This window comes from Sphingomonas sp. ABOLE (assembly GCF_003950455.1).
GTDB lineage: Bacteria > Pseudomonadota > Alphaproteobacteria > Sphingomonadales > Sphingomonadaceae > Sphingomonas > Sphingomonas trueperi.
In genome coordinates this window covers 1-57,671 of the sequence record NZ_QQWY01000010.1, presented here as the reverse complement: position 1 = coordinate 57,671, position 57,671 = coordinate 1, and the positions used below count along the sequence as shown (strand labels likewise).

Below are 57,671 nucleotides of genomic sequence, written 5' to 3'. Positions count from 1 at the left end.
CATAGGCGGGCGCAATCGCGGCGGGGGTGCCGTCCGCGCCGTCGACCACGATCGGCAGCGGCTGCCAGCCGGCCTGCGCGGTCGCCGAGCCCGAGGCTTCGAGTAGCGACAGGAAGGCGTGGCTGAGGAACGGGTTGTCGGGGCCCGCACAGGCATCCCATTGCTTTGCCGGTATCGAGGCGACGCCGTCGGCGAGGCGGGCGGTGACGGGTGGGGATCGCACGCGGGACAAGATAGTGCGTCGCGCGGTGGGTGCCAGTGGTTTGTTCTGGTCTCGCTTCCGCCTTCTTCCCCCCTCCCCCCCCCGCGAGCGGGAGGGGGGCGATGGAGCGGACGCGGATCGTTATGCTGGAGGCTACAGGCAGGCCAGCGTTGCCGCGTCGATCGCGCTCGCCGCGCCCTGCAGCGCATAGCCGTCGACGAACGGCACCCCGCCCGTATCCACGCTCTCCACGCTCAGCGCCCGCCCGTCGCGCATCGCGGCAACGATCGCCGAGTCGGTGCGCGTATCGGGTGCCCAGGCGTCGTGGCGGCTGGCGGTGAGCTCGAAGCGCCGCTCGCCCGCGACCAGCATCACCCGCGCATGGTCCGCGCGCGCCCGGCTGAGCCGGACATAGAGCTGATGCCGCACGCCGCGCCCCGGCCAGTTCGCGATGCTGAGATAGGCCTCCCCGCGTCGCGCCAGGTCGGTCGGCCGCGCCACCGCGAAGCAGCGTGTCGGCGCCGTATCGCGAAACGCGCCCCAGCGCTCGAAGATGCCGATCGTCTCGCGCGGCCCCGCCAGCACGAGCAGCGCCAGCGCCAGGATCATGCCGGTGCCGCGCCGCGCCCGGTGCCCAGATGCACCACCGTCTCGACGCCGCCCTCGATCCGGACGATCGATCCCTGCGGCAGGTCCGGCGCTACGGCTGCGTCGAACTGCGGCAGCACGTCGCGGCCGGTCATCACCCCGCGCAGGATGCGGCTTGACATGCCGTGCATGATCACCAGCCGGTCGCCGGCATCGTCGTCGGTATCGGCCAGCCAGCCCGAGACACGGGCGGCGATCGCGTCATACCATTCGCCGCCCTCCGGCGGCCGCGTGTAGAGCCCGTGCTCGGAATCGAGGAAGCTGCCCACTTCGCGCTCCAGATCGGCGTAGTAGCGGCCGCTCCAGCTACCCATGCCGATCTCGACCAGCCGGTCGTCGGTGCGCGTCTGGTGCCAGTCGAGCTCGAGATGCTCGGCGATGATCGCCAGCGTCTGCAGCGCGCGGCCGGCGCTTGAGGCCCAGAGCGTCAGCTTGGGCTTGGGGCCCAGCAGTTCGCGCAGCGCCGCGCCCATCGCGTCGGCCTGGGCGAAGCCGGCGCGGGTCAGCGGGGTATGGGGATGGTCGCCCTGCATCCGCCGGGCGATGTTGAACACGGTCTCGCCATGCCGCGCGATGAAGTCGCGGCCTTTCCGGGTACTGGCCATGGCCAATGTCTCTCGATCGAAACCCCCCGAAACGCAATGCCCCGTTTTGGCCCCGATTCGTTCATGCCCGCGACAGGCCGCAGGGTGCATCGGTCCCCTCGCTCGCGGAAACGCCGGGAGCGAACGGGAGGAAGAACAGGTCGCGGCGCCCGCGGCGGGCCGCCCCTTCCCCTCGGTACCTAGCGTCCAGCCGAAGCCATCAAGGCTTGCGGCTGAAGTCGGGCCGCACCCTGTCGGTGCGGTTTCAGTGAGGAGTATTCGTTATGCGTACCAAGCTTTCCATCGCCATCCTGGCAGCCACCACGGCTTTTGCAGCGCCGGCCTTCGCCCAGTCGCAGGACCAGAGCTTCAACGGATCGCACGCCGAAGTGATCGCCGGCTGGGACCGCGTGAACGACAAGTCGTCCTATGACGCATCGCGCGACGGGGTCACCTATGGCGGCAATATCGGCTATGACATCCAGCGCGGGAGCACCGTGTTCGGCGTCGAAGGCGAAGTGACCGGCTCGACGATCAGCGACCGGAGCAGCAACGTGCTTACCGCCGGCGACCGGCTGCGCGTCAAGGCGGGTCGCGACCTCTATGTCGGCGGCCGCCTCGGCTTCCTCGCAGGCCCGCGCACGCTGATCTACGCCAAGGCCGGCTACACCAACGCGCAGTTCATCACCGACTATGATTCGCCGGCCACCGCCACCGCACCGGCGCTCTCCTTCCGCCAGCGCGACAATTATGACGGCTGGCGTCTTGGCGCGGGTGCCGAGTTCAAGCTGACCGACAAGGTCTTCGCCAAGGCGGAGTATCGCTATTCCAACTATGGCTCGCAGACCAACGGCGTCGATCCCGAGCGTCATCAGATCGTCACGGGCCTGGGCGTCCGCTTCTGATCGCCGAAAAGGCCGTCTGACTGTGGAAAAGAGGGCCGGGGCAGCTTGCTCCGGCCCTTTTTCGCGTTAAGGGTACGTCATGGCGCATTGCCACCGGCCGGGTCATGCCGGGTAGAAAGCAGGGCGACGGCCCGGGGGTTTGAGGTACATGAAGGCGACGATCGAACGCGCAACTCTGTTGAGGGGCCTGAGCCACGTCCAGTCCGTGGTCGAGCGGCGCAACACGATTCCGATCCTGTCCAACGTGCTGATCGATGCGCAGCTCGGCGGCACGATCCGGCTGATGGCGACCGATCTCGATCTGCAGATCGACGAGACGATCCCCGCCGCGGTCGACCAGGTCGGCGCGACGACGGTCTCGGCGCACACGCTGTTCGACATCGTCCGCAAGCTGCCCGAGGGTTCGCAGGTGGTGCTCACCGCGGCCGAGGGCAAGCTGACGGTGGTCGCCGGCCGCGCCCGCTTCCAGCTCGGCACGCTGCCGCGCGACGACTTCCCGATGATCGCCGAGGGCGAGCTGCCGACCACGTTCGAGCTGCCGGCGGAGACGCTCAAGCAGATCATCGACAAGACCCGCTTCGCGATCTCCACCGAGGAGACGCGCTATTATCTGAACGGCATCTTCTTCCACGTGACCGATGATGCCAGCCGCATGCTGCGCGCGGCGGCGACGGACGGCCACCGGCTGGCGCGCGTCACCGTGCCCTGCCCGGACGGCGCCGATGCGATGCCGGGCGTGATCGTGCCGCGCAAGTGCGTGGCCGAGCTGCGCAAGCTGCTCGACGAGGTCGACGGGTCGGTGGGCGTGTCGCTCTCGCCCTCGAAGATCCGCTTCGATCTGGGCCAGGCGATCCTCACCTCGAAGCTGATCGACGGCACCTTCCCCGATTACAGCCGCGTGATCCCGACCGCGAACGACAAGCTGCTCAAGCTCGATCCGAAGAGCCTGATGCAGGGCGTCGACCGCGTCTCGACCATCGCGACCGAGAAGACCCGCGCGGTGAAGATGGCGCTGGAGCGCGACAAGGTCGTGCTCTCGGTGACCAGCCCCGAGAACGGCGTCGCGGCGGAAGAAGTCCCGGGCGAATATGCCGCGATGGGCTTCGAGATCGGCTTCAACAGCCGCTATCTGATGGACATTCTCGGCCAGATCGAAGGCGATCTCGTCGAAGTCCATCTGGCGGATGCGGCGGCGCCGACGCTGATCCGCGAGAATGATTCGTCGCCCGCGCTCTACGTATTGATGCCGATGCGGGTCTGATCCCGCACCGGTTTTCCGTTCAAATTCAGCGGTATGTCCATGGTTGACGGCCGCTTTCCAGCGCACCCCGCGCTTTCCCCGGCTATGTCGGTCGTTTCTTTGCGACCATAGGCAGGGCCAAGCCCCGAGGGTCGCACTTACGGGACTTGGGTCGGGCGGCGGATCTCCCTGGATCCGTCGTCCGCCTCAAACGGATGGCTGCGCGCGTTGAAACGTTCTGGTCCGCGTGCTATTAACAGTCGTGTCAGTTAGAGGGATCGGACTGCATGGCGACCAAGGCTCCGCAACCGTTGCTCAACCCCGGCGTGCCGCTCAAACGCGAATGGGGCACGGCCTTGTCGGCGCTGCGCAAGCTGCTCGCCAATGGCGACGATACCGAACAGGTCTTCAAGATCATGCGGGCGCTGAACGGCGATGTCAGCCAGCGCAATTATCGCAAGCTGCTCACCGTGCCCGGCGGCGGCAAGCTCGCCTATCGCCGGCTCGAGTTGTCGCAGCGCCTGTCCGACCGCAGCTGGATCGACAGCTTCGCCCCCGGCACGCTGGGTGCGGCCTATCGCGACTTTCTCGATTCGACCGGCTATTCGGCCGACGGGCTGGTCCAGGTCAGCATGGTCGAGGGCGGATTCCAGGGGATCGAGGTCGAACACCCCTATGCCTGGATGGGCCGGCGCGAGCGCGACATCCACGATCTCTGGCACGTGCTGACCGGCTACAAGGCCGATGAGCATCTCGGCGAATTGTGCCTGGTCGCCTTCTCCTATGCGCAGACCGGCGGCACCGGCTGGGGCTTCATCGCGATCGGCGGCGCGCTCAAGAGCATCCGCACCACCGGGCGGCTCGATTGCGTGAAAGCGATTTGGGAAGGCTATCGCCACGGCAAGCGCGCCGGCTGGCTCCATGCCGAGGATTACGAGAAGTTGCTCGAGGAGCCGCTGGAGGCGGCGCGGGCGCGGCTGGGGATCACCGAGCCGAAACAGTATCGCATTGCCCAGGCAAAGCTCGCCGAGGCGGGGATCGGCGCACTCTAGATCAAAGAAAAGGGCGCCCGGCGAAGGCCGGACGCCCTTTCTTCGTTTCGGTGGCCTTACTTCGCGGCCGGAGTCGCTTCCGGTGCCGGAGCGGGCGCGGCAGGCGCACCCTCGGTCGGGGCTGCACCGGCCTTGTCGCCGGCGGCCTTGGCGGCTTCGAGCGCCTTGTTGGCCTGGTCCTCGATCCGCTTGCGCAGCGCGGCGCGGTCGAGCACCTGCGGCAGCGCGAACTCGCTGGCGGGGATCGCGCCCGGCTTGACGCTCTGCAGCGTCAGCGCTTCGCCCAGGCGGAGCACGGCGCCCTTGGCGATTACGTCTTCCAGCACCTTCTCGGCCTTCGGCACGCTGGTGAACACGGTCGCCATGCGCGCGCCGGTCAGCTTGGTCTGCATGCCGATCGCGGCGGCGATGTTCTTTAGGCGGCTGTCGTCGCTGACGACGATGCGGATCGAATCGCCCTGCGGGTTGCCCTTGGGCTGGACGCTCCAGATCGTGCCCTTCTGGTCGCCGACCTTCTCCTCGCCGACCTGGACCGCTTCATAGTCCGGGTCCTGCGGCAGCGGCTGGGGCTTCATGCCCTTGGCCTTGGCGATGTCCTGCGTCGCGCCGACGAAATCGGCGAAGCTGGCGGCGAACTTGTCGTTGCCGTCGGTGATCACGACATAATCGGTGCCGCCCTTGTGGATCAGCGTCTGCGGGCCGGCTTCCACCTTGGCATCGCCATTGGCGGCAGCCTTGACGGTGATCGTGCCGCGGCCGCCGGCGGCGGCGTAGGTGGCGGTCACGTCCTCGGGCGCCTTGGAGCAGGCCGCGACCAGCGCGAGCGCGGCAATCGTAACAGTCTTGCGGAGCATGTGTTTCTATCCCTTCGCCCTGATCTATCGGCCAAGCGGTGTTCGTGGGCAAGGTGCTGCGCTACAGCCCCAGTCATGGCCGTCAAGCGTCTCCTGCTCACCGACTTCCGCAACCACGAAGATGCCCTGCTGACCCCGGGAGCGGAGTTCGTCGTGCTGAGCGGCGAGAATGGCGCGGGCAAGACCAATATCCTGGAGGCCGTGTCGCTGCTCGCCCCCGGCCGCGGCCTGCGCGGCGCGCCGCTCAGCGAAATGGCGCGGCAGGGCGGGGCGGGTGCATTCGGCATCGCCGCCACGCTCGACGAAGCCGAGATCGGCACCGGTACCCGCGCCGACGCGCCCGAGCGGCGGATCGTCCGCGTCAACGGCGCGACCGCCGCGGCGACCAGCCTGGCGCAGTGGTTGGTGGTGCTGTGGCTCACCCCCGCGATGGACCGGCTGTTCCTCGAAGCGCCGGGCGACCGCCGTCGCTTCCTCGACCGGTTGACGCTGGCGCTCAACCCCCGCCACGCGCACGAGGCGACCCGCTACGAAGCCGCGATGCGCGAGCGCAACCGGCTGCTCGCCGACGAACTGCCGCCCGATCCCGCCTGGCTCGATGCGCTGGAAGCGCGCATGGCCGAGCATGGCGCCGCGATCGACGCCGCGCGTCGCGATGCCGTGGCTGCGCTGGGTGCCCGGCTCGCCGACCAGCCTTCGGGCCCCTTCGCCCGTGCCGGCCTCGCGCTGGAGGGCTGGCAGGGCGACGCGCCCGCGCTCGCCGCCGCGCTGCGCGACGGCCGTCGCCGCGATGCCGCGGCCGGGCGCACGCTCACCGGCCCGCATCGCGCCGATCTGCAGGTGACGCATCTCGACAAGGCCCAGCCCGCGCATCTCTGCTCCACGGGCGAGCAGAAGGCGCTGCTGCTCGGCATCGTGCTGGCCCATGCCGAGCTGGTCGCGGACCGGGTCGGCACCCCGCCGATCCTGCTGCTCGACGAGGTCGCCGCGCATCTCGATCCCGGCCGGCGCGCGGCGTTGTTCGAGCGGCTGGCCGGGCGCGGGCAGGTGTGGATGACCGGCACCGAACCTGCGCTGTTCGAAGCGGTCCCTGCCAGCGCCACCCGCTTCCGCGTCGCTGATGGCAGGGTGGAGCCGGCGTGATTCGGCGCGTCTCCACAGACGCTTGTGCGGTCCCTACATAGAGGTCGTGCCCGCCGATCTCCCCGCACCTCTGGCCGACTGGTTCACCGCGCGCGGATGGGCGCCGCGGCGGCACCAGCGCGACATGCTGGCAGCGGTACGGGCGGGGCGGCATGCGCTGCTGGTGGCGCCCACCGGGGCAGGCAAGACGCTGTCCGGCTTCCTGCCGACGCTCGCCGAGCTCATCGAGGCGCCCGCCGAGGGGCTGCACACGCTCTACATCTCGCCGCTCAAGGCGCTGGCGGTGGACGTGCAGCGCAACCTGCTGACCCCGATCGAGCAGATGGGCCTGCCGATCCGGGTCGAGACGCGCACCGGCGACACGCCGCACGAGAAGAAGGTCCGCCAGCGCGCCCGCCCGCCGCAGGTGCTGATGACCACCCCCGAATCGCTCAGCCTGCTGCTGTCCTACGAGGACAGCCTGACGATGTTCGCCGGGCTGAAGACCGTGGTGATCGACGAGATCCACGCCTTCGCCACCGGCAAGCGCGGTGACCTGCTGGCGCTGGCGCTCGCCCGGCTGGAGCGGCTGGCGCCGGGCTTCCGCCGGGTCGGGCTCTCCGCCACCGTCGCCGATCCGGATGGGTATCGCGCGTGGCTCGCCCCCTATGGCGACATCGATGCGGTGACGCTGGTGCAGGGCGAGAAGGGCGCCGATCCCGACATCGCCATCCTGCTGCCCGAGGGCCGCGTGCCCTGGGCCGGGCATTCGGGCATCTATGCCATCCCGCAGGTGATGGCGGAGATCGAGACGCACAAGACGACCATCGTCTTCTGCAACACGCGCGGCCTGGCCGAGCTCGTCTTCCAGCAGCTGTGGAAGGTCAACGATCTCAAGCTGCCGATCGGCGTCCATCATGGCAGCCTCAGCTTGGAGGCGCGGCAAAAGGCCGAGCAGGCGATGGCCGACGGGCGACTGCGCGCGCTGGTCGCCACCGCCAGCCTCGACCTGGGGGTCGACTGGGGCGATGTCGACTGCGTGATCCAGATGGGCGCGCCCAAGGGCTCGTCGCGGCTGCTACAGCGGATCGGCCGCGCCAACCACCGGCTCGACGAAGCCAGCGAGGCGGTGCTGATTCCGGGCAACCGCTTCGAATATCTGGAGGCGCGCGCCGCGCTCGATGCCGTGGAGGCGGGCGAGCTCGATCCCGACATCTTCCGCCCCGGCGCGCTCGACGTGTTGGCGCAGCATGTGATGGGTTGCGCCTGTGCGGCCCCCTTTCTGGCGGCCGATATGCTGCAGGAGGTCCGCGCAGCATTGCCCTATTCGGCGCTGAGCGAGGAAGTGTTCGACCGCGTCCTCAATTTCATCGCCGACGGCGGCTACTCTTTACGCGCCTATGACAAGTTCAAGCGGCTGACCCAAGGCAAGGACGGGGTCTGGCGCGTCACCCAGCCCAGTTTTGTTGCGCAGCATCGGCTCAACGCCGGGATCATCGTCGAGTCGCCGATGCTGGAGGTGCGGTTCAAGAACGGCAAGCGGCTGGGCAAGGTGGAGGAGGGGTTCGCCGCCTCGCTCTCGCCCGGCGACACCTTCTTCTTCGGCGGCTTGGCGCTCGAAGTGGAGCGGGTGGAGGCGACCGACCTGATCGTCCGTGCCACCGCCAAGCAGGCGCGGGTGCCCAGCTATATGGGCGCGCGGCTGGCGATCACCGCCAACTTGGCCGATCGCGTCCGGTCCTTTCTGTTCGATCGCGGCCAATGGGCGCGCTTTCCCGCCGATGTACGCGAGTGGCTGGAGACGCAGGACCGACGGTCGACCCTGCCCGCGCCGGGCCAGCTGCTTGTCGAGACCTTCCCGCACGAAGGTCGCCACCATCTGGTCATCTACAGCTTCGAAGGCTGGAACGCGCACCAGTCGCTCGGCATGCTGGTCACGCGGCGGATGGAGGCGATGGGGCTCAAGCCGCTGGGCTTCGTCGCCAACGACTATGCGCTGGCGGTGTACGGGCTGGAGAAGATCCTCGATCCGCGCCCGCTCTTCTCGCCCGACATCCTGGAACATGAATTCGTCGACTGGGTGCAGGGTTCGGCGCTGCTCAAGCGCGCCTTCCGCGAAGTGGCGATCATCGGCGGACTGGTCGAGCGTCAGCATCCCGGCAAGAAGAAGACGGGGCGGCAGGTCACCTTCTCCACCGACCTGATCTACGACGTGCTGCGCAAATACGAGCCCGATCATCTGCTGCTCCGCGCGGCCTGGGAAGACGCGCGCGCCAAGATGACCGATGTCGGCCGACTCGCCCGGCTGCTCGACGAAGCGGGCGCGCGGATGCTCCATGTCGATCTGGATCGGGTAAGCCCGATGGCGGTCCCGGTGCTGATCATGATCGGCCGCGAATCGGTCGCGCAAGGCACCACCGAAGACGCGCTGCTCGAAGAGGCGGAGGCGATCGCGGCCGAGGCGATGCGGCTCGATTGACCCCGTTCTTTTGCGGGATTGCTGCGCAACATCGACAGGCGTATGTTCTTCCAATGTTCGGAGTCTCGTCCTCGCTGGTCATGTGGGCCTTGCCGCTCGGCCTGCTGTCGAGCGGGCCTCTGTCAGGGCGGACCAATCCCGAAACGGCGCCCGCCGCCGGCCAGCCCGATGCGATCCAGCTGGCGCTGGGCGAGACCAGCGCGCGGCTCACCGTACCGGTCGCCATCACGCAGCAGGGACCGTATAATTTCATCATCGATACCGGCGCCGAGCGCACCGTGGTGTCGCGCGAGCTGGCGACGCGGCTGGGGCTCGCCGCGGGTGCTGCGGTCCATGTCACCTCGATGACGGGGCGCAGCCTCGCGACCACCGTGATCGTGCCCGACCTCAAGATCGAATCGATCGGCACCTCGCATCATATCATCGCGCCCGCCTTCGAGGCGCGGAATATCGGCGCCGCCGGGCTGCTCGGTATCGACACGCTGCGCGATCACGAGGTGACGATCGACTTCGACACCGGCACCATGGCGGTGCGCCCCAGCGTCAAGCGCAAGCGGAACGCGAAGCACGCCGCCGACGAGATCGTCGTTTCCGCCAAGGACCGGTTCGGCCAGCTGATCGTCACCGATGCCTATTATGGCAATGCGCGGGTGCAGGTGGTGCTCGATACCGGATCGCAGGTGACGATGGGCAATGACGCGCTGCGCCGCAAGGTCGGCAGGAGCGTCGGGGTGCTGCAGACGATCGAGCTGACCAGCGTCGACGGCGGCACCACCCTGGCGCAATATGGCCAGGTGCCGGCGATGCGGGTGAGCAATGTTGCGTTCGATGCGCTGCCGGTCGCCTTTGCCGAGGCCGAGCCGTTCAAGCGCTTCGGGCTCACCAAGCGGCCGGCGATCATGCTCGGCATGGATGCGATGCGCAGCTTCCGGCGAGTCGAGATCGATTTCCCCAACCGGCAGGTGCGCTTCTTCCTGCCGCGGGGCATGCGCGACAAGCGCGCCGATTTTGAGGCGCCGCTGCTGCCGCCGGGCCTGCGCAACCCAGCCCGCGATTGACTTTACCGGCCGGGTCTGATTGGCCTGACCATATGACCACGCTTTCGCGCGCGACGCTCGCCGGGCTTCCTGCCGGCATCCTCCGCCCCGGCCACGACCTGGCCGCGATCCGCACCGGCATCGTCCATTTCGGGCCCGGCGCCTTCCACCGTGCCCACCAGGCGGCGTTCATCGACAAGGTGCTGGACAGCGATCCGCGCTGGGGCATCGCCGCGGTGTCGCTGCGCAGCGGGACGACGACGGATGCGCTGAAGGCGCAGGATGGGCTCTACACGCTGGCGGTGATCGACCGCGAGCCCTCCACCCGCATCATCGCCGCGCATTCGGACGCGATCGGCCCGGGCGAGGGTGCCCGCCTGCGCGCGCTGCTCGCCAGCCCCGAGGTGCGGATCGCCACCAGCACGGTGACCGAGAAGGGCTATTGCCTGGGCGGCGACGGCACGCTCGACATGAATCACCCCGACATCGTCCATGATCGCGCGCGTCCGGAAGAGCCGGCAAGCGTGATCGGCTGGATCGTCACCGGGCTCGCCGATCGTCGCGCGGCCGGCGTGGCGCCCTTCGCGATGCTCTGCTGCGACAACATGACGGGCAATGGCGGCAAGCTCCGCGCCGCCTGCGTGGCGCTGGCGCGCGAATGGGATGCGGATCTGGCCGACTGGATCGCGGCCGAAGTCGCGTTCCCGGATTCAATGGTCGATTCGATCACGCCGGCCAGCGACGCGGCCTTTCTCGCCACGGTGGCGGACGCGCTCGGCGTCGAGGACAAGGCGGCGGTACAGCGCGAATCCTTCACCCAATGGGTGCTGCAGCGCTTCGACATGGCCGACGGCCCGGACCTCGCCGCGGCCGGCGTGACGCTGACCAGCGACGTGCGCGGCTATGAGCAGGCCAAGCTGCGCATCCTCAACGGCAGCCATTCGAGCCTCGCTTATATCGGCCTGCTGCTCGGCCACGAGACGGTGTTCGAGGCGATGTCGGACGAGGCGCTGGGCGGCTTCGTCACGCGGCTGGCGCATCAGGACATCGCGGCGTCGCTGGGCCCGGTCGATGGGCTGGACGTGCCCGGTTATGTCGATGCGGTGCTCGATCGATTCCGCAACCCGGCGATCCGGCACCTGCTGGCGCAGATCGCCTGGGATGGCTCGCAGAAGCTGCCGTATCGGCTGCTGGACACGACGGCGGCGGCGCTGGATGCCGGGCGGTCGGTCGAGCGGTTGGTGGTGCCGGTGGCGGCGTGGATCGCGTTTCTCGGCAACAAGGCCAAGGCGGGCGAGACGATCACCGACCCGCTGGCGGATGTCCTCGCTGCGGCGGCGACCGATGCGGCGCCGGTAGAGGCGGTGCTGGCGCTGCGCCAAGTCTTCCCGGCGCGGGTGGCCGAGGATGCGCGGTATCGCGAGGCGCTGGGCGCGGCGTTCTCCGCGATCCAGGCGGGCAAGCTCGGCGACTTGCTCGCGGGCTGATCCTCCTTCTTCTTCTAAATCCCCCTCCCGCAAGCGGGAGGGGGGAAGAAGTGGCTATCGCGCCTGCCGCCGGGTGTAGAGATACAGCCCCGCGGTGATCGCCAGGAACAGCGCCGTGCCGCCCGCCAGCGCCACGCCCGCAAAGCCTGGCCCGACCAGCGCGAGCGGAGACTCGCTCCCCGTCTCGTACACGATGCCCGCGTAGAGCACCCCGAACAGGCTGTCGCCGACGATCATGCCCGTCGCCATTAGCACGCCCATCCGCTTGACGAACTCGGGGTCGCGGGCGCGCTCGGCGGCACGGTCGTAGAACCAGCCGATCACCGCGCCGACCACCACGGTCAGCGTCACGCCCATCGGCAGGTAGATGCCGAGGCCCACCGCGAGCGGCGGCAGGCGCAGCTTGGTGGTGCGCGCCAGCAGCTCGTCGACCAGGATCACGCCCGCGCCGATCAGCGCGCCCACGCCGATCAGGTCCCAGCGCAGGTCGCCGCCCAGCACGCCCTTGGCGAGCGACGAGATCAGCGCCGCCTGCGGGGCCGGCAGCGCGTCGGCGCTGGCACCCGCCACGCCGGCAAAGCCGAACGAGGCGTTGAGCACGCTCAGCACCGGCGGGATGACCAGGCTGCCGAAGATCACGCCGAAGATCAGTGCGACCTGCTGCTTCCAGGGCGTCGCGCCGACCAGCTGGCCGGTCTTGAGGTCCTGCAGATTGTCGTTGGAGATGGTCGCCACGCCGAACACGATGCCGGTGACGATCAGCGCATAGGCGATCAGCGCCTGGGTGGTGTCGGGGTCGAGATTGCGGCCATACAGCCCCACCAGCATCAGCGAAGCCGCGACGACCGAGAGGATGCCGATCCCCGAGACTGGGCTGTTCGACGCGCCGATCAGGCCCGCCATATAGCCGCACACCGACGCGATCACGAGCCCGACGACCAGCACGAACGCCAGCGACCCCGCCACCAGCAGCCCCGCCGAGGCGGAGAGCGGGCCCGCCGCCAGCACGCTCCACAGCAGCCAGCCGATCGGCAGCAGCATGCCGAGCGTGACGATCGCGACGATGCCGATCGGCAGGTCGCGCTCGCCGATCGCCACGGCCGCACCGCCGCGCGCAGCGGCAGACGCTGCCAGCGACGAGCGGATGCCGCCGATCACCGGCCCGATGATCTTGAGCAAGGTCCAGATCGCCGCCATCCCGATCGTGCCCGCGCCGAGAAAGCGCACATCGCTGCGGAACACGGCGTTCGCCACTTCCTCCGCCGCGCCGGGCATCCCGGCGCTCAGAATCGGCAGCGCGATCCACCAGCCGATCGCGATGCCGACCAGGATGGCGATGCCGACGGTGAGACCGATCAGGTGCCCCGCGCCGATCAGCGCGAACTGCAGCCCGCCGATGACGCCGGTCGAGCCCGCGCCCGCCTTGAAGAACAGCGCGCCCTCCTCGGCCGCCAGCCGCATCCGCGTGACCAGCGCGAAGCCCGCCGCCGCGACCGCGTTGACCACGATCACCTTCAGCCCGCGCGCGCTCTCTTCCGCACCCTCGCGGCTGCCGGCACCGACCTGCAGCACCTCGGCGGCGGCGCGGCCCTCGGGATAGGGGAGGTCGGGCGAGTCGACCACCAGCGCACGCCGCAGCGGCACCGAGAACATCACGCCGAGGATGCCGCCGAACATCGTGATCGCGGCGGTCTCGACATAGGGGAAGCCGTTCCACCAGCCGATCATCACCAGGCCCGGCAGCACGAAGATGATCGCGGCCAGCGTCCCCGCCGCGCTGGCGACGGTCTGGACGATATTGTTCTCGAGGATGGTCGAGCCGGGGAAGAATCGCAGGATCGCCATCGAGATCACCGCGGCGGGGATCGAGGTGGCGAAGGTCAGCCCGATCTTCAGGCCGAGATAGACATTGGCGGCGGTGAACAGCAGCGTGATCGCGCCGCCGAGCAGCACGCCGCGCAGCGTGAGTTCAAGCGGCGCGCGGGCAGGGGCTATGGCCATGCGCTAGAGGCTCCGAATGGGGGTGGGGGCGGGGCGTGCGAAACCGCGCCACCGCTGCACGCAGTGGCCCATCCGGATCAGCATGGGCGCCCTCGCCGTCGCATGGCCGGCACCGTGGCACCGGCGGCTCCGAAAGGACAGGCTTTTCCGGCTGTTCAGCCGCGGAACAGCCCGCCCAGCACCCCGCGCACCACCTGCCCCAGCACCCCGCCGCCGCCCTTGCTGCCGAACACCGCCTTGCTGACTTCGTTCGCCACCGCGCGGCCCGCCGCCGACGAGGCCGAGCGCGTGGCCGAGCGGATCGCGCGGTTGAGCGGGTTGTTCGCAGCCTCGCGCTCGGCGGCGATGCGGGCGCGTTCCTCCTCCTTGGCGCGGCGCGCGTCTTCCTTGGCTTGCGCGGCGGCGGCCTTTTCCGCAGCGTCTCGCGCCTGGGCCTCCGCGGCAGCGGCGCTCGCCTCGGCGCGCTTGGCGGCGAGCAATTCCTCGGCGGATTCGCGGTCGATCGCGGTGTCGTAGCTGGCGCCGACCGCATCGGTCTCGACCAGGATCTTGCGCTCGTCCGCCGCCAGCGGGCCGACCCGCGAGGCGGGCGGGCGGATCAGGGTGCGCGATACCGGTGCGGGCGATCCGTCCGCCTGGAGCAGCGAGACCAGCGCCTCGCCTACCGCCAGCTCGGTGATCGCGGTCGCCACGTCGAGCCCGGGGCTGGCCCGGAAGGTCTCGGCGGCGGCGCGGATCGCCTTCTGGTCGCGCGGGGTGAAGGCACGCAGCGCATGCTGGACGCGGTTGCCCAGCTGGGCGGCCACATCCTCGGGGATGTCGATCGGATTTTGCGTCACGAAATAGACGCCGACGCCCTTGGAGCGGATCAGCCGCACCACCTGCTCGATCTTCTCGAGCAACGCCTTGGGCGCATCGTCGAACAGCAAATGCGCCTCGTCGAAGAAGAAGACGAGCACCGGCTTGTCGGGATCGCCGATTTCGGGGAGCGTCTCGAACAGTTCGGAGAGCAGCCAGAGCAGGAAGCTGGCATAGAGCCGCGGGCTCGCCATCAGCTTGTCGGCGGCGAGGATGTTGATCACGCCGCGGCCGCTATCGTCGTGCGCCAGGAAATCCTGGATGCTGAGCGCCGGCTCGCCGAAGAAATGGCTGCCGCCCTGGCTGCGCAGCTGGAGCAGCTGGCGCTGGATCGCGCCGACGCTCTGCTTCGAGACATTGCCATAGGTCGTCGAAAGTTCGTCCCCGCGCTCGGCGCAGTGCGCCAGCATCGCCTGCAGGTCGTCGAGGTCGAGCAGCAGCAGCCCCTCGGCATCGGCGACGTGGAAGGCGATGGTCAGCACGCCTTCCTGCACCTCGTTGAGGTCCATCAACCGGGCGAGCAGCAGCGGGCCCATTTCGGAGACGGTGGCGCGGATCGGGTGCCCCTGCTCGCCGAACAGGTCCCAGAGCTGCACCGGCATCGCCTGGTATTTCCAGTCGCTGTCGCCGATCGCTTCCGCCCGCGCGGCAAAGGCGGCATGCGGCTTGGCGAGCGGCGACCCGGCCATGCCGAGCCCGCCCAGATCGCCTTTCACGTCGGCCACGAACACCGGCACGCCGGCGGCGGAGAAACCCTCGGCCAGGCCCTGCAGCGTCACCGTCTTGCCGGTGCCGGTCGCCCCCGCGATCAGCCCGTGGCGATTGGCGCGGCGCAGGTTGAGTTCGATCCGCGCCTCCCCGGCCGCTCCAACGAAAAGGCCCGTCTCTTCCGCCATTTCCCGCTCCTTTGTGGAGGCGCAGCCATAGGGAAGAAACGGGCCTTGGTCAGCCGTTTTGCGGCAAATCAGTTCCCGGCGAGACCGACCGGGATATAGTTGCCGATGTTCTTGCGCTGGATGTAGAGGACCACCTGCTTGCGGCCCGCTGCCTTGGCGGCCGCGGCGACCTTGCTGAGGTCTGCTGCGGTGCGCACCGGCTGCTGGTTGATCGAGACGATCACGTCGCCGCGCTGCAGGCCCTTGCCGGCCGCATCGCTGCTCGGGTTGACGCCGAGGATCACCACGCCGCCGATCGAGGGATCGACGCCGATCGAGCGCGCGATCTGCGGGGTCAGCGGCGTGACGCCGATGCCGAGCAGCGCGGTGGGCGCGGTGGCGGCGCTGCCGCCGTTGTCGCCATCATCGCCGTCGGTGCCGTCCTGGTCGCTCGGATCGAACTGGGCGAGCTGCTCTTCCGGCGGGCGGGTGCCGACGGTGACGTTGACGGTCTGGCGCTTGCCGTCGCGGATCAGCTCGATCGGGATACGCGTGCCCGGGGTGACGTTGCTGACGATGTAGGACAAGGTCTGGTCCGGGGTCACGTCCTTGCCGTTGACCTTGACGATCACGTCGCCCTGCTTGATCCCCGCCTTCTCGGCCGGCTGGCCCGGCTCGACGCGCGCGACCAGCGTGCCGCGGTCCGACGGCAGGCCGAAGCCGGCCGCCAGGTCCTTGGTCAGGTCCTGCATCGCGATGCCGAGATAGCCGCGGGTGATCGTCTGGCCCTTCATCAGCTTGTCGATGATCGGCTTGGCTTCCTCCGCCGGGATCGCGAAGCCGATGCCGACATTGCCGCCGGTGGGCGAGAGGATCTGCGAGTTGATGCCGATCACGTTGCCGTTCAGGTCGAACATCGGGCCGCCCGAATTGCCGCGGTTGATCGAAGCATCGGTCTGGATGAAGCGGTCATAGGCGCCGGTGCCGGTGACGCGGTGCGTCGCCGAGATGATGCCGGAAGTGACGGTGCCGCCCAGGCCGAACGGATTGCCGATCGCCAGGATCCAGTCGCCGACGCGGGCGCGGGCCGAATCGCCGAACTTGACGAAGGGCAGGTTCGCGCCGTCGATCTTGAGCACCGCGAGGTCCGACGCCTGATCATGGCCGATCAGCTTCGCCTTGAAATCGCGCCCGTCGGCCAGCGTGACGGTGATCGATTCGACTACCGCGCCCTGCGCACCCGCCGAGATCACATGGTTGTTGGTGACGACATAGCCGTCGGCCGAGATGATGAAGCCCGAGCCGAGCGACTGCGCCTCGCGCGTCACCGACTGGCCCTGGCCCAGGCCGAACATCTCGAACGGCGTGCCGGCGAACGGATTGGCGTTCACCTTCACGCGCTGCGTGGTCGAGATGTTGACGACCGCCGGCTGGAGACGGGCAACGAGATCGGCGAAGCTCATCGGCGCGCCGGCCTTGGGGGCCATCGCCTGGATGGTGCCCGGCTCGTTCTGCGCGGTCTGCGCGCCGGCGGGCTGGTTGAGCGAGAGCGCGGTGGCGGCGCCACCCAGCAGGATCGCGGTAGTCAAGGCGTAGGCGTAACGCACGGGGTCATTTCCTCTCGAAAGGAATGGTGTTCGTCTCAAACCGCGCTTCTACCCAGCGCGGCTGAACCTGATTTGAATATGAACGAGCGGACAGACTCATCGTTGCCCGGTGAACTCCCGCAGATAGGCGTTGTTCGGCGACAGGATGATCTGGCTCTCGCCCTTGGCGTCCGGGCTCAGGAAGGTGGTCCGGTACGACTGCATCGCGCGGTAGAAGTCGTAGAATTGCGGATCCTTGTTGAACGCCGCCGCATAGATCTGCGCCGCCTGCGCCTGCGCGTTGGCACGGATGATCTGCGCGTCCTTGAGGCCTTGCGCCTTGATCGTCTCCGCCTCCTGGCGGCGCGCGGTGGCCATGCGGGTGAGCGCGCTGGTCAGCGGCGAGCCCGAGGGCAGCTCTGTCTGCTTGATCCGCACGTCGACGATCTGCACGCCATACTGGCTGGCGAGCCGCTGGAGCGAATCCTGGACATTGTCCATCACCTGGCCGCGCTCGGGGCTGAGCAGCGTGCTCGACCGGCGTTTGCCCAGCTCGTTGCGCAGCGACGAGCGCAGCAGCGGCTGGAGCTGTTCGCGCAGCCGCTCCTCGGTGCCCACCGTCACCACCATCCGCAGCGGATCGGTGACGCGGTAGCGGGCATAGGCGTCGATCTCCAGCCGCAGCTGGTCGGTCGACAGCACGGGCTCGTCGGGCAGGTCGACGTCGAGGATCCGCTTGTCGACCCACACCAGGCGGTCGACGAACGGGATGCGGAACACCGGGCCGGCATTGGTGCGGCCGAAGCCCTCGCCGGCCTTGTAGGCGTTGACCGTGCGGTACGGCTTCTCCAGCCGCAGCACGACGACCTGCTTGGTTTCCGGCACGATCGCCACGGTGCTCATCAGCACGATCAGCACGACGATCACGCCGACGACGAGCGCGATCGGGTTGCGGGCCCAGGCGATCACTTGGCGCCTCCCGAATTCTGCGCATCGGCCGGCGCATTGCCCCGGCGCAGCGCCGGCAGCGGCAGGTAGCTGTTCACGCCCGGTGCCTCGACGATCGTCTTGTTGGTGTTGGCCAGCACGGCCTCCATGGTTTCGTAATAGAGCCGGCGCTTGGTCACTTCGGGGGCCAGCTTGTACTGTTCGTAGATCTTGTCGAACTCGGCGGCCTCGCCCTGCGACGCGGCGATCACGCGCTGGGCATAGGCATTGGCGTTGTTGCGGTTCGATTCGGCTTCCTGCTGCGCGGCGGTGACGGCCTTGAAGTCGTCGTCGACCTGCGCGGGGGCGGCGGCCTTCTGGATCGCGACGCCCTGGATGCGAATGCCCGCGCCATATTCGTCGAGGATCTTCTGCATCGCCACCTGCGCCTCGGCTTCGATCTGCGAGCGGCCTTCGCCGATCGCGTCGTTGAGGCTGGTGGTGGAGATCACCGCGCGCATCGCGCTTTCCGCCGTGGCACGCACCGTCTCGCGCGGATCGGCGATCTGGAACACATAGGCCGAGGCGCTGCGCACGTCCCAGCGGACCGAATAGGCGAGGTCGACGATGTTCTGATCGCCGGTCAGCATCAGATTCTCGCCGCTGTTCGGGAAATTCTCGGTGCGGATGTTTCCGACATCGACGACGTCGACCAGCTGGAAGGGGGCGGGCAAGGTGAACTGGATGCCCGGATCGAGCGTGCCCGAATAGCGGCCGAGGAAGGTGACCACGCCCTTCTCGCGGGGCCCGATCGGGTGGATCGAGGTGTAGAGCACCCAAACCGCCAGCAAGCCGGCGATGATCAGCAGCCAGAGCCGCGCGCCGGTGGGCACGCCGGGGAGGCCACCGCTACCGCCGCCGCTGCGGGCCCGCCGCCACAGCTCGTCGAGCGCGCTGGGCGAACCGGCGCGCGAGCGCCGGCCCTCGGGCGGGACGGACCACGGGTTGCGCGGGCCCCCGCCATTGCCGTCATCCTTGTCCGAGCCGCCGCCCCAGGGGCTTTTCGGCGGCTCGTTGTGGAAGGTGCCGGACAGCGCGTCGCGGCCAGAACTATTCACCATGCCAACCTTTATAAGCAGGGCGACGCGGATTTACAGTGGCGTCGGACGATTGTGTACCTATGTGCCGCCGCATGACTGATCCGCAGGACCTTTCCGCCGCCCTCGCCCCCGTGTCCGCCGGCCGCGCCACGGTGCGCCTGGAGGGCGGCCGCGCCAATGTCGTGCTCGACGTGACCGGCCTCGCGCCCGAGACCCGCGACGCACTCGAAGCCGAGGTGCGCAGCGCCGCCGCCGCGCTGCCGGGCGTGGCCGAAGTGCGCATTCTTCTCACCAGCGAGCGGCGCACCCGCCGCATCCTCGCCGTCGCCAGCGGCAAGGGCGGGGTCGGCAAGTCGACCGTCGCCGCCAATCTCGCCATCGCGCTCGCGCGGCGCGGGCTCAGGGTCGGGCTGGTCGATGCCGACATCTACGGCCCCTCGCAGCCCAAGTTGCTGGGGGTCGAGGGCGTGAAGCCGCAGGCGCGTGACAAAGTATTGCTGCCGATCGAAACCCCGTTCGGGCTCAGGATGCTGTCGATGGGCGGGCTCGTCGCCGAGGGGCAGGCGATCGCCTGGCGCGGGCCGATGGCGGGCGGCGCGCTCGGCCAGATGGTCGATGCCGATTGGGGCGATACCGAGCTGCTCGTGCTCGACCTGCCGCCCGGCACCGGCGACGTGCAGCTGACGATGATCCAGAAGCACAAGCCCGCTGGCGCGGTGATCGTCTCGACGCCGCAGGACTTGGCGCTGATCGACGCGACCCGCGCGATCGACCTGTTCAACAAGGCCGGCGTGCCGATCGTGGGCCTCGTCGAGAACATGGCGGGCTATTGCTGCCCGCATTGCGGCGGTGTCTCCGATCCGTTCGGCAGCGGCGGGGCGGAGAAGGCGGCGGGGGCGCTGGGCATCCCGTTCCTCGCCCGCATCCCGCTGGCGATGGAAATCCGCGCCGCTTCGGATGCAGGCACGCCCCCCGCCGCCGGCGATACGGACTCTTCCGGATCCTTTGTAACGCTCGCCGATTCGGTCTATGAATGGCTAAAGAGGTGATGCATGCCGCTGACGCGTGACGAAGACATCCGCACCCTGCTCGAGGAAACGCGCACCATCGCGATGGTCGGCGCGTCCGATCGTCCCAATCGACCCAGCAATGGCGTGATGCTGCTGCTGCAGCGGCACGGCTACCGCGTCATCCCGGTCAATCCGCGCATTACCGGTGAACATATTCACGGCGAGTTCGTCTTCCGCGAGCTCGACCAGATCGGCGTGCCGCTCGACATGGTCGATATCTTCCGCAAGTCGGCGGATGCCGGCGCGGTGGTCGATGCGGCGATCGCGGCGGGTGCCAAGTCGGTATGGATGCAGCTCGACGTGATCGACCATGACGCCGCGGCCCGCGCCGAGGCGGCGGGGCTCAAGGTGGTGATGGACCGCTGCCCGGCGATCGAGATCCGCCGCCTCGGCCTGGCGCCGCTCGCCGCCGCCTGATCAGAGCGCGGCGAGCGCCGTGCGCAGCCGCGCCACGTCGCGGGTGTCCTGATAGAGGCCCAGCCCGATCCGCAGCACGTCGCCGCGCACGTCGGTGACGATCTCGTCCGCCAGCAGCGCCGCCTGCCACGCGGCCGCTTGCCGGCTGCGCAGCGCGACGAAACGCGCCTGCGGCGCCTCCGGCGCGGCGGGGTTGATCCGCTCGGCGTCGAGGGGCAAGTCCTCCAGCAGCTGCATCCGAAGCGGCGCGACATGGGCGTTGATCGCCGCCGTCGTCAGCCCCTCGCGCGCCAGCATCTCGCGCACCGCGACGAAGCGGTAGAGCCCCGACGGATCGAAGGTCGCGCCGAGGAAGCGGCGGGCGTCGGGCGCATAGCCGATCCGGCCCGGCGGCAGCGCGAGGTCCTCGAACTCGGCATACCAGCCGGTGATCTCCGGCCGCGGCCCGAAGCCGGGCGGCGCGTGGAGGAAGCCGACGCCTTCGCCCGCCATCGCGTATTTGTACCCGCCCGCGACGTAGAACACCCGGTCCGCCACCGCCGACAGGTCGGTCTCGACGGCCATGAAGCCGTGATAGCCGTCGATCAGCACCCAGGGGCCCTCGGGCCGCGCCAGCGCCGCGAGGTCGGCAAGCCCATCGAAGATACGACCGGTGCCGAACTGGACATGGCTCGCCACGATCAGGTCGAACCCGCCCGCTCGCGCCGTCGCGACGATCTCCCCCATCGGTACCCGGGTGACCACCGCCGCGCCCGACTCCTCCCAGCGCAGCGACTGGCGGCGGAAGCTGTGGAACTCGCCGTCTGTGGCGAGGATGCGCAGCGGCCTGCGCGGCGCCATGGCGGAGACGATCCGCAGCAGCAGCTCGTGCGTGTTCGACGCGAACACCACCGTCGACGGATCGGGCAGGTGCAGCTCGGCGGCGACATGCGCCTGGGCGGCGGGCCAGATTGCATCCATCACCCGGCCCCACTTCCGGTCGGCGAGCCGCGCGGCATCGTCCCACGCCGCCTGCTGGCCGAGCCACGAGGCGTCGGGCCAGAGGTGATGGCTGTGCGCGGCGAAGTGCAGCCGGTCGGGCGCGGCGGCCAGCGACCGCTGGAACAAATGCTTGAAGCTGCTCACAGGTCTGTCCGGAGCGACCAGAGTTCGGGAAAGGCGCGCTTGGCGAGCGTCGATTCGAGATAGGACACGCCCGGCGTGCCCCCGGTGCCCGGCTTGCCGCCGATCACCCGGCTGACGGTGAGGACGTGCTTGTGCCGCCAGGTCGCCATCGCGTCGTCGATATCGACCAGCTTTTCGGCCAGCTGGTACAGGTCCCAGTAGCGATTGGTGTCGCGGTACACCTGGCCCCAGGCGGCGCGGACCGCGTCGTTCGGCTGATAGGGTGTTGGCCAGTCGCGGCGCAGCACGGCATCGGGCAGCGCGAACCCGGCGGCGGCGAGCGCGGCATTGGCATCGTCCCACAGGCTCGGCAGCGCGGCGGCCTCGTCGGTCAGCGGCCCCGGCACCCCGCCGCCGCGCAGGCCCAGCATCGTCTCGACCGCGCGGAACTGGTCCGACTGGAAGCCCGAGCTGCCGCCGAGCACCGAGCGAAAGCGGGTATAGTCGCTGGGCGTCATCGTCGCGAGCACGTCCCAGCTCAGCGTCATCACCGCCTGGATGCGGCTCACCCGCGCCAGGCCCTTATACGCCTCGATCAGCTTGCCCGCGCGGACCAGCCCCTTGGCGAGGTGCAGCTCGGCGAGGATCTGCTTGAGCCACAGCTCCTTGGTCTGATGGATGATGATGAACAGCAGCTCGTCATGCCGGTCCGACAGCGGATGCTGGGCGGCGAGCAGCTGGTCGAGGGCGAGATAGCGCCCATAGGTCATGCCTTCGGTCATGGCGGCGACGCTAGCAGCGGGGCGGGAAACGGCAATGGGGGGGCGTGTAGCCGCACACGCGAGCTTTTCCCGCGCCAGAACCGGCGGATGTCGGCGGAGAGTGGCTGTCCGGCTCGTGCGCGGCAATCTCGTCAGACGCCCTTACGGACGTGAGATTGATTCACAGGAAGGGACGGGTCTTCATGAGGGCGCTGGCATTTAGCCGCCGCGACTGCATTCTCCCACCGTTCGTAGTTTTCGGAGCTCTCCGGCGGCGACGAGTGGCAGATTTCTGGCTCTTGGCGGTGACAGCCTGAGGCCGCAATCAGCGCCACCTCCATGAGTGCTTTGCAGACCCATCTCATCCCAGCAGTGTCACATGTGGCACGGTCTAGCGGCAAGTGGTGGGAAGCTGCCGTCCGTTGTAAGCAGCCGTGATGACCGAGGATAGCGCCACTACCGAAGAATTTCGCCGCGATTGGGCGCGGTATCACTCGACCTGCCTGCCGCTAGGATGGATGCTCCGCAACAGGGAAGGATCGCCATGGGTTCGGTTTCACGCCCTTCCCGGTTCCAAGAGGTACGCAGACAACAAAGCGGAACGGGGCATCATTCTTTCGCGAGCGTATGCTTTGGGCGACTCGTTGCTCGGGGCGGACCAGTGGTGCTGGGTTGTTGAGGGTGAGATCGGTGATCCCTCTGCAACGAGCGAGGTAGCGTATTCTGGGACCGAGACCGATGATCCCGACGATCCCGTTTGGAGCTTTTCCGTCCGCCGCGAACGTTGGCGGGCGGGAGCGAGCGATGCCAAGCTGCTGTCAATTGCTGACGACGCGCCACGGCGGGTGATCTGGATGAGGTGCGAAAATGGTGCGGTGTTTGCGCCCTACGATGGCGGCTTCGATCTGTTTCCAACCTCGTGGGAAGCCGTGAACCAGTTGCAGGCGGCATGGCCCGACTGGCTCTCCGATCATCCTGCGGGACTTTGACGATCGATCTAAGAGTGGGCTCTGGGCGAAAGCTGCCGGCCCTTTGGCGCCGACCCTTCGGAACCGTTACCGCTACCACCACCCGCTCCCCTACCAACGTCCCCTTTCCCTCCCCGCCGCACCGCGCTAAGGCCCCTCGCGAATCTTCGCATTCGCAGCACCCCCGACGGTGCGCCCGCGTGGCCTATAATGGGCTGCGTCCACCGAGCGCCCGGCGGACCTAATTAGGGAAAGGACCCCGCGCCTCATGACCGCCATCGGCAACGATACGCTCGGCACGCGTGACTCGCTCACCGTCGCCGGCAAGACCTACAGCTTCTACTCGCTCCCCAAGGCGGCGGCGAAGCTCGGCGACGTCAGCCGCCTGCCCTTCTCGATGAAGGTGCTGCTGGAGAACATGCTCCGCTTCGACGACGGCGTGACCGTCACCCCCGAGGATGCCCAGGCCATCGTCGACTGGCAGCAGAACCCCAAGGCCCCCAGCCGTGAGATCCAGTATCGCCCTGCGCGCGTGCTGATGCAGGACTTCACCGGCGTGCCCTGCGTGGTCGACTTGGCGGCGATGCGCGACGCGATCACCAAGCTCGGCGGCGACGCGGCCAAGATCAACCCGCTGGTGCCGGTGCACCTCGTGATCGACCACTCGGTGATGGTCGACGAGTTCGGCACGCCCCAGGCGTTCGATGACAACGTCAAGCTCGAGTACGAGCGCAATGCCGAGCGCTACGAGTTCCTCAAGTGGGGCTCCAAGGCGCTCAACAATTTCTCGGTGGTCCCGCCGGGCACCGGCATCTGCCACCAGGTGAACCTCGAATATATCGCCCAGTCAATCTGGTCGTCGGTCGCGCCCGATGGTGCCACGATCGCCTATCCGGACACGCTGGTCGGCACCGACAGCCACACCACCATGGTCAACGGCCTGGGCGTGCTCGGCTGGGGCGTGGGCGGCATCGAGGCGGAAGCCGCGATGCTCGGCCAGCCGGTGTCGATGCTGATCCCCGAAGTCGTCGGCTTCAAGCTCACCGGCAAGCTGGCCGAGGGCATCACCGCGACCGACCTGGTGCTCACCGTCACCCAGATGCTGCGCGCCAAGGGCGTCGTCGGCCGCTTCGTCGAGTTCTACGGCCCCGGCCTGCACGCGATGACGCTCGCCGATCGTGCGACCATCGCCAACATGGCGCCGGAATATGGCGCGACCTGCGGCTTCTTCCCGATCGACGACAAGACGCTCGACTATATGCGCCTCACCGGCCGCAGCGAAGAGAATGTCGCGCTGGTCGAAGCCTATGCCAAGGCGCAGGGCATGTGGCACGGCGAGGATGCGGTGGAGCCGATCTTCACCGATACGCTCGAGCTCGACATGTCGACCGTGCGTCCGTCGCTCGCCGGCCCGAAGCGTCCGCAGGACCGCGTCAGCCTCGACAGCGTCGACGAAGTGTTCAACGGCGACCTGACCAAGGTGTACAAGAAGGAGCAGCCCGCGCGCGTTGGCGTCGAGGGTCGCGACCATGACATCGGCGACGGCGACGTGGTGATCGCCGCGATCACCAGCTGCACCAACACCTCGAACCCGTCGGTGCTGATCGCCGCCGGTCTCGTCGCCCGCAAGGCGCGCGAAAAGGGCCTGACCCGCAAGCCGTGGGTGAAGACCTCGCTCGCCCCGGGCTCGCAGGTGGTCACTGATTACCTCAACAAGGCCGGCCTCACCGAGGATCTGGACGCGATCGGCTTCAACCTGGTCGGCTATGGCTGCACCACCTGCATCGGCAACTCGGGTCCGCTCGCCGAGCCGATTTCGGCCGCGATCAACGGCAACGACATCGTCGCCGCCTCGGTGCTGTCGGGCAACCGCAACTTCGAGGGCCGCGTCTCGCCGGACGTCCGCGCCAACTTCCTCGCCTCGCCGCCGCTGGTCGTCGCCTATGCGCTGAAGGGCACGGTGACCGAAGACATGTACGAGACGCCGATCGGCACCGGTTCGGACGGCAACCCGGTGTTCCTCAAGGACATCTGGCCCTCGAACGAGGAGATCCAGGGCCTGATCAACGCCAACATCGACGACGAGATGTTCCGTTCGCGCTACGGCAACGTCTATCTCGGCGACAGCCACTGGCAGGGCATCTCGGTGACCGTGTCGGACACCTATGCCTGGCCGACCAGCTCAACCTACATCCACAACCCGCCCTATTTCGAGGGCATGTCGATGACCCCGGCACCGGTGCAGGACATCGTCGACGCCAAGCCGCTGGCGATCCTGGGCGATTCAATCACCACCGATCACATCTCGCCCGCCGGCAGCATCAAGGCGGATTCGCCCGCGGGCGCGTTCCTCCAGTCGCACCAGGTCGCCAAGAAGGACTTCAACAGCTACGGCGCGCGCCGCGGCAACGATGAAGTCATGGTCCGCGGCACCTTCGCCAACATCCGCATCAAGAACGAGATGGTGCCGGGCGTCGAAGGCGGCATGACCAAATATGCCGGCGAAGTGATGCCGATCTACGACGCCGCGATGCGCCACAAGGCGGACGGCACCGCGCTCGTCATCGTCGCGGGCAAGGAATATGGCACCGGCTCGTCGCGCGACTGGGCGGCGAAGGGCACCAACCTGCTCGGCGTGCGCGCGGTGATTACCGAGAGCTTCGAGCGTATCCACCGCTCGAACCTGGTCGGCATGGGCGTGCTGCCGCTGCAGTTCGCAGACGGCGTGACCCGCGAGACGCTGAAGCTGGACGGCTCGGAAACCTTCACCATCACCGGCGTCGCGGGTCTCCGCCCGCGCCAGGACGTGGAAGTGAAGCTGACCCGCGCCGACGGCTCGTCGGAAACCTTCCTCACCCGTTGCCGGATCGATACCGTCAACGAGCTGGAATATTTCCTCAACGGCGGCATCCTGCACTACGTGCTGCGCAAGCTCGCGGCCTGATCCGTCGCGAACCGCTAAAGACCGGCGTCCTCCGCAGGGAGGGCGCCGGTTTTTTTGTGCCTATGGTCCTTGTGCCAAAGTATTCACGAACGTGAAGATGTGTGATGTTCTTGTGACACAAGGTTTCACCAAAACAAAAAATTGTAACATTTCCCGCTTGACCGGGTGCCGCTGCCTCCATCACCTTGGTTAACGATCGGTAAACCGGGATTCGGTGCGATCGAAGTCATCGACCAAAATGGGGGTTCGGATGAAGACGACGAAGATCAAGGCGCTGCTCGCGACTGCCACGGCATTCGGACTGGCGATTACTGCGGCACAACCTGCGGCCGCGCAGACGAAGATCGTGCTCAACGACATCGGCGGCGTGACCGGATCGCCGGCGGAACTCGGCTTCAAGATCGCCGCGAGCTATTGGGAAAGCGTGCTCACCAACAACGTCACGCTGCACTTCGACGTCGGCTTCGCCAAGCTGGGCCCCAACATTCTGGGCGGTGCCAGCAGCAACCTCTACACCAATGTCGGGATCGACAGCTATTATGGCGCGCTCGCGGCCACCGGCACGTCGGCGCTGGACGCGAGCGTGCTCTCGCATCTCGCGCCGCTCAGCGGCTCGGGGAGCGTGTCGGCGATCGTGCCCAACTACGCCCAGCCCGCGACCCTGGACGGCGTCGCCGCCACGGGCACGCGCCTCACGCCGGATGGCAAGGCGATCAGCAACACCATGGCGCTCAGCACCGCCAATGCGCAGGCGCTGGGGGCTGCGGCGGCCGCGGTGGACGGCACGATTCGGTTCTCCAGCGATTTCGCGTTCGACTTCAATCCCACGGACGGGATCCAGGCCGGCACCATCGACTTCGTCGGCGTCGCCATCCACGAGATTGGCCATACGCTGGGCTTCCTAAGTGGCGCGGACGATTTCGATTATTCGGTCGGCTCGGGGTTCAAGACCGACAATTACTGGTGGGCCTATGCGCTCGACCTGTTCCGCTACAGCGGCGACGGCGAGCTGAACTGGGCGTTCGACCAGCCCTCCTATTTCTCGATCGACGGCGGCGCGACCGCCTTCCAGGGGGATGCCTATTTCTCGACCGGCGAGAATAATGGCGATGGCTGGCAGGCGTCGCACTGGAAGGCGAACAACACCTGCAGCAACTATGTCGGCGTGATGAATCCCTATACCTGTTTCGGGCAGATGGACGAAGTCACCGCCGCCGATCTCGCGCTGATGGATGCGATCGGCTGGAACCTGAACGTCGATGTCCTCGCCAACGGGGGCTATAACTTCACCACCAAGGATGTCGCCCAGGCCTGGATCGCCGCCGGCGGCGCGGTGCCGGAACCGGAAAGCTGGACGATGCTGATCCTCGGCTTCGGCGCGATCGGCGGCATGATGCGCTATCGCAACCGTTCGCGGCAGGTTCGCTTCGCCTGACAGGCATGCTATAACGTATTGGACGGCCTCGCTTCTTCGGAAGCGAGGCCGTTTTTTGTGGTACGTTATGTCGGCCGATCCGTCCGTTTCGCACCCAGCTTCGCTTTTCCGTTGCCCGCATTCCGCGCAAACTGTGCGCCAGAAATGCCGCGCTCGGGCGGCGGGGAAGGGCTCTGATGCGCATGGGGACGCTACAGCTATTTGCCGCCAGCGCGGTGGCGCTGCTGGCGCTTGCGACGCCGGCCGGAGCGCAGACTCATATCATCCTGCACGACATCGGTGGTGTAACGGGTTCGCCGGCCGACAGGGCATTCAAGATCGCGGCGAGCTATTGGGAATCGGTCCTCACCAACAACGCGACGATTCACATCAATGTCGGATTCCAGGCGCTCGACCCAGACGATCTGGGAGGGACCAGCTTCCGCTATTATGATGGCATCACCATCGCCAGCTACCAGAATGCGTTGGCGGTGACGGGTACCACCGCCCTGGATGCGCAGGCCGCGAGCCACTTCCAGCCGCTGAGCAGCGCCGGCACGCCGACCGTGCTGATCCCCGCCTATGACGACCCCGTTAAAAAGGACGGCGTCGCCACCGCGGGCACGCGCGTCGCTCCCGACGGCAGCATCATCGGCAGCACCATCGCGCTGACCGGGGCCAATCTGAAGGCGCTGGTGAACAATGTGAGTGGCCTGGATGCGGAGATCATCTTTTCGAGTGTGCAGGCGTTCGACTTCAACCCGGCGGACGGGATCAGTGCCGGAAGCTACGACTTCATCGGTACGGCAATCCACGAGATCGGGCATGCACTGGGCTTTACCAGCGGCGTCGACACGTTCGACAATGTCGTGGGTCCGGTCCAGCGTATCGACAACATTCCGGTTGCTTATGGGATGGACCTGTTCCGCTACTCCGCCCCCGGCCAACTCGACTGGGGATTCAATGCACCCGCTTATTTCTCGCTCGACGGCGGGGCGACGGCGCTTGGCGGTAACGCCTATTTCTCGACCGGCGAATATAATGGCGATGGCTGGCAGGCCTCGCACTGGAAGGTCGTAGGCGGCTGCACCGGCTTTATCGGGATGATGAATCCCTATTCGTGCGATGGCACGGTCGATGTGGTGACGGCGGCCGACCTGGCGGTATTCGACGCGATCGGCTGGAACCTGAACGTCAACCTGTTGGCAAACCCAACATATCAAATGTCGACGGCGCAGATCTACCAAGCGTACAATATCGCGCACCCGTTCGGAACTTTTGCGCCCGTGCCGGAGCCGGCGGCGTGGGCAATGCTCATCGCGGGCTTCGGCTGCGTCGGCATGGCGAGGCGCTACTCGATCTCCAAGCTTCGCGATCAGCGTTTGGTGCTGAGGATTCCGCTCGCCTTTTTGGTACCGGTCGTGGCCGGCGTGCTGATGGGGGGATTGTAGACCGAGCGACGGCCTATGGGGCACGTCGCCGTTGCCCTGGCTGCGGTCGAGCCGGGCCCCGCGGTGCTCCGCGAAGCCCGGTGCCGCTCAGCGGCCGATGCCGAGCAGTTCGATCTTGAACAGCAAGGTCGCGCCGCCCGGGATCGGGCCTTTACCCTGGAAGCCATAGCCCAGCTCGGCTGGGACCGCGATTTCGATGGTATCCCCCACGCCCATCAACGGTACGGCGATCTGCCAGGCGCGGATCAGCCGGTCGAGCGGAAAGCGCGCGGGCGGGCCGCCGTACGAGCTGTCGAACTCGCTGCCGTCGACGAAGGTGCCGGCATAGTGCAGCGTCACCATGTCGCTGACGCTCGGGTGCTGGCCCGAGCCGTCGCCCTTCACCCGCCGCCAGCGCAGGCCGCCTTCGAGCACGCGCCAGCCCTGTGCCGAGCCGCGGCTGGCGAGTGCAAGCGACTGGGCGCTCTGCCAGCGCAGATCCTGCGAGCGATCGACCGGGGCTTCCTGCGCCATGGCGGGGACGGCGAACAGCAGTGCCGCCGCTGCGAGCAGTGCGCGCGCCATCAGCCTAGCACCCGGCCGGCAACGGCGTCGAGCTTCGCCAGCAGCTGCGGATCGCGGCCTGAGGGGGCGGTGATCAGCGCCATGTCGAGGCAGGTGTCGATCGGCGAGGGCGCGCGTTCCTCGGGCAGGTTGCGCAGCAGGTGCATCACCATCTTCCGGGCCTTCTCCGCATTGTTCGAGAGCTGGGCGATCACTTGCGCCACGTCCACCGCTTCCTCGCCTTCGCGCCAGCAGTCATAATCGGTGACCATGCCAACCAGCGCATAGGGCAGCTCCGCCTCGCGGGCGAGCTTGGCCTCGGGCATCGCGGTCATGCCGATGATGTGGCAGCCCCAGCTGCGGTAGAGGTTGCTCTCGGCGCGGGTCGAGAATTGCGGGCCTTCCATCGCCAGATAGGTACCGCCGACATGGGTGGTGGCACCCGCCGCCTGCGCCGCCTCGGCCGCCAGCGCAGAGAAGCGCGGGCACACCGGATCGGCCATCGACACATGCGCGACCATGCCGGTGCCGAAGAAGCTGGAGGGACGACCCTTGGTGCGATCGATGAACTGGTCGGCGATGGTGAAGGTGCCCGGCGCGCGCTCCTCGGCCAGCGAGCCGACCGAGGAAACCGCCAGCACGTCGGTGACGCCCAGCCGCTTCAGCACGTCGATATTGGCCGGCACGTTGAGGTCCGAGGGGCTGATGCGGTGGCCGCGGCCGTGGCGGGGCAGGAACACCACCTTCACATGCCCGACATGGCCGACGAAGCAGGCATCCGATGGCGTGCCCCAGGGGCTCGCCACCTCCACCCATTCGCCGTCCTCGATGCCCTCGACATCGTATAGGCCCGAACCGCCGATGATTCCGATCGTCCAACCGCTCATGCGCCACCCTTTGCTGCGTTGCGGCGGGCATAGGCGAAATAGACGACGAGACCCAAGAGGTTCCAGCAGCCGAACCAGAGTTGAGTCTGGGTCGGCAGGCTGAGGAAGAGGTAGAGGCAGCCGAAGATCGCGCCGAGCCCGACGACCCAGGCGGCCGGGGTGCGGAACGGGCGGGCGAGATCGGGTGCGCGGCGGCGAAGCACCAGCAGGCACAGGCCCACCGCGGCGAAGGCGGTGAGAGTGCCGGCATTGGCGAGCGCCGCGATCTCGTCGATCGGGAGGAAGGCGGCGAAGACGCTGACGATGGCGGCGGTGAACAGCGTGATCCGAACTGGCGACCCGCGGCGCGAGACCTTGGCGAGGCTCTTGGGGAGTAGCCCGTCGCGCGCCATCACGAAGAAAATGCGGCTCTGGCCGAACAGAAAGCCCAGGATCACGGTGGGCAGCGCGATGATGGCGCTCAGCGCCAGGAACTTGGCGACGCCTGGCTGGCCGATCTCGCGCAGGATCAGCGCCAGCGGCTCGGGGCTGTCGGCGAAGCGCGTGTAGGAAAGCGCGCCCACCGCGGCGAGGGCCACGATCATGTAGATGGCGACGCACACCACCATCGATCCGACGATGCCGATGGCGAGATCGCGGCCGGGATTCTTGGCTTCCTCGGCAGCGGTAGATATCGCGTCGAAGCCGTAGAATGCGAAGAAGATGATCGCGGCAGCGGCCATCATGCCGCGCTCCACCCCGTCGCTCGCATGCTTGGCGAAGCCGAACGGCGCGAACGGGTCGAAATTGGCGGCATCGAAATAGGGCAGGGCGACCACGACGAAGACGGCGAGCGCGACGAGCTTCACCGCGACGAGGATCGCGTTGAGCGTCGCGCTTTCGCGGGTGCCGAGGATCAGCAACCCGGCGACCAACCACACGACGAACAGCGCCGGCACGTTGACGCCCCAATGCGCCACCTGTCCGGCGACCATCTGCGGGCCGTGGGTGAGCTCTGGCGGTACGCCCATCCCGAGCAGGAACGGCGTCGCATAGCCCGACCAGCCGACCGCGACGGTGGCGACGACGAGGGTGTACTCCGCGAGCAGGCTCCAGCCAACCACCCAAGCGACGATCTCGCCGAGGGCCACATAGCTATAGGTATAGGCGCTGCCCGAGGTGGGAATGCTCGTCGCCAACTCGGCATAGGCGAGCGCGGCGCAGGCGCAGATCGCGCCTGCCACGACGAAGGACAGGATCACGGCGGGCCCTGCCCGGTCCGCGCCGACTCCGATCAGGGTGAGAATGCCCGTGCCGACGATCGCGCCGACCCCCAGCGCCACCAGATGATACCAGCTCAGCGTACGCGCCAGGCGATGCCCGTGCGGCTGGTCTTCCGCTGCGGTAATGGGTTTCAGACGGAACAGACTGGCCATGGATCCTCCCCTTTGTTCTTGGCCCGGCGGTGATAGCGGGGTGGGGGGATGGGGCAAGCCTATGTCCCTCCCGCTTCTTTACGCCCCTCCCGCCTGCGGGAGGGGCGGGGGGAGGGTGTGTCGTGGAGGTTCTTTCCTGGACGGTGTCGCCCGCTACCCTTACACACCCTACCCTAACCCCTCCCGCAGGCGGGAGGGAAACTAGAAGAAGGGTCGCAGGAAGCCGGAAGAACGGCGCCGCTTACTGCTGGCTGCAGCTCGTCAGCTTCGCCGCCTCGGACGACTTGGCGACCGCATCGCCTTCCTTCACCTGGTAGAGCTGCGGCCAGCGCTTGCCGGTGACGAACAGCCGCTTGGTCGCCGCGTCGTAGGCGACGCCGTTGGCGACGTTATCGGTGCCGCGGTCCTTCGGGCCCAGGTCGCTCACGTCGAGGAAGCCGGTGACCTTGCCGCTGACGGGGTCGATCTTGGCGATCAGGTTGGTCTGCCAGATATTGGCGTAGATCTGCCCGTCGACCCATTCGAGCTCGTTGAGATTGGCGACCGGGCAGCCATTGGCGGTCACCCGCAGCGTCGAGGTGACCTGCATCGAGTTGGGGTCGAGGAAGCGCAGCACGGGCGTGCCGTCGCTCATGATGATCGCCTTGTCGTTGCGCGTCAGGCTCCAGCCTTCGCCGGTATAGGAGAAGGTGCCGCGCGGCTCGAACTTGTCGAGGCCGTAGATGAAGCCGGTCTTGTCCTGCCAGGTGAGCTGGAACAGCTTGTCGCCCCAGGCGACGATGCCTTCGCCGAAATAGGGGGCGGGAAGCGAGGTTTCCTGCTGCACCTTGCCGGTGGCGGGGTCGAGCTTGCGGATCACCGATTCGCCGATCTGGCCGGTGCTCTCGTACATCGCGCCCTTCTCGAAGAAGAGACCTTCAGTGAACGATCCGGTATCGTGCGGCAGCGTCGCGACGGCGACGGCGCGCACCACGGGAATGCCGCTCGGCTTGATCCGGGTGAAGGCGAAGGCGGCGCCTCCGACCAGCACGATCGCGGCCAAGACCACCAACAGGATGCGCTTCATCGGAACCTCTTCGCTTCTACGTGCCACCACCCAAGCCGAAGCCGGGCGGCCGTGTAAACCCCTGGCGCGCCAGATCGCTTCGGCCATGATGCTGCCATGGCGGCAGGATGCCGCCCTGCCGCCACGTCGATCAGGCTTAACATCGTCGAAATTTTTGTTCGCCCTCGGTGTGGATCGGCCGTGAAGGCATCGTCTTTCGATCGAGTGGGGAGGAACTGGTCAAGCCAGGAACCAGGCGGCGGCAAACACTTAGCTGCCGTTCTGGTTCTGGAGTCGGTCCCCTGCGTCCATTCGAACCGACGGGATGCTCGCAGCGATGTTTCTGGATTTTTCGAAGGACCCGTTCGGCTGGCGGCCGCAAGGTCCGGATCTGCATTGGACCGTGCTGATCCCGTTCTTCAACGAGCGCGACTATCTTCCCGCGACGATCCAGAGCCTCGCGCAGCAGACCACGAGGTGCACGCTGGTGCTGGTCGACAATGGTTCGAACGATGGCAGCGCCGAGGTGGCCGAGGCATGCTGCCGGGCGAACAAGCTCGACTATCTGCTGATCACCGAACGCACGCCGGGCAAGGTCGCTGCGCTGCGCGCAGGACTCGGCTGGGTGCGCACCCGCTGGGTGGCGACCTGCGATGCCGACACCGTCTACCCGCCCCATTATCTCGCGGCGGCGGAGGCGATTCTCTCGCGTCCCGGGCATGTCGTCGCCGGTGCCTTTTATATCGCACGAGAGACCGACGTGCGCGCCCGGATCCGCGAGGCGCGACGCTTCCTCACCGCCGCGCGGTTGCTGCCCGGGCAATGCCATGCCGGCGGTGCGGGCCAGGCCTTCTGCACGCGCAGCCTGCGCGCGGCGGGCGGCTTCGATGCCGCGCGCTGGAACTTCGTACTCGAGGATCACGAGGTGATCCACCGCGTGATGCGCAAGGGGCGCATGGGCTATTCGGGCGAGCTCTGGTGCACGCCGAGCCGCCGCAAGCGCGACCGCGATTCGATCCGCTGGACGCTGTTCGAACGGCTGCTCTACTCGGCCACCGCGCCGATCGCGGGCGACTGGTTCTTCTACGTCTTTCTCGCACGACGGCTGCAGCGCCGCCGCCTGCTGAGCAATCGCATTCGCGAGCGCCAATATCAGCATCTCGAAGGACCGGTACGTGTCGCGTCTCATTCTCTGCTCTGACGATTTCGCCTATTCGCCGGCGATCAGCGCCGCGATCGTCACCCTTGCCCAGGCCGGCAAGATCAACGCGGTCAGCTGCATGGCGCTGATGCCCGGCTGGGCGGAGGATTCGCGGCTGCTGGCGGACCTGCCGGCGCATGTCGAGATCGGGTTGCACCTGACGCTCACCGAGGAGGCACCGCGTACCGCGATGCCACGCTTCGCACCCGGCGGGCGGATGCCGGCGATTGACCCGCTGACCCGCATGGCGGGGCGCTGGGCGGTGCCGCTCGACGAAGTGGCGATGGAGATTTCCGCCCAGTTTGACGCCTTCTTCGCGGCGATGCGGCGCCCGCCCGCCTTCGTCGACGGCCACCAGCACGTCCATGCGCTTCCCGGCATCCGCGATCTGGTGCTGGCGGAAACGGTCGCGCGCGCGCCCGGTGCCTGGGTGCGCGATTGCACCGACAGTCCGCTGGCGATCCTGCGCCGTCCCTTTTCCAGCAAGGCGATCGGCAGCGCCTGGCACAGCCGGGGGTTGCGCAAGGCTGCCGCGGCACTGGGATTGCGCACCAATCGCGGCTTTTCCGGTCATTACGACTTTCGCGGCGACTATGCCGCGCTGTTCCCGCGTTTCCTCCGGGGGCCGGGGCCGATGCATCTGGTGATGTGCCATCCCGGTGCCGGCGAACGCGCCGGCGACCGTATCGCCGCAGCACGCATTGTCGAAGCCAAGGCCTTGCACCGGCTGCCGATCGCCGACATGGCTGGTGCCGAGGGACTGGCGTTTCCGGCCTGACCCTCGCGGGGATCGGGAAGGCGTGGGTGACGACGGGCTGAAGGCGGTGTTCCTGGCGCAGCGGCCGATGCTGCTGCGCCTGCTCGCTGCGCGGCTGGGGAATCGGGACGACGCCGAGGATGCGCTGCAGGACATGTGGCTGCGGATCGACCAGCTGGCGGAGCAGCCGATCGCCCAACCTGCCGCCTTTCTCTTCCGCGTCGCCGCCAACCTTGCCACCGATCGGCGTATCGCCGCCGGCCGCCGCGGCAGCCGCGATGCCGGCTGGATGGAGACGCAGCCGGGCGCCGAGGAGGTGCCCGATGCCGAGCGTACCCTCGTCGCCCGCAGCGAGTGGCAGGTGGTGGAGGAGACGATCGCCGAGATGCCCGAGCGAATGGCGACCGCGCTCCGCCTGTTCCGGATCGAGGAGCGCCCGCAGCGCGCGATCGCCGAGCAGCTGGGGATCACGGTGAGCGGCGTCGAGAAACTGCTGCAACGTGCATACCGGAAAATTCAGGAACGACTCGATTCCGGAGGTGCGGGTTCGGCCGGGCTGAATCGTCTCGATCATGAAAGGGGTTCCGACCGTGCAGGTTGAGACGGCAGACGCGATCGAGACGGCGATTGCCTGGCAGCTGCGGCTGGCGGAGGCAGACGAGGCCGTGTGGGCCGCATTCGTCGCCTGGCTGGAGGAAAGCCCCGCGCATGCCGCGGCCTATGATCGTGTCGCAGCGGCGGACCGGCTGGTTGCAGAGGTCCGCTTCCCCGAGCCTGCGCCCGTGGCGGAGAACGACAATTTGCCCGCCCCGCGCCGCTGGCTCTGGTGGACGGGCGGTGCAGCGGCGGCCGCGGCGCTCGCGATCGCGGTGGTGCCGACGATCCAGCCGCGCGCGCAGACCTATCAGATCGCCACCCGTGACGGCGAGCGCCGGACGATAGCTTTGGGCGACGGCACCCGGATCGAGCTGAGCGGCGGCACTCGGCTGACGCTGGACCACGCCAATCCGCGCGTCGCGACGCTCGATCGGGGCGAGGCGCTGTTCCATGTCCGGCACGACACGGCCGCGGCGTTCATGCTCAAGGTCGGCGACGTGGCGGTGCAGGATCTCGGCACCGTGTTCAACGTGACGCACCTGGGCGACCGGATGAGCGTCGCGGTCTCCGAAGGGTCGGTGGCGTTCCAGCCGGGCGGTACGGCGGTGACGCTGCGCGCCGGCGATGCGCTGTCCGCGCGCGACGATGGCGGCGATGTGACGCGTACCCGCGTAGCGCCGGCCCTTGTCGGCGGCTGGCGCAATGGGCGGCTGAGCTTTGCCGGCCAGCCCCTGCACGAGGTTGCAGGGGCACTGAAACGGCTTTACGGCACCGACATCGCCCTGCGGGGCACGCTGTCGGAAAGGCCGTTCACCGGTGTCGTTCATTTCTCGGGCGTCGCCGATCGCGATGTGCCGCGCCTTGCCGAATTGATCGGGGCGACGTGGCGTCGTGACGGGGGGCAGTGGATATTGGCGGAGCAGGGGCCGAGAACCCCTTAGTCTCGCGGCCCTTAGTCTCGCGCTCGCCCTGGCGCTGCCCGCCGTGCCGGCGCTGGCCCAACGCGGCACGATCACGCTTCCGGCCACCACGCTCGATCTCGCCATCGGCCAGCTGGCGCGGCAGACCGGCGCGGACATCGTCAGCACCGATCCCGGCCTACGCGCCATCCGCACACCGGCGGTGCGCGGTGCGCGCGACCTGGCAGCAGCGCTCCGGCAGCTACTGAAGAACAGTGGCTATCGTGCGCGACGGCTTACCGGCGGGGGCTACCGGATCGAACTTGGGTCTATCCCGCGCGCGCGGAAGCCGACGCCCGCCCCGCCGAGCGTCGCGCCGCCGCCGGACCCCGACATCGTCGTCACCGCCAGCAAGCAGCGGATCACGCTGCTGCGCTACCCGGGCAGCCTCACCCAGGTCGCCGACCGGAACGCGCTGCCGGGCACCGCCGCCGGCACGCTGAGCGATGCGGCGCACCAGGTGCCGATCCTGCAGAGTACCCAGCTGGGCGCGGGCCGCAACAAGGTGTTCATCCGCGGTATCGCCGACAGCAGCTTCAACGGCAGCACCCAGGCGCCGACCAGCGTCTATCTCGACGATGTCCAGCTCAACTATTCGGGCCCAGACCCCGGCTTGCGGCTGTACGACATGGCCAGCGTCGAGGTGCTCGAGGGGCCGCAGGGCACGCTGTACGGCTCGGGCGCGATCGGCGGAGTGATCCGGCTTACCTCAAACGCGGTGAACCTGCACGACGTCGCGACGGCTGCCACGGCCGGCGTCACCGCAACCGGCGGCGCCGAACCGGGGTACGATCTCGCCGGCATGCTCAATCTGCCGCTGTTGCAGGATACGGCCGGGGTGCGGCTGGTCGGCTATCACATCCGCGACGGCGGCTATCTGCGCGACCCGGATCGCAATCTCCGCGACGTCAATCGCAGCAATACCAGCGGCGTGCGCGCGGCGGTCCGCGTCGCGCCGGGCGAAGACTGGCAGGTGGAAGCGAGCGGGGCCGGGCAGTGGATCGACGCAGCCGACGGCCAATATGCCGAGCGCCTGGAAGGGGCCCTCGCCCGGCGCACGCTGCTCGCCCAGCCCTTCGGCAACCGGCTGTTGTTCAGCCGGCTGGTGGTCGGCAAGGATTGGGATAACGGTCTGCGCTTCGTCTCGGCGAGCGGAGTCACCGGCTACGAAACGCACGAAATTTTCGATGCGACGCCGCGAAGTGCACGCGGCGCGGTGCTGGGCCCGCGAACGATCTACCGCGCCAACCACGACAAGGAACTGCTCAGCCAGGAGGCACGGCTGTCGCGGTCGCTGCCCAACGGCAATAGCTGGGTCGCCGGCTTCACGCTGGTGAGCGACCGCGACGTGCTGACCCGCAGCCTGGCCCAGCCGGGACGGGAGGTCAGCATCGTCGGCGTCACCAATGTCACCAATGCCGTCTCCGGTTTCGGTGAAGCGACCTTCGCCCTCACGCCCAAGCTGTCGGTGACGATCGGCGGGCGCTATTCGAGTGCGCGTACCGATGGCGATCCCTCGGCGCAGGCGCGCCCGTCCAATTTCGTCAAGGGGCGGCTGACGCAGCGTCTCGACCCCACCTTCGCTGCTTCGTGGCGGCTCGCCTCCGATCTCGCGCTGTTCGCGCGCTTCCAGTCGGGCTATCGCACCGGGGGTCTTGCGGTAGCCCCGGGGATCGGCCGGGTGGCGGACTATAAGTCCGATGCGATCACGGTGGTGGAAACGGGCGTGCGCAAGCTGCGGCGCGGGGCAACCGGGCTCGCCGCATCGGGCAGCGTCTCCGCGGCCTGGTGGGAGAATGTACAGGCGGACCTGATCACGCGATTGGGCCAGCCCTATACCGCCAATATCGGCAATGCGAAGATCGTCACGCTGGAGGGCAATCTCGACTGGGTGCCGGTGCGCGGGCTGCGGGCGCAGGGGGCGTTCCTGTTCACTGACAATCATGTCAAAGGGCCGATCGCCGATCTGTCCAGGCGCAACAACCGGCGCCTGCCGGAAACCCCGCCCTTCGCCGCGCATGCGGGCCTCTCCTATGCGTGGGAGGCATCGTCGGCGCAGCCGCGGATCGGGCTCTCGGCCGATTATACCGGCCGCTCGGTGCTCGGCACCGGGGACTTTCTCGACGTGAGCCAAGGGCGCTACTGGACCGCCGATGCCTTTGCTGCGCTGCGCATCGGCGAGGCGGAGCTGAGCGTCACGCTCAGCAACCTCACCGATCGCAGGGCCAACCAGTTCGCCTTCGGTAATCCCTTCAGCCTCGGCCTGCGCGACCAGCTGACCCCGCTGCGGCCGCGCAACGTGCGGATCGGGATCACGACGGGCTGGTGACCTCCGCCTCGGGCGCGAGGGGAAAGCGGAGGGAAACGCAGGTTCCTTCGCCCGGGTGGCTCTGCACCGTCAGCCGGCCCTGATGCACCTCCATGATGCGGCGAACGATCGATAGGCCCAGCCCGGCGCCGTCGGAGCGCTCATGGTCGGCGCGCCAATAGCGTTCGGTGGCGTCCTGCGGGTTGGAAGCGGCGATGCCGGGGCCGTCGTCGCGGACCAGCAGCGCGCCGTCGGGCCCGACCCGCACCTCGATCAGGGTGCCGGGCGGCGTGTGCCGGCTGGCGTTGGTGATCAGGTTGGCGAGCGCGAGGCCCGCCAGCACCGGATTGCCGCGTACCAACACCGGCCCCGGGGGGGCATCGAGCGCGATCGTGTCGCCCGCTGCCAGGATCTGCGGCGCGTGCAGACCTATCGTCTCCTGCGCGAGCTCGCGCGCGTCGAACGTCTCGAACTTGTCGTCGGCCGTCACCTCGAGGGTCGCAAGGTCCTGCAACTGCGCGACGACATGGCCGAGCCGATCGACCGAGCCGCGCAGGCGGGCGCGGAGGGCAGGGTCCTCCACGCCTTCCAGTTCCACCCGGTGCACGGTGAGCGGCGTGCGCAGTTCATGGGCGACGTTGGCGACGAACTCGGACTGGTTGCGGAAGCTTGCCTGTAGCCGGGCCAGCAGATCGTTGGTCGCGTGCGCGAGCGGTGCCACCTCCAGCGGCAGCCCCGCTTCCTCGATGCGGACGTCGAGATTGTGCGGGCCGATCGCCGCCGCCTGGTGCGAGGCGTCGCGCACCGCGAAGAACAGCCGGGCAATCAGCGCGCTGTTGATCAGCGGCAGCAGCAGCAGGATCGAGATCAGCACCGGATCATAGCGGCGGATGAAGCCGTGCATGACGTCGTCGAGGATCGCGCCGGGGCCGGTGCGGTCCTGGGTGACGATCACCCAGATGCGCGCGGCGCCCACCCGCACCGGCTGGCTGACGCCCACAAAGGCGCCCGCGCGGAACGGCAGCTGTCGGCCCGCCCGCGGTGCGTTCCGCCACGGTACGAGGTCTGCATAGGGGCTTTCGGCGAGCGTCCCGCCGCCGCTGTCGGTGACGACGAAGGCGCGCCCGTCATAGGGGGAGGCGTAGAGGCGTACCATCGCCGGATCGAGCCGGACGATCGGGCCGCTTGCGCTGGCGCGGATGCCATTTGCGATCGTCCGCGCCTGCTCGGCGAGGATGCGCTGTTCGTAGCGGTGCGCCTCGGTGCGGAGGAACGAGGTGAGCAGCATCGGCAGCGCCACCGCGGCGATCGCGATCGCGCCCAGTTCGAGCAGCAGGATGCGGGCGATCAGCGAGCGCGGCCAGAGCTTCATCGCGCCGGTCTATCGGAAGCCGCGCCCGGCCGCCATCAGGCGGCGATGTCGCGCATCAGGTAGCCGACGCCGCGGATCGTCTCGATACGCAGCGTCGCGCCTGCCGCTTCGAGCTTGCGCCGCAACCGATAGGCCTGCACTTCCAGCGCGTTCGAGCCCACCGGCTCCGTGAGGCCATAGAGCTGGTCCTCCGCGAGCTGCTTGCTCACCACCTGGCCGAAGCGGCGGAGGAGCAGCGCGGCGAACTGGCGTTCGCGGGCGGTGAGAAGGACGGCGGCTTCGCCCACCATCAGGTCGCCCGACACGGTGTCGAAGCGGACATTGCCGAAGCGCAGCTCGGCGCCAGCCAACGCGCCCTGCCGCCGCAGCACCGCGTGGAGCCGCGCGGTGAGTTCGTCGACGTCGAAGGGCTTCACCACATAATCGTCGGCGCCCGCATTGAGCCCCGCGATCCGCGCATCAAGGGCGCTGCGGGCCGAGACGGCGATCACCGGGATCGGATCGTTCTGCGCGCGCAGACTGCGGACGAGACCCAGGCCGTCGCCATCGGGAAGGCCCAGGTCCAGCAGCAGCGCGGCATAGCGTGCCGCCTCCAGCATCTGGCGGCCATCGGTCAGATTGGTCGCGACGTCGCTCTGGATGCCGCGACGCTTCAGCGCCTCCATCAACGCAGTCGCAAGCGGCTGGTCGTCCTCGATCATCAGCACGCGCACGATTTCATCTTCCCGTAAGCTTCCTGTCAGTCGGGTCCAATAATGGCGCGCTGCAGCATCGACCGCAACGGATGTGTGTCTGCTATATTGCGCCCGAGAGGTGAAGCTGGTGACTGGACATAATTTGGAAAGCAACACCCTGCCCGAAGCGCGCCGGCTGACGATGCGTTCGCAAGGGTTGCTGGTGGGGGCGATCGTGGTCGCGGTGGTCGCGATCCTCGTGCTGGCGATGGTCGTGAAGACCGCGCTGACCCCCAAACCGGTCCCGGATACGCCGGTCCCGCCGGGCGCCTTCCGCCCGACGCAGCAGCAGCTCGCGCAGATGCAGTTCGCCACTGTCCAGGGCGGCGCCAATGTCGAGCTGGTGCGCGCCAGCGGCTCGATCCAGGCGGACGGCGACCATAACACGCCGATCGTGCTGCCCTTTTCCGGCCAGGTGCTCCAAGTGCTGGTCGAGCCCGGTCAGCGCGTGACGCGCGGCCAGCCGCTGCTCCGCATCGCCTCGCCCGAGCTGATCGATGCGCGCAACACCCTGCTCAGCGCCAGCGCGCAGCGGGCGAGCGCCGCCGAGGCGCTGCGCATCGCCCAGGGCAACGTCGCCCGGCAGAAGGCGATCTATGAGACCGCCGGCGGTGCGATGAAGGATTATCTCCAGGCCCAGGCCGATTTCGTCGCCGCCCAGTCGGCCGCCCGCCAGGCCGAATCGGCCCAGCGCGCCGCGCAGGACCGGCTGGCGCTGTTCGGCAAGACCGAAGGCGTCGGCACCTCGGCCTACACCGTGTACCGCGCACCGGTGTCGGGCATCATCGCCGATCGTAACGTCGCGCCGGGGCAGTTCCTGAGCAGCGGCAATGCGACCCCGGTGATGACGATCACCGATCCCGCGCGCGTCTGGCTGGTCGCGCAGCTTGCCGAGAGCGAAGCGGCGAGCATCCGCGTCGGCGATCAGGTGGTGGTCACCACGCCGGCGCTGCCTGGCCGCGAGTTTACCGCGACGGTCGACAATGTCGCCGCGGGCCTCGACCCGACGACGCATCGCCTGCCGGTGCGCGCGACGATCGCCAATCCGGGCGGCGAGCTGAAGCCGCAGATGTTCGCCTCCTTCACGATCCGCCGCCCGGTCGATAGCGGCAAGGGCGTACTCGTCCCCGCCGTTGCCGTGATCCACGAGGGCGACACCACCCGCGTGTGGGTCAAGGCCAAGGACGGCTTGATCTATGGTCGCCAGGTGCAGATCGGCGAGACCGATGGCGGACTCACCCGTGTGCTCAGCGGCCTGAATCCGGGTGACCGGATCGTCGCCAAGGGCGCGCTGTTCGTCAACGAGGCGGGTCTCGGCGAATGAACCGCCTGGTAGAAATGGCGCTGCGCCAGCGGATGCTGGTGCTCACCCTGCTGATCGGCATGATCGCGGCAGGCGTGCTCGGCTTCCTCAACCTCAACATCGAGGCCTATCCCGATCCGGTGCCGCCGATGGTTGAGCTGGTGACGCAGAGCGACGGCATCTCCGCCGAGGAGATGGAGCGCAACGTCACCACGCCGATCGAAGTGGCGATCGCGGGGCTCCCGCATCTGACCGCGGTACGCTCGATCTCGCTGTTCGGCCTGTCCGACGTGAAGATCCAGTTCAGCTATGACGTGACGCATGAGCAGGCGCAGCAGATGGTCCTCGGCCGCCTGTCGCAGCTCGGCACCCTGCCCAACAACGCGCAGCCGCTGATCTCGCCGACCAGCCCGATCGGCGAGATCTATCGCTATCGGCTCACCGGCCCGAGCGGCTATTCGGTAATGGACCTCAAGACCATCCAGGACTGGGTGCTCCAGCGCCGCTTCAAGCGCATTCCCGGCGTGATCGACGTGACCGGCTGGGGCGGCAAGCTGCGCTCCTATGAGGTGCAACTCGACCGCGACAAGCTGACCGCGCACGGCATCACCGTGCCGCAGGTGCTGGCCGCGATCGGCAAGAGCGATTCCAACGTTGGTGGCCAGACGGTCAATTTCGGCGAGCAGGCGGCGATCGTCCGCGGCGTGGGCCTGATCCAGTCGGTCGACGCGATCAACAACGTGCTGGTCGGCACTGCCGGCACCACGCCGGTGCTGCTGCGCGACGTGGGCCAGGTGAAGATCGGCAACCTGCCGCGCCTGGGCGTGGCGGGCGAGGGCCAGGACGACGACATCGTCATGGGCATCGTGTTGATGCAGCGCGGCGCCCAGTCGCTGCCGACGATCAACCGGGTGAAGGCCGAGATCGAGGAGATCAACAGCAGCGGCGTGCTGCCGCCGGGGGTCAAGATCGAGCGCATCTATGATCGTTCGGACCTGATCGGCGTCACCACCAAGACGGTGATGCACAATCTGCTCGAAGGCGTGCTGCTGATCTTCATCCTGCAGTGGCTGTTCCTCGGCGATCTGCGCAGCGCGCTGATCGTGGCGATCACCATCCCGTTCGCGCTGTCGGTCGCAGTGCTTATCCTGGTGATCCAGGGTGAATCGGCCAACCTGCTGTCGCTCGGTGCGCTCGACTTCGGCCTCGTCGTCGATGCGGCGGTGATCATGGTCGAGGCGATCTACCGAAGGCTGGCGGACCGCTCGACCGCTATCTCCGAAGGGCGGATCCATGCGACCCCGGCCAACCGCTTCTCGGCGATCCTGCACGCGTCCAGCGACGTCAGCCGCGGCATCTTCTTCGCAGCCGCGATCATCATCGCCAGCTTCCTACCGCTGTTCACGCTGACTGGGGTGGAAGGCCATATCTTCGGCCCGATGGCCAAGACCTATGCCTATGCCATCGCCGGCGGCCTGCTGGCGGCGTTCACCGTCTCGCCGGTGCTCTCCGCGCTGCTGCTGCCGGACAAGCTGAAGGAGGTCGACACCTGGGTGGTGCGGCAGATCCGCCGCGTGCTGGAGCCCGCTATCTCCTTCGCCATTGCCAATCGCGTGCTGACCTTCGCGCTCGCGGGGCTGCTGGTGCTCGGCTCCTTCGCGACGATCCGCGTGCTCGGCGTCGAGTTTCTGCCGCATCTGGAAGAGGGCAACCTCTACATCCGCGCCAGCCTGCCGGCGTCGATATCGCTCGAGGCGGGCGAGGATGCGGTGAACGGCATCCGCAAGATCATCGCCAGCTATCCCGAGGTCGACCGCGTCGTCTCGACGCACGGCCGACCGGATGACGGCACCGATCCCACCGGCTTCTTCAACGCGGAATTCTATACGCCGCTCAAGCCCTTCGACAGCTGGCCGAGCGGGGTGACCAAGGAAAAGCTAACCGCCGAGCTACAGGCCAGGCTGCAGGCGAAGTATCCGGGCGTCGAGTTCGAATTCTCGCAATACATCCAGGACAATGTCGAAGAGGCGTCGTCGGGGGTGAAGAGCTCCAACTCGCTCAAGATCTATGGCAGCGACCTCGAGACGCTCGAATCGATCGCCAACCAGATCAAGGCGCAGATGGCGCGGGTGAAGGGCGTCGCCGATCTCGGCATCTCGGACTCGCTCGGCCAGCCGACGGTCCGCATCGACGTCGATCGCGCCGCCGCTGCCCGCTACGGCCTGACGCCCGACGACATCAATTCCACCGTGGCGGCTGCGGTGGGCGGCCAGTCGAGCGGTGACCTGTACGAGAAATCGACCGACCGGCATTTCCCGATCGTCGTCCGGCTCGATGCCACGCAGCGCGACGACATCGAGTCGATCCGTCGAATCCAGATCGGCGCCCCCTCGCCGACCGGCAACGGCACCATCCAGGTGCCGCTGTCCGAAGTGGCGACGGTCAAGCTCACCTCGGGCGCGTCGTTCATCTATCGCGAGCACCAGGAACGCTATGTCCCGATCAAGTTCAGCGTGCGCGGACGCGACCTGGGCGGCACGATCGGGGAAGCGCAGGCGCGCATCGCCAAGCATGTGCAACTGCCGCCGGGCTATCACCTCGAATGGGCGGGCGAGCTCGGCAATCTGACCAACGCCGTCAACCGGCTGGAGGTGGTGGTGCCGATCAGCCTGGTGCTGATCCTGGTGCTGCTGTTCGCCAATTTCGGCTCGATCCGCGACACGCTGCTGGCGTTCAGCGTCATCCCGATGGCGATGGTGGGCGGGGTGCTGGCATTGGCGCTGACGGGGACGGCGTTCAGCATCTCCGCCGCGATCGGCTTCGTCGCCTTGTTCGGCATCGCGGTGATGGACGGCATCCTCGTCGTCAGCACGTTCAACCAGAACGTCAACGAGGACATGGATCACACGGCCGCAATGGCGGCGACGGTGAAGCATTCGCTGCGCCCGGTGATCATGACCTGCCTCGCCGCCGCGATCGGCCTGCTGCCCGCGGCGATGTCCACCGGCATCGGCAGTCAGGTACAGAAGCCGCTGGCGCTGGTGGTGGTGGGCGGCATGACGCTCGCGCCGCTGCTGATCCTGCTGGTGCTGCCGCCGCTGATCCTGAAGTTCTCGCGCCACCAGGGCGCGCATGGCCACACCGTTCGTCGCCACCATGTCGACGGCACCCCGACGGAGCAGGCATGATGCGCCGCTATTCTATCATCCCGCTCGTCCTGCTCGCCGGCTGCACGGTGGGCCCGCACGACCTGACCAACCCGGTGCCGACCCCGCCGGCGCAGGTGCCGGGGACGATCGCGCCGGTGAGCGGCGCCGCGCAACAGCTGGTCGCCGGCCCGGCGGTGGTGCCGAACTGGTGGCAGGGCTTCGGCAGCGCCAAGCTCGATGCGCTGGTCGCCCAGGCGCTGGCGCACAACAACGACCTTGCCGCCGCCGAGGCCAATCTGCGCCAGGCGCAGGAACTGGCCAGGGCCGCGTCGGGCGGTACCGGGCCGCAGGTGGATGCCAACTACCAGGCGCAGCGCACGCGAATCTCCAAGGCGCTGTCCGGCCCGCTCGCGGACCAGAACGATTATCTCTACACGCTGCACACCGCCCAACTGACCGTCGCCTATCCGCTCGACCTGTTCGGCGCAGGCCGCAACAAGGTGCGGTCGGCGCGTGCGGCGGCGGATGTGGCGGCGCACCGGCTACATGCGGCGCAGGCCACTGCGGTCGCCAATCTGGTGCTGGCGGTTATCCAGCATGCGGCGCTTCAGGCGCAGATCGCGGCAACCCAAGCCGCGATCCGCGACAATCGCGATCTGGTCGACCTGCTTGAGAAGCGCCGCAAGCTCGGCGATATCGGCGAGGCGGATGTGGGCGCGCAGCAGACCGCGCTCGCCACGATCGAGGCGACGCTGCCGCCGCTGCTCCGCCAGGCGCAGCACCAGGCGGGGCTGATCGCGACGCTGACCGGTCAGGCGCCCGGCACTGCCGGCGACCTGCCCACGCTCGCCGAGCTGCAGCTGCCCGCCAGCCTGCCGGTCGCGCTGCCGGCGGACATCGTCGCGGCCCGTCCGGACGTGCGCGCGGCGGAGGCGCAGGTGCGCGGTGCCGCCGCGGATGTCGGCTCGGCGATCGCGGCACGGCTGCCGTCGATCACGCTCAGCGGCAATGCCGGCGGATCGGCGACCAAGTTCCTCGACATGTTCCAGGACGGCAACCCGTTCTTCTCGATCGTTGGCGGCATCACCCAGCCGATCTTCCATGCCGGTCAGCTCAAGCACCAGCAGCGTGCGGCGGAAGCGGCGCTGGAGGAGGCCAAGGCGCAATATCGCGCGACGGCACTGCAGGCGTTCCTCGACGTCGATGACGCGATCGCCGGGCTGCGCACCGATGCCGAGGCGCTGGACGCGGCCGCGCGCGCCGATGCGGCCGCGAGCCGCACGCTGGCGATGACGCGGCGCCAGGTGGAGCTGGGGGCGCTGGGTACGCTCCAGCTGCTCAACGCTTCGTCGGCGGCGTCGCAGGCGTCGGTCCAGCTCGTCCAGGCAAAGAGCGCGCGGCTGGCCGACAGCGTGGCGCTTTACCTCGCGTCGGGCAGCACGCCGGCGGATCTTCAGTCCGCCGGCCGCTAAGGCGACACCATCTCAGCCGTCATTCTGGCGAAAGCCGGAATCCATTGGGGCCGTCCTAGCGGCGCTTGCTGCGACGGAGTGGCGAATGGATCCCGGCTTTCGCCGGGATGACGGCTGATGGGCTTGGCTCTCTGCCCTACTTCCCCGTCGCCGCGACGTTCGCCGGGCTGACGTTCCATCCCCGCACCGCGAGGTGGGCGGGGGCCGTCACGCTTGCCGGATAGCGCACGCTCAGCACGCGGTGCTGGCTCGGCAGCAGCGAAACGTAATTGTCGCTGTAATAGGCCGGCAGGATACGCTTGCCCTCGGCATCGACCAGGGTGAGCTTGGCGTTGAGCACCGGCACATTGCTCTTGTTCGAGACGGTGACCGCGATCACCTTGTCGTCCCCGTCCACCTTGGGCGTGCTCGCCTGCACTTCCAGCGGCACGGGGGCGAGGCTTTCCAGTGCGCGATAGGCGGTGTCGTCGCGGCCGCGCCAGTAGAAGTTGCGCGAGAGCTGGGTGCCCTTGGCGTCGGTCAGCGTCAGCTCCACGAGCAGCATCGGGCTGGCCGCATAGAGCCGGTCGAGGGGCACGTCGTTCAGCGTGGTAACGCGGTTGGCGCGGGCGTCGACCTTGTCGGTGCGGGCGAAGAGCTGGACATTGTCGAGGCTGACGACGCGCGTCTTGGCGGTGAGCCCGCGCAGATCGTCGCGGGTGGTGTTGAGCACCACCAGCTGGTTGTCCGGGAGGTTGAGCTGGATGTGCACCGGCTCGGTTGCGATCTTGGCGCCGTAATAGGCGGCCTGGGTGTCATAGTCCCAGCTGTAGATCTGCCAGCTGTTGGACGGCCAGGCGGGGTGCGTCATCCACAGCAGGCGGCCGCTGTTCTTGGTCCAGAGATGGCCCAGGAACCCCTCGTACATCGCCTTGTGCGTCTCGAGGTTCATCATCTGCGCCTTGCGCTCGAAATCCTCGAAGCTCAGCGGCTGGCCGAACATCGCGGTCAGCGCGCTCATGAAGGTCTTGCTGTCGCCGTTCCCGCCGAAATGCCAGTCGTGATAGGCGAGCGTGTCCGACAGCGGCCAGCGATCCTTGGCCGGCATCGTCGCCGCTACGGACTCCAGCGTGGACAGCGAAGGCGTGCCGGTCTCCACCGAGAAGCCGGTGGCGAGATCGGTGAAATAGCCCTCGGGCTTGCGGTAGTTGTACGGCCCCGATCCCTGCAGGTTCACTTCGTTCGAGCTGCCGGTGTACCAGCGGGTGCCGTCCAGCTCGCGGATCAGCTTGTCGAGCCCCTCGTTGAGCGTCGGGTACGGCACGCCCTCGTTGCGGCCGAACCAGACGACGATCGAGGGGTGGTTACGATAGCGCGCCACCACGTCGCGGGCATTGGCCAGGAACAGCGCCGCATCGTCCGGCTCGACCTGGAAATTCTGGGTCGACTGCCAGAAATCGTTGAGCACCATCATGCCGTTCTCGTCGGCGAGCTGGTAGAACTCCTCTTCGTCGTTGTTGCCCATCCAGTTGCGGATGATGTTCATGTGCGCCTCGCGCTGGAGGCGGAAATAGGGGGCGAGCCGCTCGCGGCTGACCTGCTTCATCGCATCGTCCATGCCCCAGTTGCCGCCGCGCGCGGCGATCTTCACGCCGTTGACGCGGAGCACGAGATGCGGCTCGGGCAGCGTCTCGTCGGGGATGGCGGTGACGGCCTTGGAGGACTCCCCCGCCAGCGTGAGCGATTCGGCCCAGCCGGTGGGGCTGCGCTTGAGTGCTTCGTGGCGCACGTCGATCAGCTGCTGGCCGGCCAGGCCGCCATCGGTGGTCTGGACGTTCACCCGGCGGAGCTGGCCGAGATGGTCGAACAGCGAGAGGTCGTAGCTCACCTCGCGGATGCCGAAGCGGAGTGCCTTGGTGTCGCTCGGCTGGCCGCTCGCGGCGAGGTCGATCTTGAGGTCGTGCAGCGTGGGATCGCCATAGCCGTTCGGCCACCACAGCTTCGGATTGCGCACGGTGAGCTGGCGGAATTCTGCGGGCGTGAAGCGGATCTCGCCTTGGCCCGGCTGGGCGGTGACGGTCTTTGCCACGGTCACGTCGTCAAACGCGGCGCGGATCGTCACCGGCTGGGCGGTGGTGGCGCGGTTCTCGAACGGCACGGTGATGTAGACATCGGCGCTGTCGGTGCGGGGCAGCGGCAGGTCGGTCACGACATGCGGGTCGCCGATCTTGACGTCGCCGGTCGCGACCAGCTCGACCGGGCGCCAGATGCCCGTGTTGCGATCGCGGATGCCCGGGATCCAGTCCCAGCCTTCGGTGGCGACGAAGGTCGGGCCGTCGATCGCGAGCTGGCCGCCATTCTCGCCGACGCCGGCCTTGATCGACTGTTCGTGCGGGATGCCGGGATGCGGCGGCGGCGAGACGCGTACGGCGATGACGTTCTGGCCGGCGGCCGGCGCGATCTCGAACTGGCCGCGGATGAACGCGCCGCGTGTCTCCCCCTGGCGCTGGCCGTTGGCCCATACTTCCGCGGCATAATTGATGCCGCCGAACACCAGGGTCAGCCGCTTGCCGGCCGCTTCCGCCGGCACGGTGAAGCTGGTGCGGTACCAATAGTCCTGCCGGGCGAGGCTCTCGGGGATTTTGAGGTTGTTCAGCCCGTAATAGGGATCGGGATAGACGCCGCGATCGACAAGCGTGGTCAGCACCGTGCCGGGAACAGTCGCGGCATACCAAGTGCCTTCGGGCTTGCCGGGCCTAGACAGCGCTGCGCCATCGGCGGGTACGCCAGGGGCGGCGGCGAGCTGCCAGCCGTTGATCTGCCAGCGCAATGGGCCAGCGGGAGCGAGGCTCGGCAAGACCGGCACTGGCTTGGCGACCGGGGGCGAATAGGCGGTATCGCTTTGCGGCAGCGTCCAGGGATCCTGTTGGCGCGTCAAGCCGATATTGGCGGTCTTTTGCAGGTTCCAGCCGACGCCGACCTGCCACATCTGGACCAGCTCGAAGGCGGGCGGGGCGGCGGCCTCGCCCTGCACTTCGGTCGCACCGAGCGCGACGCCGCGCAGTTGCGCCTGGACCAGCGCGCCGCCGAAATGCGGCTGGCCCGGGCTAACCGGTGCAAGCGCGATGCGCGAGGCCACGGCCGAGCCGTTGAGCGCCCCTTCGCCGACCTGCTTGCCGTCGAGATAGAGCCGCACCCGGCCGCCCTCGATCACCACGGCGACATGGCTCCAGCGCCCGGCGGCGAGCTTGGGCGTGCTGTTCACCGCATTGCCGCTGCCGAAGAAGTGCAGCGCGCCGTTGCGCAGGCCGAGGCAGCGGCAATCGCCGGCCGGATCGCCGAACGCGATCAGCGTCACCACGCCCTGCGGCACAATGTCGGGCTTCACCCAGGCCGAGAGCGTCAACGGCGCACCAGAGCGGAGCAGCGCATCGGCACCGGTCAGCGGCCGGTCGATGCCGATGCCGCCGGCGAGGAAGCTGGCATTGTACGGCCCGGCATTGTCCGGCTCGGCCGCCTGGACCGCCGTCATGGCGAGCAGGGCGCCGCCGGCGAGCATCGCGCTGGTGAAACTGCGCATCGTTCTTCTTCCCCCAAGAGGCTGCCGTGCCCGCCAATGCGGCGGCGCGGATCGACCGTTCGGCGGAACGGTCTTGACGTGGTTTTTTATTCACCAAGTTTTGCAATTCAACCGGCGAGAACGGTTCCACGCTTGCACCCTGGCCGCAAATCGACTGTTATCGCAATCAAGATGAGTAGCGGCCGCCCTCCAATCCGCCTTTCCGGAACCAATTTGGAACGCGCCGCGGACCATAACCAGCGCGTGACCCTGCATGCCATTCGCGCCAACGGCTCGCTGACCCGCGTCGATCTTGCGCGGATCACCGGCCTCACCGCGGCGGCGATCGCCAACATCACCAAGCGGCTGCTCGCCGATGGACTGATCCAGGAGGCCGGGCGGCGCTTCGGCGGGCGCGGCCAGCCGCCGACCAACCTGATCATCAATCCCCAGGCCTGTTATTCGCTGGGCCTCAACATCGATCGCGACCATGTCACGCTGGTGCTGGTCGACTTTCTTGGCGAGACGGTCGCCCGTGCTTCGCGAGAGATCGACTTCGCACTGCCCGAGCAGGTCGCCGAATTCTACCACGCCGAGGTGGAAGTGCTGATCGCGTCGGCTGGAGTCGATCCCGCACGGATCGTCGGCCTGGGCGTGGCGACACCCGACGATCTCGGCCTGATCGAACTGCCCGGCAAGCCCGACGCCTATCGCCGCTGGGAACAGACCGACCTCGCCGAACTGCTCGCCTGGCCGCTCGACGTGCCGGTCTTCGTCGAGAACGACGCCGCCGCCGCCGCGATGGGCGAACTGCAGCTGGGGCTCGGCCTCCAGCATTCGAGCTTCTTCTACATCCTGATCTCCTCGGCGCTGGGCGGCGGTCTGGTGATCGACAGCAATTATTTCCGCGGAGCCACGGGCCGCAGCGGCGAGCTCGGCTTCCTCACCCATCGCGATCCGGACGGCGTGGTTCGGCAGATCCAGGCGCATGTCTCGCTGTCGGGCCTCGCTGCGCCGCTCGAGGCGGCGGGCTACTCCGTGCAGGACATGCTCAGCTGCGACGGTGGGGACGCGACGCTCGAAGCGGTGGTCGATGCGTGGATCGAGGAGGCTGCGCGGCTGCTGGTCGGCCCGCTGCTCGCGGTGAACTGCCTGATCAACCCCGAGACGGTGCTGATCGGCGGCCGCCTGCCGCGCCGCCATGTCGACCGGCTGGCCGAGCGCGCCAACGCGCTGCTCGCCGAGCAGGGCGGCGATGCCCCGGCGCTGGCGCCGATCGCCCGCGCGCAGCTCTCCGCCGACGCGCCCGCGGTCGGCGCGGCGATCCTGCCGTTCAGCTATTTCCTGCTGCCCAAGAGCAGCGCGTTGTGGAAAGACACCGCTGACGGCGCAACCGCCACGGTTTGACCCTTCATTAAATCAACCGAATAACTTTAATCTTGTGCCCGGCGCCGCCGCGGGGCAGAGGAAAGGCCGCGCGCGTGGCGCGATGGTTCAGGAACAGACCGGCGTACTGCCGGCCCGTCGGGGAGGAATATCGGTGGCGATCGATCGCATGGGAAACCAGCCAGCGCGGGGCCTCCATCGCTGATGTCGAGCGCAACGCTTCCCGTGGCCGGCATCGAGCTCGGCGGCACCAAGTGCATCCTCACCCTAGCCTATGGCCCCGACCGGATCCTCGCGCAGGAAACTGTGCTGACTGAGGCGCCCGAAAAGACGCTCGCCGCGCTCGAAGCGGTGCTGGGCGGCTGGTGGGGAACCCATGGCTTCGCCGCGCTCGGGATCGCCAGCTTCGGGCCGGTGTGCCTCGATCCTGCCAATGCGCAGTTCGGCCATATCCTCATCACCTCCAAGCCGAATTGGAGCGGCACCGATGTCGCTCGCCGTCTTGCAGCGCCGTTCGCGGTGCCGATGGCGTTCGACACCGACGTCAACGGTGCGGCGCTCGCCGAGATGCGCTGGGGCGCAGGGCAGGGGCTCAGCGACTTTGCCTATGTGACCGTGGGCACCGGCGTCGGCGTGGGGCTGGTGATCAACGGCAAGCCGACGCGCGGCATCGGGCATTGCGAGATGGGCCATATCCGCGTGCCGCGCCTGCCGACCGACACCGCGCCGAGCGGCTGCCCGTTCCACGACGATTGCATCGAGGGCCTCGCCTCGGGCACCGGAATCCGCGCGGCGCTGGGCGACCAGCCGGTCGACAGCGTCGGCGAGGACCATGTCGTATGGGACCGCGTCGCCTCGGCCATCGCGCTGCTTTGCCACACCATGGTCGCCACCGCCGGGCCGCAGCGGATCGCGATCGGGGGCGGGGTGATGCAGCGCCAGCCGCATCTGCTCGCCCGCATCGACCCGCTGCTGCGCGAGAGCATCGCCGGCTATCTGACCGTGCCGCCCGCGCCCTACATCGTCTCTCCCGCGCTGGGCGACCAGGCCGGGCCGATGGGGCCGATCGCGATGGCATTGCAGGCGCAGGGCGACTAACCGCGCGCAAAGTTCGGCCGGCGCATGGACTTGGGCGCCGGTCCTGCGGTATCGCCTCTCCCCAACAACCCAGGGGAGAGAGATCCATGCCCGCAGGCCTGAAGCTGCTATTGGCCACCACCATCCTCGCCGCCGCGCCCGCGATCGCGCAGCAGGCGCCGACAGCGTTGTCCGGTGGCGCGCATCCCGACAGATGGCCGGCGGCCAGGAGCCAGGGCCTGATCGATCCCGCCACCGAGGCATTCGTCACCGACCTGCTGGCGAAGATGACGCTGGAGGAGAAGGTCGGCCAGATGATCCAGGCCGATATCGGCAGCATCAAGCCCGAGGATCTGGCGGTCTACCCGCTCGGCTCGATCCTTGCGGGCGGCAGCTCGCCGCCGCTCGGCGCGCCCGATCGCAGCCCCCGTGGGCCGTGGCTGGCGACCGCCCAGGCGTTCCAGAAGGCGGCGCTCGCCCGCAAGGGCAACCATGTCGCGATCCCGATCATGTTCGGCATCGACGCGGTGCACGGCAACAACAACGTGATCGGCGCCACGCTCTTCCCGCACAATGTCGGCCTGGGCGCGATGCGCGACCCGGCGCTGATGGAGAAGATCGGCCGCGCGACCGCCGAGGAGACGAGCTCGGTCGGCATCGACTGGGCCTTCGGGCCGACGCTCGCGGTGCCGCAGGACGAGCGCTGGGGCCGAGCCTATGAAGGCTATTCGGAAGAACCCGAGGTCGTGCGCAGCTATGCCGGCGCGATGATCCGCGGGCTGCAGGGCGCACCGGGCACCAAGGACCGGCTCCAGAAGGGCTTTGTCGCTGCCTCGGCCAAGCACTTCCTCGGCGACGGCGGCACCTTCGGCGGGCAGGACCAGGGCGATACCCGCGTGTCCGAGGAGGAACTGATCCGCATCCACAATGCCGGCTATCCGGGTGCGATCGATGCCGGCACGATGACCGTGATGGCCTCGTTCAGCAGCTGGAACGGCGCCAAGATGCACGGCAACAAGTCGCTGCTCACCGATGTGCTGAAGGGCAGGATGGGCTTTGACGGCTTCGTCGTCGGCGACTGGAACGGCCATGCTCAGATTCCGGGCTGCACCGCCACCGATTGCGCGGCGACGTTCAACGCCGGGCTCGACATGGCGATGGCGCCGGACAGCTGGAAGGGCCTCTACGAATCGACCGTCGCGCATGTGAAGGACGGCACGATCCCGATGGCGCGGGTGGACGACGCGGTGCGCCGCATCCTGCGCGTGAAGGTGCAGATGGGCCTGTTCAACGCCGCACGGCCCTATGAGAGCAAGGCCGAGCTGGTCGGCGCGGCGGAGCATCGCGCGATCGCGCGCGAGGCGGTGGCCAAGTCGCTGGTGCTGCTGAAGAACAGCGGCGTGCTGCCGGTCAAGGCGAGCGCAAACGTGCTGGTCGCCGGGCCGGGTGCGGATTCGATGGCGCAGCAGTCGGGCGGCTGGACGCTCAGCTGGCAGGGCGACGGCAACCCCAATGCGATGTTCCCCAACGGCGAGACGATCTTTGCGGGCATCCAGGCGGCGGTGAAGGCCGGCGGCGGCACCGCGACGCTCTCCGCAGACGGCAGCTTTACGAGCAAGCCCGACGTGGCGATCGTCGTGTTCGGCGAGGAGCCCTATGCGGAGATGCGCGGCGACGTCCGCACGCTGGAATTCCAGCCGGGCGACAAGCAGGCGCTGGCGCTGCTAAGGAAGCTCAAGGCGGCCGGCGTGCCGGTCGTCTCGGTGTTCCTGTCGGGCCGCCCGCTCTGGGTGAACCCCGAGCTCAACGCCTCGGACGCGTTCGTCGCCGCCTGGCTGCCGGGCAGCGAAGGCGCGGGCGTGGCGGACGTGCTGATCGGCGACAAGGCCGGCAAGCCGCGCCGCGACTTCACCGGCACGCTGTCGTTCAGCTGGCCCAAGACCGCGGGCCAGTTCACGCTCAACCGCGGCGAGCCGGGCTATGACCCGCTCTTCGCCTTCGGCTATGGCCTCAGCTACGCCAAGCCGGGGACGGTCGGCGCGCTGAGCGAAGTCTCGGGCGTGGATGCGTCGCTGGCCAACACCAGCATCTTCTTCGCCAAGGGCGTCACGCCGGCGCCCTTCTCCTTCGCGACCGACAGCAAGATCAGCCGCAAGGCCGTCGACGGCCCGGCGACGCAGGAAGGCGCGCAACAGCTCACCTGGCCCGCCGGTCCCGCGGCGCTGCGCATCGGCGGCAGCGACCTTGACCTCAGCCGCGAGACCAATGGCGACCTGTCGCTGCGGCTCGTCTACCGCGTCGATGCCGACCCGACCGGCCCGGTGCGGCTGTCGATGGAAGGCGGCAAGAACACGGGAACGATCGACGCGACCAGCCTGTTCACGGGCAAGCGCGGTTGGCAGACGGTCAACGTGCTGCTGAAATGCTATCAGAAGAACGGAGTCGACGTGACCAAGGTAAACGCGCCGATCGTGCTGCAGGCGAACGGCCCCTTCGCGCTCTCGCTGGCCGAGGCGAAGATCGTGTCCGATCCCAACAACTCGGTCTGCCCGGGCCAATGAGCGCGATCGAGGTCGTCAAGATTGCGCGCGGGGCGTTCCGCGCGCAGTTCCTCACCCTGGGTGCGACGCTCCACCGGCTGGAGGTGCCCGATCGGCAGGGCCGGTCGGCGAACATCGTGCTCGGCTATGCCGACCTCGAGGACTATCGCCGCCAGCCGCCGCGCTATTATGGCGCGGTGGCGGGGCGCTATGCCAACCGCATCGCCGGCGGGCGCTTCACGCTGGATGGCGTGACCTTCCAGCTGGCCACCAACGAGAATGGCAACAGCCTCCATTCGGGGCCCGACGGGTTCGACCAGCAGGTCTGGACGGTGGAGGCACGTAGCGACAGCGCCGTCACCCTCCGGCTCGAAACGCCGCACGGCTGGAACGGCTTCCCCGGCGATCTGGTCGCCCGCGTGGAATATGCGCTGGAGGACGACGGGCTGGCGGTGCGCTTCACCGCCACATCGGACTGGGCGACGATCGTCAATCTGACGCAGCACGCGTACTTCAACCTGGTCGGGGAAGGCAGCGGGGCGACGGTGCTCGACCATCTGCTGCAGATTCCGGCGAGCGCGATCACCCCGGTGAACGACGCGCTGATCCCGACGGGGGAACTGGCGCCAGTGGACGGCGGTGCGTTTGACTTCCGGGCGCCGAAGCCGATCGGTCGCGACATCGATGCCGCGGACGCGCAACTCGCGCTGGGGCAGGGGTACGATCACAATTTCGTGCTCGACGGCCCGGCGGGCTTCGAGCGCCGGATCGCGACGCTGTTCGATCCGGGCTCGGGCCGGGTGCTGGAGGTGCATTCGACCGAGCCGGGGGTGCAATTCTACTCGGGCAACCATCTCGCCGATGGTGCACCGGGGACCGGCGGCGGTGTGTATCCGGCGCGTGGCGGGCTTTGCCTGGAGCCGCAGAAGTTTCCCGACAGCCCCAACCAGCCCGGCTTCCCCTCGGCGCGGGTGGAGGCGGGGGAGACCTACCGGCACAGTATGGCGTTCCGGTTTCGGACGGCCGGGGATGTCGAAGAGGCGTTCGGTTGAAGTCAGCAAACCCCTCCTCCAAGGAGGAGGGGCTTAGGTAGCGCGGTTGCCCCTTCCGCCCGTCCCCGATACAGCCCTCGCATGGCAAAAGCGGATCGCCTCGAACGGCTCGACATTCGGCGCATCGAACTCGAGGCGGAGTATCGCGCCGCGCTGATCGAGGCGCTGGAGCGCACCGCGGCGGGCAAATGGGGCCTGTTCGACCACCAGAAGGACCGGCACGCCCGCGCCGCGATCCGCCCGACGCTCGATCACCTCGCGGAACTGGGCGAGGAGATCGACGCCGCGCGCGATCGGCTCGGCCTGCCGCCCTTCGCGCTCCAGCAGGAGTTCCTTGCAGCACGCGGCCCGGTGGGGCCTTCGGCGGTCGGCGAGCCCAAGCAGGCGCAGGCCTGGCTGGCGCGTCTCGCGGCGGAGGCGCCCGCGGCGGACTGACGCACGCGCGTTATTCGGTTTCTTCGAGGGCGGCCTCGGCGGCGGCACGCGCGTCCTCTTCCTTCTTCTTCTTGCCCTGATCGTAGTGCCACTTGATGGCGAAGAACATGCCCGTGCCGAACACGGCGAGCTTGAACGTGCCCAGCAGAATCGGAACCCAAATCATCGCAACCACCTGATCTGCGCCGCGCGGCCACCCGCCGCGGCGATGCTCTCGCACATATCAATGACTAACAAAACCCATACGATATGCTGTATGCATCCGTACAATCGCAGATCTAAGGGGGCGGCGTGCCCGCCGCAAGCGCCAGACGTCAGTCGGCGTCGCCGCCGATACCCGCGCGCTGCGAATAGGTGATGCGGATCCGCACCCAGCTGCCGATCAGGAGCCGGCTGTTCACCCGCGGCGCTTTTACCCGGAACTGGAATGCGGCCTGGCGCACCGCGCCGGCATAGCCCGAGCCGCGGGGGAACTCGCCGAGTTCCTGACAATCGGTCACCTGATAGCGTTCGATCGTCCGGCACGCGACTTCGCCCCAGCCCTCGCGGCCCAGCGCCCGCTGCGGGAGGTAGGGGGAGAGCTGTGCGTTGGTGGGGCGGCGATACCAGTCCGCGGCATAGAGCGTCTCGCCATGCGGGCCCGTGCCCGCGCGCGGCGTGTCGTCGGCGCCGCTGCCACCGCCTGCGTCGGCGGTCTGGGTATTGCCCTGATCACCGGACTGCGCGGCCGGTGCCTTGGCAATATCGGTCGCTGCATAGTCGCGGCGGCTCATCACGATGAAGCTCGGCGGCCCGCTGGATACGGGCGGCACGAC

At 68.2% G+C, this 57,671-nt stretch carries 45 protein-coding genes and 1 pseudogene (1 of these 46 running past the window's edge); 26 read left to right on the top strand and 20 right to left on the bottom strand.

Annotated features, from left to right (window positions below):
• The 3 genes from CA234_RS08155 to CA234_RS08145 all read right to left on the bottom strand — a co-directional run.
• On the bottom strand, window positions 1–223 hold the beginning of the coding sequence (locus CA234_RS08155; RefSeq protein ID WP_126001335.1) for a GNAT family N-acetyltransferase. Its footprint begins 917 nt before the window's first position; the window shows 223 of its 1,140 coding nt (coding positions 1–223); the start codon lies at window positions 221–223; its stop codon lies off the left edge, out of view.
• Between the two features lie 132 nt (window positions 224–355).
• Window positions 356–811 (bottom strand): hypothetical protein, encoded by a 456-nt coding sequence (locus CA234_RS08150; RefSeq protein ID WP_126001334.1) that lies wholly within the window; start codon window positions 809–811, stop codon window positions 356–358.
• Complete coding sequence (locus tag CA234_RS08145) at window positions 808–1,455, bottom strand: histidine phosphatase family protein (protein ID WP_126001333.1); 648 nt, start codon at window positions 1,453–1,455, stop codon at window positions 808–810. The genes CA234_RS08150 and CA234_RS08145 overlap by 4 nt, the downstream gene beginning before the upstream one ends.
• Window positions 1,456–1,718: 263 nt before the next feature.
• Between CA234_RS08145 and CA234_RS08140 the strand changes: the two genes are divergently transcribed.
• From CA234_RS08140 to CA234_RS08130, 3 genes are all read left to right on the top strand, one after another.
• Complete coding sequence (locus CA234_RS08140; RefSeq protein ID WP_126001332.1) at window positions 1,719–2,339, top strand: porin family protein; 621 nt, start codon at window positions 1,719–1,721, stop codon at window positions 2,337–2,339.
• Window positions 2,340–2,487: 148 nt separating this feature from the next.
• Window positions 2,488–3,600, top strand: a complete 1,113-nt coding sequence (gene dnaN / locus CA234_RS08135; RefSeq protein ID WP_121072435.1) for a DNA polymerase III subunit beta — start codon at window positions 2,488–2,490, stop codon at window positions 3,598–3,600.
• A 266-nt stretch (window positions 3,601–3,866) separates the two neighbouring features.
• Window positions 3,867–4,631, top strand: coding sequence for a Coq4 family protein (locus CA234_RS08130; RefSeq protein WP_126001331.1), 765 nt, complete (start codon window positions 3,867–3,869; stop codon window positions 4,629–4,631).
• 56 nt (window positions 4,632–4,687) lie between these two features.
• Here the strand turns inward: CA234_RS08130 and CA234_RS08125 are convergent, their stop codons facing one another.
• Window positions 4,688–5,485, bottom strand: a complete 798-nt coding sequence (locus CA234_RS08125; protein ID WP_126001330.1) for a hypothetical protein — start codon at window positions 5,483–5,485, stop codon at window positions 4,688–4,690.
• 75 nt (window positions 5,486–5,560) lie between these two features.
• Here CA234_RS08125 and recF point away from each other — a divergent pair, with 75 nt between their 5' ends.
• Genes recF through CA234_RS08105 form a run of 4 tightly spaced genes read left to right on the top strand, consistent with a single transcriptional unit; the run spans window position 5,561 to window position 11,610 of the window.
• Window positions 5,561–6,628 (top strand): DNA replication/repair protein RecF, encoded by a 1,068-nt coding sequence (gene recF / locus CA234_RS08120; RefSeq protein ID WP_126001329.1) that lies wholly within the window; start codon window positions 5,561–5,563, stop codon window positions 6,626–6,628.
• Window positions 6,629–6,674: 46 nt separating this feature from the next.
• On the top strand, window positions 6,675–9,086 hold the full coding sequence (locus tag CA234_RS08115) for a ligase-associated DNA damage response DEXH box helicase (RefSeq protein WP_126001363.1): 2,412 nt from the start codon (window positions 6,675–6,677) through the stop codon (window positions 9,084–9,086).
• 53 nt (window positions 9,087–9,139) lie between these two features.
• Window positions 9,140–10,144: a retroviral-like aspartic protease family protein gene (locus CA234_RS08110; RefSeq protein WP_126001328.1), complete on the top strand. Its 1,005-nt coding sequence runs from the start codon at window positions 9,140–9,142 to the stop codon at window positions 10,142–10,144.
• A gap of 32 nt (window positions 10,145–10,176) precedes the next feature.
• Entirely contained in the window at window positions 10,177–11,610 is a 1,434-nt protein-coding gene (locus CA234_RS08105; RefSeq protein ID WP_126001327.1) for a mannitol dehydrogenase family protein, read from the top strand.
• 54 nt (window positions 11,611–11,664) lie between these two features.
• Here the strand turns inward: CA234_RS08105 and CA234_RS08100 are convergent, their stop codons facing one another.
• The 5 genes from CA234_RS08100 to CA234_RS08080 form a co-directional block, all read right to left on the bottom strand.
• Window positions 11,665–13,611, bottom strand: coding sequence for an oligopeptide transporter, OPT family (locus tag CA234_RS08100; RefSeq protein WP_126001326.1), 1,947 nt, complete (start codon window positions 13,609–13,611; stop codon window positions 11,665–11,667).
• A 155-nt stretch (window positions 13,612–13,766) separates the two neighbouring features.
• A complete protein-coding gene (locus CA234_RS08095) occupies window positions 13,767–15,365 on the bottom strand; it encodes a helicase HerA-like domain-containing protein (RefSeq protein WP_126001325.1) in 1,599 nt (532 codons plus the stop codon).
• A gap of 68 nt (window positions 15,366–15,433) precedes the next feature.
• Window positions 15,434–16,951 carry a Do family serine endopeptidase gene (locus tag CA234_RS08090; RefSeq protein WP_125975085.1) on the bottom strand — a complete coding sequence of 506 codons (1,518 nt, stop codon included), beginning with the start codon at window positions 16,949–16,951 and terminating at the stop codon, window positions 15,434–15,436.
• A 96-nt stretch (window positions 16,952–17,047) separates the two neighbouring features.
• Window positions 17,048–17,899 (bottom strand): protease modulator HflC, encoded by an 852-nt coding sequence (locus tag CA234_RS08085; RefSeq protein ID WP_206431126.1) that lies wholly within the window; start codon window positions 17,897–17,899, stop codon window positions 17,048–17,050.
• Complete coding sequence (locus CA234_RS08080) at window positions 17,896–18,978, bottom strand: protease modulator HflK (RefSeq protein WP_126001324.1); 1,083 nt, start codon at window positions 18,976–18,978, stop codon at window positions 17,896–17,898. Before CA234_RS08080 ends, CA234_RS08085 begins: the two co-directional genes overlap by 4 nt.
• A 71-nt stretch (window positions 18,979–19,049) precedes the next feature.
• On the opposite strand from CA234_RS08080, the gene CA234_RS08075 reads away from it, so the two are divergent.
• A complete protein-coding gene (locus CA234_RS08075) occupies window positions 19,050–20,006 on the top strand; it encodes a P-loop NTPase (RefSeq protein ID WP_125975091.1) in 957 nt (318 codons plus the stop codon).
• A 3-nt stretch (window positions 20,007–20,009) separates the two neighbouring features.
• Window positions 20,010–20,444 (top strand): CoA-binding protein, encoded by a 435-nt coding sequence (locus CA234_RS08070; RefSeq protein ID WP_126001323.1) that lies wholly within the window; start codon window positions 20,010–20,012, stop codon window positions 20,442–20,444.
• Here the strand turns inward: CA234_RS08070 and CA234_RS08065 are convergent, their stop codons facing one another.
• Complete coding sequence (locus tag CA234_RS08065; protein WP_126001322.1) at window positions 20,445–21,569, bottom strand: aminotransferase class V-fold PLP-dependent enzyme; 1,125 nt, start codon at window positions 21,567–21,569, stop codon at window positions 20,445–20,447.
• Window positions 21,566–22,330, bottom strand: a complete 765-nt coding sequence (locus CA234_RS08060; RefSeq protein WP_126001321.1) for a tryptophan 2,3-dioxygenase family protein — start codon at window positions 22,328–22,330, stop codon at window positions 21,566–21,568. Before CA234_RS08060 ends, CA234_RS08065 begins: the two co-directional genes overlap by 4 nt.
• A gap of 416 nt (window positions 22,331–22,746) precedes the next feature.
• Between CA234_RS08060 and CA234_RS08055 the strand changes: the two genes are divergently transcribed.
• The 4 genes from CA234_RS08055 to CA234_RS08040 all read left to right on the top strand — a co-directional run bounded on the left by CA234_RS08055 (window position 22,747) and on the right by CA234_RS08040 (window position 29,086).
• Window positions 22,747–23,298: a hypothetical protein gene (locus CA234_RS08055; RefSeq protein WP_126001320.1), complete on the top strand. Its 552-nt coding sequence runs from the start codon at window positions 22,747–22,749 to the stop codon at window positions 23,296–23,298.
• Window positions 23,299–23,545: 247 nt separating this feature from the next.
• Window positions 23,546–26,221, top strand: coding sequence for an aconitate hydratase AcnA (gene acnA, locus CA234_RS08050; protein ID WP_126001319.1), 2,676 nt, complete (start codon window positions 23,546–23,548; stop codon window positions 26,219–26,221).
• A gap of 250 nt (window positions 26,222–26,471) precedes the next feature.
• Window positions 26,472–27,656, top strand: coding sequence for an NF038122 family metalloprotease (locus tag CA234_RS08045; protein ID WP_126001318.1), 1,185 nt, complete (start codon window positions 26,472–26,474; stop codon window positions 27,654–27,656).
• Between the two features lie 176 nt (window positions 27,657–27,832).
• A complete protein-coding gene (locus CA234_RS08040) occupies window positions 27,833–29,086 on the top strand; it encodes an NF038122 family metalloprotease (protein WP_164521746.1) in 1,254 nt (417 codons plus the stop codon).
• A gap of 87 nt (window positions 29,087–29,173) precedes the next feature.
• Here the strand turns inward: CA234_RS08040 and CA234_RS08035 are convergent, their stop codons facing one another.
• The 4 genes from CA234_RS08035 to CA234_RS08020 form a co-directional block, all read right to left on the bottom strand.
• Window positions 29,174–29,650, bottom strand: coding sequence for an FKBP-type peptidyl-prolyl cis-trans isomerase (locus tag CA234_RS08035; RefSeq protein ID WP_125977563.1), 477 nt, complete (start codon window positions 29,648–29,650; stop codon window positions 29,174–29,176).
• Window positions 29,650–30,516 carry an S-methyl-5'-thioadenosine phosphorylase gene (locus CA234_RS08030; protein ID WP_125977561.1) on the bottom strand — a complete coding sequence of 289 codons (867 nt, stop codon included), beginning with the start codon at window positions 30,514–30,516 and terminating at the stop codon, window positions 29,650–29,652. The genes CA234_RS08035 and CA234_RS08030 overlap by 1 nt, the downstream gene beginning before the upstream one ends.
• The gene (locus CA234_RS08025) at window positions 30,513–31,931 is read right to left on the bottom strand and encodes an amino acid permease (RefSeq protein ID WP_125977559.1); all 1,419 of its coding nucleotides are present in this window, start codon (window positions 31,929–31,931) and stop codon (window positions 30,513–30,515) included. Before CA234_RS08025 ends, CA234_RS08030 begins: the two co-directional genes overlap by 4 nt.
• 241 nt (window positions 31,932–32,172) lie before the next feature.
• Window positions 32,173–32,997 carry a glutaminyl-peptide cyclotransferase gene (locus CA234_RS08020; protein WP_126001317.1) on the bottom strand — a complete coding sequence of 275 codons (825 nt, stop codon included), beginning with the start codon at window positions 32,995–32,997 and terminating at the stop codon, window positions 32,173–32,175.
• 316 nt (window positions 32,998–33,313) lie between these two features.
• On the opposite strand from CA234_RS08020, the gene CA234_RS08015 reads away from it, so the two are divergent.
• Genes CA234_RS08015 through CA234_RS07995 form a run of 5 tightly spaced genes read left to right on the top strand, consistent with a single transcriptional unit; the run spans window position 33,314 to window position 38,819 of the window.
• A complete protein-coding gene (locus CA234_RS08015) occupies window positions 33,314–34,177 on the top strand; it encodes a glycosyltransferase family A protein (RefSeq protein ID WP_125977555.1) in 864 nt (287 codons plus the stop codon).
• Window positions 34,152–34,955 carry a ChbG/HpnK family deacetylase gene (locus tag CA234_RS08010; protein ID WP_125977553.1) on the top strand — a complete coding sequence of 268 codons (804 nt, stop codon included), beginning with the start codon at window positions 34,152–34,154 and terminating at the stop codon, window positions 34,953–34,955. Before CA234_RS08015 ends, CA234_RS08010 begins: the two co-directional genes overlap by 26 nt.
• 22 nt (window positions 34,956–34,977) lie before the next feature.
• Window positions 34,978–35,535, top strand: coding sequence for a sigma-70 family RNA polymerase sigma factor (locus CA234_RS08005; RefSeq protein ID WP_125977551.1), 558 nt, complete (start codon window positions 34,978–34,980; stop codon window positions 35,533–35,535).
• On the top strand, window positions 35,525–36,472 hold the full coding sequence (locus CA234_RS08000; protein WP_125977549.1) for a FecR domain-containing protein: 948 nt from the start codon (window positions 35,525–35,527) through the stop codon (window positions 36,470–36,472). Before CA234_RS08005 ends, CA234_RS08000 begins: the two co-directional genes overlap by 11 nt.
• Before the next feature lie 43 nt (window positions 36,473–36,515).
• Entirely contained in the window at window positions 36,516–38,819 is a 2,304-nt protein-coding gene (locus CA234_RS07995; protein ID WP_241213365.1) for a TonB-dependent receptor, read from the top strand.
• On the opposite strand, the gene CA234_RS07990 is transcribed toward CA234_RS07995, so the two are convergent.
• Complete coding sequence (locus CA234_RS07990; RefSeq protein WP_126001316.1) at window positions 38,803–40,170, bottom strand: HAMP domain-containing sensor histidine kinase; 1,368 nt, start codon at window positions 40,168–40,170, stop codon at window positions 38,803–38,805. The two genes, CA234_RS07995 and CA234_RS07990, sit on opposite strands and share 17 nt — an antisense overlap.
• A 35-nt stretch (window positions 40,171–40,205) precedes the next feature.
• Entirely contained in the window at window positions 40,206–40,883 is a 678-nt protein-coding gene (locus CA234_RS07985; RefSeq protein WP_126001315.1) for a response regulator transcription factor, read from the bottom strand.
• A 124-nt stretch (window positions 40,884–41,007) separates the two neighbouring features.
• On the opposite strand from CA234_RS07985, the gene CA234_RS07980 reads away from it, so the two are divergent.
• From CA234_RS07980 to CA234_RS07970, 3 genes are read left to right on the top strand one after another with little or no spacing between them, the layout of a single operon-like run.
• Window positions 41,008–42,228, top strand: coding sequence for an efflux RND transporter periplasmic adaptor subunit (locus CA234_RS07980; protein ID WP_241213363.1), 1,221 nt, complete (start codon window positions 41,008–41,010; stop codon window positions 42,226–42,228).
• On the top strand, window positions 42,225–45,395 hold the full coding sequence (locus CA234_RS07975; protein ID WP_126001314.1) for a CusA/CzcA family heavy metal efflux RND transporter: 3,171 nt from the start codon (window positions 42,225–42,227) through the stop codon (window positions 45,393–45,395). The genes CA234_RS07980 and CA234_RS07975 overlap by 4 nt, the downstream gene beginning before the upstream one ends.
• Window positions 45,395–46,828 carry an efflux transporter outer membrane subunit gene (locus CA234_RS07970; RefSeq protein WP_126001313.1) on the top strand — a complete coding sequence of 478 codons (1,434 nt, stop codon included), beginning with the start codon at window positions 45,395–45,397 and terminating at the stop codon, window positions 46,826–46,828. Before CA234_RS07975 ends, CA234_RS07970 begins: the two co-directional genes overlap by 1 nt.
• A gap of 136 nt (window positions 46,829–46,964) precedes the next feature.
• Here the strand turns inward: CA234_RS07970 and CA234_RS07965 are convergent, their stop codons facing one another.
• Window positions 46,965–50,387, bottom strand: coding sequence for a LamG-like jellyroll fold domain-containing protein (locus CA234_RS07965; RefSeq protein WP_241213361.1), 3,423 nt, complete (start codon window positions 50,385–50,387; stop codon window positions 46,965–46,967).
• A 171-nt stretch (window positions 50,388–50,558) separates the two neighbouring features.
• On the opposite strand from CA234_RS07965, the gene CA234_RS07960 reads away from it, so the two are divergent.
• From CA234_RS07960 to CA234_RS07940, 5 genes are all read left to right on the top strand, one after another.
• Entirely contained in the window at window positions 50,559–51,773 is a 1,215-nt protein-coding gene (locus tag CA234_RS07960) for an ROK family transcriptional regulator (protein WP_164521745.1), read from the top strand.
• Between the two features lie 183 nt (window positions 51,774–51,956).
• On the top strand, window positions 51,957–52,850 hold the full coding sequence (locus CA234_RS07955; protein ID WP_125977537.1) for an ROK family protein: 894 nt from the start codon (window positions 51,957–51,959) through the stop codon (window positions 52,848–52,850).
• A gap of 86 nt (window positions 52,851–52,936) precedes the next feature.
• Entirely contained in the window at window positions 52,937–55,390 is a 2,454-nt protein-coding gene (locus tag CA234_RS07950; protein ID WP_126001312.1) for a glycoside hydrolase family 3 protein, read from the top strand.
• Window positions 55,387–56,421 (top strand): aldose epimerase family protein, encoded by a 1,035-nt coding sequence (locus CA234_RS07945; protein WP_125977533.1) that lies wholly within the window; start codon window positions 55,387–55,389, stop codon window positions 56,419–56,421. The genes CA234_RS07950 and CA234_RS07945 overlap by 4 nt, the downstream gene beginning before the upstream one ends.
• Window positions 56,422–56,502: 81 nt before the next feature.
• Window positions 56,503–56,856 (top strand): hypothetical protein, encoded by a 354-nt coding sequence (locus CA234_RS07940; RefSeq protein WP_125977531.1) that lies wholly within the window; start codon window positions 56,503–56,505, stop codon window positions 56,854–56,856.
• 10 nt (window positions 56,857–56,866) lie between these two features.
• Here the strand turns inward: CA234_RS07940 and CA234_RS24280 are convergent, their stop codons facing one another.
• Together CA234_RS24280 and CA234_RS07935 are read right to left on the bottom strand one after the other, a co-directional pair.
• Window positions 56,867–57,031, bottom strand: coding sequence for a hypothetical protein (locus CA234_RS24280; protein ID WP_164521744.1), 165 nt, complete (start codon window positions 57,029–57,031; stop codon window positions 56,867–56,869).
• A 139-nt stretch (window positions 57,032–57,170) separates the two neighbouring features.
• Window positions 57,171–57,671, bottom strand: a pseudogene (locus CA234_RS07935) (hypothetical protein); the annotation flags it as partial.

What these genes read in the sequence shown, in the direction of transcription:
- CA234_RS07975 (WP_126001314.1), top strand. Translation starts at nt 42,225, where the DNA reads ATGAACCGCCTGGTAGAAATGGCGCTGCGCCAGCGGATGCTGGTGCTC.
- CA234_RS07990 (WP_126001316.1), bottom strand. Translation starts at nt 40,170, where the DNA reads ATGAAGCTCTGGCCGCGCTCGCTGATCGCCCGCATCCTGCTGCTCGAA.
- CA234_RS08025 (WP_125977559.1), bottom strand. Translation starts at nt 31,931, where the DNA reads ATGGCCAGTCTGTTCCGTCTGAAACCCATTACCGCAGCGGAAGACCAG.
- CA234_RS07960 (WP_164521745.1), top strand. Translation starts at nt 50,559, where the DNA reads ATGAGTAGCGGCCGCCCTCCAATCCGCCTTTCCGGAACCAATTTGGAA.
- CA234_RS08030 (WP_125977561.1), bottom strand. Translation starts at nt 30,516, where the DNA reads ATGAGCGGTTGGACGATCGGAATCATCGGCGGTTCGGGCCTATACGAT.
- CA234_RS07965 (WP_241213361.1), bottom strand. Translation starts at nt 50,387, where the DNA reads ATGCGCAGTTTCACCAGCGCGATGCTCGCCGGCGGCGCCCTGCTCGCC.
- CA234_RS08095 (WP_126001325.1), bottom strand. Translation starts at nt 15,365, where the DNA reads ATGGCGGAAGAGACGGGCCTTTTCGTTGGAGCGGCCGGGGAGGCGCGG.
- CA234_RS08145 (WP_126001333.1), bottom strand. Translation starts at nt 1,455, where the DNA reads ATGGCCAGTACCCGGAAAGGCCGCGACTTCATCGCGCGGCATGGCGAG.
- CA234_RS08150 (WP_126001334.1), bottom strand. Translation starts at nt 811, where the DNA reads ATGATCCTGGCGCTGGCGCTGCTCGTGCTGGCGGGGCCGCGCGAGACG.
- CA234_RS07945 (WP_125977533.1), top strand. Translation starts at nt 55,387, where the DNA reads ATGAGCGCGATCGAGGTCGTCAAGATTGCGCGCGGGGCGTTCCGCGCG.
- CA234_RS07950 (WP_126001312.1), top strand. Translation starts at nt 52,937, where the DNA reads ATGCCCGCAGGCCTGAAGCTGCTATTGGCCACCACCATCCTCGCCGCC.
- CA234_RS08020 (WP_126001317.1), bottom strand. Translation starts at nt 32,997, where the DNA reads ATGAAGCGCATCCTGTTGGTGGTCTTGGCCGCGATCGTGCTGGTCGGA.
- recF (WP_126001329.1), top strand. Translation starts at nt 5,561, where the DNA reads ATGGCCGTCAAGCGTCTCCTGCTCACCGACTTCCGCAACCACGAAGAT.
- CA234_RS08105 (WP_126001327.1), top strand. Translation starts at nt 10,177, where the DNA reads ATGACCACGCTTTCGCGCGCGACGCTCGCCGGGCTTCCTGCCGGCATC.
- CA234_RS08055 (WP_126001320.1), top strand. Translation starts at nt 22,747, where the DNA reads ATGACCGAGGATAGCGCCACTACCGAAGAATTTCGCCGCGATTGGGCG.
- CA234_RS08045 (WP_126001318.1), top strand. Translation starts at nt 26,472, where the DNA reads ATGAAGACGACGAAGATCAAGGCGCTGCTCGCGACTGCCACGGCATTC.
- dnaN (WP_121072435.1), top strand. Translation starts at nt 2,488, where the DNA reads ATGAAGGCGACGATCGAACGCGCAACTCTGTTGAGGGGCCTGAGCCAC.
- CA234_RS08130 (WP_126001331.1), top strand. Translation starts at nt 3,867, where the DNA reads ATGGCGACCAAGGCTCCGCAACCGTTGCTCAACCCCGGCGTGCCGCTC.
- CA234_RS08125 (WP_126001330.1), bottom strand. Translation starts at nt 5,485, where the DNA reads ATGCTCCGCAAGACTGTTACGATTGCCGCGCTCGCGCTGGTCGCGGCC.
- CA234_RS08040 (WP_164521746.1), top strand. Translation starts at nt 27,833, where the DNA reads ATGCGCATGGGGACGCTACAGCTATTTGCCGCCAGCGCGGTGGCGCTG.
- acnA (WP_126001319.1), top strand. Translation starts at nt 23,546, where the DNA reads ATGACCGCCATCGGCAACGATACGCTCGGCACGCGTGACTCGCTCACC.
- CA234_RS08080 (WP_126001324.1), bottom strand. Translation starts at nt 18,978, where the DNA reads ATGGTGAATAGTTCTGGCCGCGACGCGCTGTCCGGCACCTTCCACAAC.
- CA234_RS08070 (WP_126001323.1), top strand. Translation starts at nt 20,010, where the DNA reads ATGCCGCTGACGCGTGACGAAGACATCCGCACCCTGCTCGAGGAAACG.
- CA234_RS07955 (WP_125977537.1), top strand. Translation starts at nt 51,957, where the DNA reads ATGTCGAGCGCAACGCTTCCCGTGGCCGGCATCGAGCTCGGCGGCACC.
- CA234_RS07970 (WP_126001313.1), top strand. Translation starts at nt 45,395, where the DNA reads ATGCGCCGCTATTCTATCATCCCGCTCGTCCTGCTCGCCGGCTGCACG.
- CA234_RS08110 (WP_126001328.1), top strand. Translation starts at nt 9,140, where the DNA reads ATGTTCGGAGTCTCGTCCTCGCTGGTCATGTGGGCCTTGCCGCTCGGC.
- CA234_RS08140 (WP_126001332.1), top strand. Translation starts at nt 1,719, where the DNA reads ATGCGTACCAAGCTTTCCATCGCCATCCTGGCAGCCACCACGGCTTTT.
- CA234_RS08100 (WP_126001326.1), bottom strand. Translation starts at nt 13,611, where the DNA reads ATGGCCATAGCCCCTGCCCGCGCGCCGCTTGAACTCACGCTGCGCGGC.
- CA234_RS08015 (WP_125977555.1), top strand. Translation starts at nt 33,314, where the DNA reads ATGTTTCTGGATTTTTCGAAGGACCCGTTCGGCTGGCGGCCGCAAGGT.
- CA234_RS08060 (WP_126001321.1), bottom strand. Translation starts at nt 22,330, where the DNA reads ATGACCGAAGGCATGACCTATGGGCGCTATCTCGCCCTCGACCAGCTG.
- CA234_RS07940 (WP_125977531.1), top strand. Translation starts at nt 56,503, where the DNA reads ATGGCAAAAGCGGATCGCCTCGAACGGCTCGACATTCGGCGCATCGAA.
- CA234_RS08075 (WP_125975091.1), top strand. Translation starts at nt 19,050, where the DNA reads ATGACTGATCCGCAGGACCTTTCCGCCGCCCTCGCCCCCGTGTCCGCC.
- CA234_RS08035 (WP_125977563.1), bottom strand. Translation starts at nt 29,650, where the DNA reads ATGGCGCGCGCACTGCTCGCAGCGGCGGCACTGCTGTTCGCCGTCCCC.